Source organism: Algibacter sp. YIN40, assembly GCF_057219435.1.
In genome coordinates, this window is the sequence record NZ_JBXVVC010000001.1 from 519,041 (window position 1) to 576,711 (window position 57,671).

Sequence of the window (57,671 nt, forward strand, 5' to 3'; positions counted from 1 at the left end):
ATTATTTCTTAAACCTCAAAAGGCTCTATAGAAACATAAGATTTGTTATCTTTTTTCTTTGTGAATTTTACAACGCCATCAACATACGCGTGTAATGTATGATCTTTTGAAGAATACACATTTTCACCTGGATGATGAGTATTTCCTCTTTGTCTTACGATAATGTTTCCAGCCAATGCAGCTTGTCCACCAAAAATCTTAACACCTAAGCGTTTCGATTCTGATTCTCTACCGTTTTTCGAACTTCCGACTCCTTTTTTATGTGCCATTTTATTTCGATTTTAATTTTATTATTAACTTAAAGCAGCTATTAAATCGGCTTTCTTCATAGAAGAAATTCCTTCAATCCCTTTAGCTTTAGCCATAGTCTTTAATTCAGCAACAGTTAATTTGCTTAAATCTTGAGCAGCTTCTACTGGTTTTGCTTCTGCTTTTGGCGCAGCAGCTTTAGGTTCTGCTTTTTTAACTTCTTTTTTTGGTGCAACTTTTTTTGCTCCAGAAGCAGCAATACTTTCAATTACAATTTCAGTTAAAGATTGACGGTGACCATTTTTAACACGGTAACCTTTACGTCTTTTCTTCTTAAAAACTATAACTTTATCACCTTTAAGGTGTTTTAAGACTTTTGCTCCTACTTGAGCTCCGTCTATAGCCGGGGCGCCTACAGTTATATTGTCACCATCACCTACTAAAAGAACATTATCGAAAGAAACTTTCTTACCTTCTTCAGTTTGTAAACGGTTAACAAAAACTTTTTGGTCTTTTTCAACTTTAAATTGATGCCCTGCTATCTCTACAATTGCGTACATAGCGTAACGTTTTTATTAATTAATTTTGTTCAAAAATGAGTGCAAATATACTCCTAATTAATTAAACTACAAACGTTTTCTTAATTTTGAAGAATATTTCTGCTGTTTTTAAAAAGCTGCATTACCGATAGTACACAAACTACTGTAGTAGCTAGACCCATAACCAAAACCACAAATGTTACCATCCCAATATCTGCGTTAAAACCACCATTTATTATTTGAAGTAATTCTGGTAAAAACGACGCATTAATTTCGGTAGCATAAAACAGAAAAAAAACGGTAAATATTAAGGTTGCTATAAACCCCGTAATAATACCAGTTTTAAATCCTTCTCCGTAAGAAAAATTATCCGGGTCTTCAAGCTTTTTTAACCGTATCACTTCATAAATCCCGAAAGCCGTTATAACAGCATTAAAAAAACTAAATGCAGGATTGGTGTGTTTATTAAATAATGCTAGAACTAAAAAATATGCAATTAATACAGCACTGGTTACTAAACTAAAACGAATAGGAAGCGATAAATTTTTCATAATTAAGCGAAATTAATTGTCTTAAATTTCGTGAAAAATTATCTATAAAAATAATTTAAGGTTAATTATTTAAGCTCTCGAGCTATTTTTTGGAGGGCGTTTATGTGATAAATAAACCCCTGTTAAAATAACAATACTGGCAATAATCTGTAATAGACTTAACTTTTCACCATCCAAAATACCCCAGAAAATAGCGACTATTGGCATTAAGTAGGTTACAGAGGAAGCAAAAACTGGCGTTGCTACATGCACTAATTTATTAAATATGACTTTAGCCATAGCAGTTCCAAAAAGTGATAAAACAACAAGGTAAAATAAAGACATTCTAAGGTTTGGAGAATTTAACACCTCTTCACTAAAAAAATCGGAACAAATCAGAATTATAATGGCGGGAATTATAATTACAGAAAAATTACCCACAGCAATTGTAAGCGGATGCATGTTTTGTAAATATCGTTTTAAAATATTAACACTTGTAGCATATGCGATGGTAGCCAAAACTATAAAAATAGCAAACAAATAATTTTGATTTTCATTAAGTGTAGCACCTCTAGAGATTAATATTACTGCTCCCAACAGACCAACAATAACACCCAAAACTTGTCTTTTGGTTGACATAATTTTAAAGATTGCATACCCAATTATTATTGTGTTTAGTGGTACCAATGAGTTTAAAATTGAAGCAACGGAGCTATCAATCTCTGTTTGCGCGTAAGCAAAAAAGAATACCGGAAAGAAAGTCCCCAACAAACCTGTTAGAATAACCCACTTCCAGTCTTTGGCCTCAATAGTCTTGATCTTTTTAAACCCAACTACAAATAAAAATACTGCCGAAAACACAATTCGCAATGAACCTAATTGCATTGGTGTTAATCCTATTAATACTTTCTTCATAAGTATAAAGGAACTGCCCCAAATAACTGAAAGAGTAATTAAATAAACCCATTTAGCAAAACTATCTTTCATAAACCTTTACTAAGTACTAAAAACTGTTAAATTCAATGCAATAAACAGCTTTATTTAGTAATTTTACATGGAACTTAATACTTAATAATAATGAAGACATTTAGAAACATTATATCCGTTATGGTTTTGACCTTATTTTTAGTGAATTGTAAAAATGAAGCAAAGCCAGAAATTAAAACTGTAGAAACTGAAACTACTGCAGTAAAAGAATTAGATCCTAATGCCAAATACGCGAAAGCTGAATTCACTATAGATGGTATGACCTGTGAGATAGGTTGTGCGAAAACTATTGAAAAGAAAATCTCCAAAATGGAAGGCGTTAAATCTGCAACTGTCGATTTTGAAAGAAAACTAGCTATGGTGGAATACAATGAAGCCAAAGTTACTACTACTTCTTTAGAAAACACGGTAACTAAAGTTGCCGATATTTACAAAGTAAGTGACATGCAGACTGTTGATTCATTTTCATCAAATAAATCTTGTGACAAAGAATGTTGTGCTGGAAAAACTGATGAAGAAAAAGCTAATTGCAAGAAAGCTTGTTGTGTAAATAAAACAGAAGCAGAAAAAAAAGCTTGTGCTGCAGATTGCAAAAAAGAATGCTGTGCTAAAAAGGCTTAAAAACTAAGTTTTTGAAAATAAATAAAAAAGCTTCTCTTATTGGGAGGCTTTTTTATTTCCACTTAATGGTTTCCATGATATGCTGAATGTCTTTCTGTAAATAATGTGCCGCAGGAAGAATTGAATCGTAATTAGGCTTAGCATAAAAATAAAGAGAGCCTGTTAAAAAATGATTCACACTATCGGTTACATAAAACTGAGATTGTGAAGCTGCATTGCCGCCTATTTCATATAACATTCCATAAACTTTATCTTGCATATTGCTATATTCTTTCTCTTTAATTTCATCTGCTTTAACAGTATGTTTTTGGGTGAAATTTTGAGCATCCCGTAAAAAATCTATGAGATTCTTTTCATCTTTTTCAATTGCTTTATAGGTTAAAAAAATGGTGCCTCTTAAAGTTGGATACTCTAAATTAACACCAAAACTTTCAGTGGTTGCTATAACTTTTTTAGAACTTATTTTTGTTGCTAACATGTTGTTTTCAAACAAAAAAGGCAAGTCTAAATTCGCTTTAGCATATTTGGCTTCTGGATAATCTAAGCGTAAATATGCTTTTGGTTTTGGCACAACATCCTCCCCACAAGAAACACATATGGCTAAAACAAATAATACTAAATAAATATTGTGTTTCATTAAGTAATAGTGAATTTAACAAGCTTAATACGTTTTTTATCTAAAGCTTCTATAGTGAAAACGTAATTCTGGAAATTTATTTTACTACTTAACTTAGGAAAACTACCTGATATTTCTAAAACAAACCCAGCAATGGTTTCAGCCTCTCCTTTATTTTCTTCAAAAATAGATTCGTCTTCAGTTCTAATTACCTTATAAAAATCTTTTAAAGCCGTTTTACCTTCAAAGACATAATTATTGTCATCTAACTTTGAATACATTAGGTCTTCGTCATCAAATTCATCACTTATATCTCCAACTATCTCTTCAATAATATCTTCTAAAGAAACAAGACCGGAGGTTCCACCATATTCATCTACTACAACTGCTAAATGGACTTTCTTTTCTTGGAATTCTGCCATTAAATCATCTAACTTTTTATTCTCTGGCACAAAAAAAGGTTCGCGCATTAAGCCTACCCAATCAAATTGTTTCCTGTCAATATATGGCAGTAAATCCTTCACATAAAGTATTCCTTTTATAGTATCAATATTGTCCTCATACACAGGAATTCTTGAATATCCGTTTGAGATAATTTCGGGCATAATCTCGGTATACTTTTGATCAATATTAAGAGCGAAAATATCGATACGTGGTTGCATAACTTGCTTTGTATCTGTGTTTCCAAAAGAGACAATTCCCTGCAAAATTTTCTGTTCTTCTTTGGTAGTATCGGCTTCACTTGTCAACTCTAAAGCTTGTGAAAGTTGATTTACACTAAGATTAGATTTTTGTCTACCCAATTTATTATGAATCCCTAAAGTAATACTTCGCATTGGCAAGCTTATTGGGGATAACACCACGTCTAAAACCCGCAATGGTAAGGCCAAAAATGAGACGAATTTTAATTTATTTCTACTGGCATAAATTTTCGGTAAAATTTCTCCAAACAGCAAAATTAAAAACGTCACTATAATAACCTCTATAGTGAATCTGAGAATTGAGTTCGAGATACTTTGGAACAAACTAGTCCCTAAGTAAGCAAACAATATAACAATAGCAATATTTATGAAATTATTAGCAACTAAAATGGTAGCCAACAACTTTTTAGGGCGTTTTAAAAGTTTAGAAATTATCTCTATTCGTTTAGTATCTTGTTCTAAGCCATCATCAATATCTGTTCTTGTAAGAGAAAACAAAGCTACTTCAGCTCCAGATATTAAAGCTGAGCAAATTAAAAGCATAATTAATAACGCAATTCCGCCTGCAATTGAGAAATCAACTGTCATTATTAGCGGTAAAATACTCGAAGGATCAGGGTCCAAATAAATGGGTATTAGTTAAACAAAAAAATAGATTTTCTAGTTTACTTATTCTAAAGATTAAAGTTTAATATCCATTTTAAATTAAAACGGGAGATCATCATTGTCCTCTCCAACTGGCTCAGTACTTACTTCTGGCTTTACAATTGGGGTTGGTTCTACAACTTTATTAGGAGCATTTGCATCACTTTCTTTTTTGGTCGATAAAAAAGTAAAATCTGTACATTGAACTTCGGTAGAATATCTGTCATTCCCTTTATCGTCTTGCCACTTTCTTGTTTTTAATCGCCCTTCAATATATACTTTATCTCCTTTACTTAAATACTTTTCACAAATTTCGGCGCCTTTATTTCTTACAACTATATTGTGCCATTCTGTATTTGAAATTCGCTCGTTAGTTTGCTTATTTGTATAAGTTTCGTTAGTAGCTAATGGGAAACGCCCAACGCAACCGCCGCCTTCAAAATAATGCATTTTCACTTCATCACCTAAATGCCCAATTAGCATCACTTTATTTAATGTTCCAGACATAATTTTATTTTATTTAAAAAAGCAAAATTAACTAATTGCTTGTCATTTTTTTAAAATTAGTAAAAAAATATGATTGTTATTACTAAACTATTAGAAAATAAAGAATTATGAAAAATTCTTTGTTTTTTAAATTCCCTTCGTTAGGTGAATGACAATTTCAATAGATACTAAAACGTACAATGTTTAAGAGTCGTTTTAGAAATTAAAGCTTTCAATAAAATTTCCAATTAAAATAGGAACTGCAAAATCTCTAATTTTATTAATACTTATTTTATTTCTAATATGAAGACTTGACACATTTACAATCCAAAATTTAGTGTATAAATGTTGATGAGACAATTTATGCACAATAACATCTTCATTATATAAAGAGAGGTTATATGTATTATGCATCAATAAATCATGATTTTTAATACAGTCGTTAAAATCATCAATGTCCAAATTTTTATTTGTTTCAACTAATGGGAATTGATAAAGGTTTTGCCATATCCCCTTACCTTCTCTTTTTTCCAAGATTGTTTCTCCGTCTTCAGTAACAAACACTAGGAAATTAAAATATTTCTTTTTGGCTTTAGCTGATTTTATCTTAACAGGTAAATCAGGTATTCTATTTTTATTAAATGCCATACACTTGCTATTAAAAGGACATGTATTACAATCTGGATTATTTGGGGTACACTTAATTGCTCCAAACTCCATAATTGCCTGATTAAAATTGGCAGGTTGTTTTTTATCAATAAGTTCTTGTGCTAGTTTTTTAAATTCTTTAGTGCCTTTTGTAGAATTAATTGGTGTGTCCATTCCATAGTAACGAGATAATACACGGTATACATTACCATCGACCACAGCAGTCCCTTCGTTAAAACAAATTGAGGCAATGGCACTTGCAGTATAATCGCCAACACCCTTTAATTTTAATAAGTCTTTATAATTGTCTGGGAATTTGCCATCTAGATTTTCAACAATATGTTTTGCTGTTGTATGTAAGTTTCGTGCTCTTGAATAATAACCTAGTCCTTGCCATAATTTAAGCACCTCACTTTCATCGGCATTTGCAAGATCAAAAACCGATGGATATTTATCTAGAAACGAATTATAATATGGTAACCCTTGTTTTACTTGTGTTTGTTGTAAAATAATTTCGGATAGCCAAATGCAATAAGGATCTTTCGTTTGTCGCCAAGGCAAAATACGCTTATTAATTGAATACCAATTGATTATAATTTTCGAAAAATGCATTAATAGAAATTAATATGCACGCAAAAATAAACCTTTATAATCTTAAATTTTAATGAATTAGGTTTGAAATATTGAATTTTAAATTCCTATATTTGCATCCCTTTAAAAACTTATATAGTAACTAAAAATAAAATATAAAAAATGACGAAGGCTGATTTAGTAGCAAAAATTTCTGAAAAATTAGGAATTGAAAAAGGAGATGTTCAAGCAACTGTTGAAACATTTATGGAAGAAGTAAAAACTTCTTTAGAAGGTGGTGATAACGTTTACCTTAGAGGATTTGGAAGCTTCATTATTAAAACTAGAGCTGAAAAAACTGGTAGAAATATTTCTAAAAATACAACTATTAAAATACCTGCTCATAATATCCCTGCATTTAAGCCTGCAAAAGTTTTTGTAGAAGGCGTTAAAACAAATGTAGACGTTAAGTAAGCATTAAAAGAATTATTAATTTAAAAGACACTATTTATGCCAAGTGGTAAAAAACGTAAAAGACATAAGGTTGCTACGCATAAGCGTAAAAAACGTAGACGCGCTAATCGTCACAAAAAGAAAAAATAAATCAAAAAAGTAGTTAAACTAACTACTTTTTTAGGTTTTAAAAACAACAAGTTCTTTGAAATGAGTTCATTAATTTTTTAACGCCTTTGGTGTTGTTTGAACTCCACGGATTAAAATCCTGTGAAAAAATAATGTTTAATCCATCCCGATTTATCGGGACAAAAATTAACTAAATGGATAAAGAATTGATCATTCGATCTAGTTCCGAGCATGTTGATTTTGCCTTATTAAAAGATGGAAAACTTATTGAATTACAGAAAGATGAAGATGATAACGCCTTTTCGGTTGGTGATGTGTTTATAGCCAAAATTCGAAAAGCTGTTCCTGGACTAAATGCTGCATTTGTTAATGTAGGTTATGAAAAAGATGCTTTTTTGCATTATCATGATTTAGGGCCAAAATTACCTTCTCTTTTAAAATTCACAAAACGTGTAAGCACAGGTAAACTAAAAGATTTTTCTTTAAAAAACTTCCCATTTGAAAAAGATATTGAGAAAGATGGCAAAATTGCCGACGTCTTAAAATCTAATCAATCGCTATTAGTACAAATAGTAAAAGAACCTATATCAACTAAAGGCCCTAGAATAAGCTCCGAGCTTTCTATTGCAGGTAGATATATTGTTTTAGTTCCTTTTTCTAGCCGGATTTCTATTTCTCAAAAAATAGAAGATCGCGAAGAAAAAGATAGATTAAAACGATTGGTTAAAAGTATCACGCCGCAAGGTTTTGGTATTATTGTTCGTACTGTAGCACAAGGCAAAAAAGTAGCAGAACTAGATAAAGATTTACAAAATTTGCTTAGTCGTTGGACGGCAATGTGTAAAAAGCTACACAAAGCGCATCACCCTAGTAAAGTATTAGGAGAAATGAATAAAGCCTCGTCAATTTTACGAGATATATTTAATGACTCTTTTACAGGAATTACTGTTGATGATGAAGAGCTTTATTATCAAATTAAAGATTACGTGCAAGAAATTGCACCAGAAAAAGAATCAATAGTTAAATTGTATCAGTCTAAAAATCCAATTTTTGAAAAATTTGGAATTGAAAGACAAATAAAAACCTCCTTTGGTAAAACCGTTTCTATGGCAAAAGGTGCTTATTTGGTAATTGAACATACCGAAGCATTGCATGTTATAGATGTAAACAGCGGTAACAGATCTAACAAAGCAAACAACCAAGAGGATACTGCATTAGAAGTTAATTTAATTGCAGCAACAGAAATGGCGCGCCAATTGCGATTACGTGATATGGGTGGCATTATAGTTGTTGATTTTATTGATATGACCAATGCAGCAAACAGGCAAAAATTGTTTAACCACCTTCGTGATGAAATGAAGGATGATAGAGCAAAGCATAAAATATTGCCTCCAAGTAAATTTGGATTGATACAAATAACAAGACAACGTGTACGACCAGAAATGAACATAAAAACTCGTGAGGAAAACCCTGATGAGATTATTAATGGTTCTGAGGTTGAAGCACCTATAGGATTGGTGCAAAAAATAAACCACGATCTTGAGAGACTATTAAAAAAAGACTATAAAAAGTTGACTTTAAACACACATCCTTTTATAGCGGCCTTTTTAACAAAAGGTTTTCCATCTGTACGTTCAAAATGGTTTTTTGAACACAAAAAGTGGGTTAAAGTTTTACCAAGAGATGCTTACACATACCTTGAATATCATTTTTTCGATAAAAATGGTAAACAAATTAAATAATTTAAAAACCCGCTAGCTTTTAAAGTTAGCGGGTTTTTTGTTTTATAGACACTGAATTAATCTTTCCACTGTCTAAAGGTTTCATCTTCAAAATAACTTAGTAATTAAGGTGCCGGATTAGGAATCACATTATGCACTTCATTAATTTGAGCTAATATATCTTCATTTAAAACAACATCAATACTATTTATATCTTCTTTTAATTGCTCTAAATTAGTAGCACCAATAATAGTACTTGTAACAAAAGGCTGTTGGTTTACAAATGCTAAACTCATTTGAGCTAAACTCATGTTGTTTTCTTCAGCTATTTTTAAATACTTTTTTGTTGCTTCAGTTGCCTGTTCACCGCTATATCTTGCAAACCTTGGGAATAATTTTAATCTAGAAACATCGGGTACATTTCCTTCAATATATTTACCAGATAAGACTCCAAATGCCATTGGCGAATATGCTAACAAGCCAACATTTTCTCGTAATGACACTTCTGCCAAATCGGTTTCAAAAGTTCTGGTTAGCATCGAATAAGCATTTTGAATTGTTGCTACTCTAGGTAAATTATTATTTTTAGATTCTTCTAAATAACGCATGGTTCCCCATGAGTTTTCATTCGATATCCCAATATTTCTAATTCTGCCTGCTTTAATTTCTAAATCTAGACTATGTAATATTTCGTTAAAATTATCTTCCCATTTAATGTCTAATTTATAATCGCGGATTCCAAACCTGTTAGTATCGCGTTCTGGCCAATGCAATTGATATAAATCTATATAATCGGTTTGCAGTCTATCTAATTCTAAATCAATCGCTTCTTTTATCGCATCTGGACTAAACCCTGTGGTTCTTATATGTGCAGTATAATCACCCCCACCCGCTATTTTTGATGCAATAACTACCTTATTTCTATTTCCAGATTTTTTTAACCATGTCCCAATTATTTTACTAGTTCGACCACTTATTTCGGCTGTAGCAGGAACAGGATAAAGTTCGGCAGTGTCAATAAAGTTAACACCTTGATCTATTGCATAATCCATTTGCTCGTGACCTTCTGATTCAGTATTTTGGTTTCCCCAAGTCATGGAGCCTAGGCAAATTTTACTTACTTTTATGTTTGTATTAGGGATGATAGTGTATTTCATTTCTAGCATTTTTTTTGACGAAACGTAAAGATAAAAAACCTCTAAAAGCTATTAGTGCTATTAAAGGTTTTTTATGCGTTAGGGATTGCGGAGGAAATCCTTTTGTGATTAACGAACAAAAGATTGTAATCTTTAGGCTTCGCTCAAGATAAACTGCAGCTCGACCCTTGGGTAACGCCCAAAAACTTTTACTACTCGTTTAACAATTTAGAAAGCTCATCCAACTTAGGTGTTAAAACAACCTCTATTCGTCTGTTTTTGGCTTTTCCTTCCGCAGAATCGTTTGAAGCAATTGGTGCAAATTCACCTCGACCAGCTGCTGTTAGATTTTCTGGGTTAATGGTCGCATTTTCTCGTAATATATTTACAATAGCTGTAGCTCGTTTGGTCGACAGATCCCAGTTACCACTTAATTGACCCGAACCTTTGTACGGAACATTGTCTGTATGTCCTTCAATTAACACAGCAATATCTGGATTATCTCCTAACACACTGCCCAATTGCTCAACAGCTCTTCGACCTTCACTGCCTACTGACCAACTACCTGAGCTAAATAGTAATTTGTTTTCCATTGAAACATAGACTTTTCCATCGCGTTGTTCTACAGTGAGACCTTTACCTTCAAAATCGGTTAGTGCTCTAGAAATAGCATCTTTTAAAGCTGTCATTGCAGCATCTTTAGATGCAATAACATTCTCTAATTCTGCAACACGATTAGACCTATCTTCCAATTCTTTTTTAAGTTTTTCTAAGCGTGCATTTTCTGCTGCTAATGCTTGCTCTTTTGCCTCAAGTTGCGCTAATAACTCTCTGTTCTTCTTCGAGTTCTCTGCTATAGCTGCAGAACTATTAGCTTCCAATGCATCGTAAGATGATTTTAAATTATCGAAATTAGCCTTGGTTGCATTATAATCGGCTTGTAATTTATCGCGATTTGCAAGTGCTTCCTCATAAGCTGCTTGAATTTGTTTTAGTTCGTTTTCTGCTGCGTTTTTTGCGCTTAATAAGGTTTCATTTTCATTAGAAAGTTTTCTGTTTTCGTTTTTTAGATTGGCATATTTCGCCTCCAATTCTTTATATACTTTTGGAGAAACGCAAGACGCTAAAACGACAAGTGCAAATAATGTAAATACGCTTTTTTTAATCATTTTGTTCGGGTTCATTTGTTATTGTTTTATAAATACTATTAATTTTCAATTTCTACTAGAATAGGACAATGGTCGCTATGTTTTGCTTCAGTCAGTATAACGGCTCTTTTTATACTTTCTTGTAAAGGCTTAGACACCATAGCATAATCTAATCTCCAACCTTTATTATTTGCTCTGGCATTAGCACGGTAACTCCACCAACTATACTGTTGCAATTCAGGGTTTATATAACGGAAAGAATCAATAAATCCACTTTCAATAAAACTACCAATCCACTCACGTTCTACAGGTAAAAACCCAGAAACACCTTTCATTTTAGGATTGTGAATGTCCATTTCTTCATGGCAAATATTATAATCGCCACAAATTACTATCTTTGGAATGTCTGCTCTTAACTTGTTAATATAATTCTGAAACATATCCATATACTCTAATTTATGATTTAATCGCGCATCATTTGTTCCAGATGGCAAGTATAAGCTCATAACAGATACGCCATTGAAATCGGCACGTAAATTACGCCCTTCAAAATCCATAGATTCTATTCCTGTGCCGTATTCAACATGGTTAGGCTCTGTCTTACTTAAAATAGCCACGCCGCTATACCCTTTTTTTTGTGCGCTAAACCAATAATGATATTTATAGCCTGCCTCTTCAAAAAGACTCAGATCTAATTGTTCTTTTAACGCCTTAATTTCTTGTAAACATATTACGTCTGGATTGGCACCTATTAGCCAATCGACAAAACCTTTATTAATGGCTGCTCGAATACCGTTTACGTTATAGGATATAATTTTCATTAATTTTAAATTACAGTTTTAAAAGAATCCGACTTCAGTCGGGACAATACACCTTTTTAAAAAGTGAATTGATTTCAGCTAAAATAAATAATGCGTTACATTTACACTATTAAATATATCAGGAGTTTTAACGAAGCTATCAACAAAATATTTTAAACGAAATACAGTTTAAGTATCAAATGAAATTTATAGTTACTTTTTTTCTTTTTCTACTTAGTTTTTGTGTTTCCGCTCAAAGTAAAACTTCAAACTATAAAACCAAGAAAATTGCTGTAAAGGATTCGATTAAAATAGATAGTGTTAGTATTAATTCTAACTATTTTGAACTTAAAACAAAACAAGGCGCATTACTCGACACTTCATTTTATCATGTTGATTTTGTTAAGAGTATTTTAACCTTTAAAAAACCTTTAGAAACGGATTCTATAATTGTAAATTATTTAAAGTTTCCAGATTTTCTAACTAAGACTTACAAGCAATTAGACGAGAATATTATTGTTGAGAATACCGATAATCTTCAAAAGCTTTACAAACTTTCTGAATCTAATAATTCCAAAAATTTCATTCCTTTTGATGGCTTGACAACTTCTGGAAGTATCTCACGTGGTGTTACTATTGGTAATAATCAAAATTCTGTTTTAAATAGTGAGCTTGATCTTCAAATTACAGGAAAATTGAACGACAAAGTTTCTCTTCGAGCATCCATCCAAGATGCTAATATCCCATTACAAGAAAGTGGTTATTCGCAACGACTAGATGAATTTGATCAAGTATTTATAGAATTGTATAGCGACCGATGGAACATTCGTGCTGGAGACATTGATTTACAAAACTCCAATTCCTATTTTGCAGAGTTTTCAAAACGTGTTCAAGGGCTATTTGTTAATGCTAATTTAGGTAGTGAACAACAAACTAATGTATTTGCTGCCGGCGCACTAGTAAGAGGTCAATTTACTACAAGTCAATTTACAGCTCAAGAAGGAAACCAAGGCCCATATAAACTGCTAGGACCAAACGGCGAATTATTTGTGCTTATAGTATCTGGTAGTGAAACCGTTTACGTAAATGGCGTAACTGCAGAAAGAGGTGAGGACAAAGATTATATTATTGATTATAACGCTGGAGAGATTATATTTAATTCCACCTTTCCTATCACTTCCGAAATGCGTATTACGGTAGACTATCAATTTAGCGATCGCAATTACTCGCGTCTAGTAGTTTATGGTGGCGGAAATTATGAAACCGAAAATTTAAAAATTGGTGTTTCCGTATATTCTGAAAACGACTCGAAAAACCAACCTTTGCAACAAAATTTATCGGAAGAACAAGTTCAAATACTTTCGAGTGCCGGAGATGATAGAAGTTTAATGGTAGCCCCTTCTGAAGTTTTAGAGGCACTAAACGAAAACAGAATATTATACAAAAAAGAGCTAATTAATGGTGCTGAAGCTTTTGTTTTTTCCAATAACCCAGATGATGAACTTTATAGAGTAACTTTTACTCTGGTTGGCGATAATCAAGGCGACTATAACTTAAGCAGTATTAATGCCATCAATAATATCTTTGAGTATGTCGGTGTTTCGCAAGGTAATTATGCTCCTGTTGTACAACTAGTTGCTCCAACACAACTTCAAATTGCAGTTTTAAATGGTGAATACAAACCAAATAATAAAACCAAAATTCGCTTTGAAGCTTCTGGCAGTAAAAACGATCTAAATCTATTTTCTGATATTGGTGACGATGATAACGAAGGTTTTGCTGGAAAACTCAAGGTTGAGCAAGCTATTGTAAAAAACGATAGTTCGTGGACCTTAAAAGCATTTATTGATATTGATTTTATTGAGTCTAATTATAGAAATATTCAAGGATTGTATAATCCTGAATTTAATCGAGATTGGAATTTAGACCAACAGCCAAATAGTAATCAAATAGCTATTGGTTTAGGGAATCAAAAATTAATTTATTCCGGTTTACAAGCTTATCATCCAAAAAAAGGCAGTTTGACGTACCAATTTGAGCATTTGAATTTTTCTGAAGGTTTCAATGGTAATAGACATGTAGCTAGTGCTAATTTGATTCTAAACAAGTTTATATTTCGATCTAATTCTAGCTTTTTATCTGCAAAATCGAATCAAAATAATTCCACTTTTTTAAGGTCTGAAAATGTACTCTCCTACAGTTTTAAAAAATCATGGGTGGGCACAAAATTGGCTATTGAGGACAATGAACAAGAAGACGTTCCAACACAAACATTAACACCGCTTAGTCAAAAATTCAAATCTTATGAGGTTTTTACTGGTGTTGGAGATAGTACTAAAGCATTTGTTCAAGTAGGCTACAAAAACCGGGTAAATGATAGTATTCGAAATAACGAACTACAAAAAGTTAATACTTCTAACACCTTTTATTTGAATTCTAGATTGATAAAGAACAAGCAAACCAATCTTTCATTGTATGCTAACTATAGGAATTTAAAAAATGAAGATGCCAGCATAGACAATGAACAATCTGTGAATTCAAGGTTGCAGTATAATCAAAAACTCTTTAATCAAATTATCATTTGGAATACTATTTTCGAAACCAATTCTGGTACACTTCCACAACAAGATTTTACGTATGTTGAAGTTGAAGCTGGACAAGGAATCTATACTTGGATTGATTATAACAACAATGGCATACAAGAATTAGAAGAATTTGAAATAGCTCAATTTCAAGATGAAGGCAAATATATACGTGTGTTGTTACCTAATCGTGTTTTTATAAAAACACATCAAAATAGGTTAAGTCAAACTCTTACAATCAACCCAACTCAATGGTCTGGAAGTGAAAAAAGATCTCAAAAATTTTGGTCTCATTTTTATAATCAAACAAGTTATTTAATTGATAGAAAGCTGAAACGTGAAGGCACAAGTTTTAATTTGAACCCTTTTGAGAACAATCCAGAAAACCAATTGGCACTTCAATTAAATTTTAGAAATGTTCTTTTTTATAATCGCGCAAAACAACGTTACACCACCTCTTACACATATCTCTCCAATCAATCTAGAAATGTTTTATCTATTGGTTTTATTGAAAACAATTTAAAAAGTCATCAATTCAATTTTATCCATAAAATGGGTGAAAGTTGGCTTATTAGTTTAACGTCAAGTTTTGATAATAACGAAAGTATTAGTGAAAATTTTGCGAGTAGAAACTATAATTTTGATGAAACCAGTTTGAATCCAAAATTATCTTATTTGTTTAGTGATAATTCAAGGTTCGATGTATTCTATGAACAAGCAAATAAGGATAATACCATTGGGAATCTAGAATCTTTGTCCCAGCAGAAGTACGGTATTTCTTTTAATTTTTCAAAAAATGAAAAAGGTGCTATTAATGGTGAAGTTAATTATTTTTCAAATAACTTTTCTGGTAATGCAAACACTCCAGTTGCCTACCAAATGTTAGAAGGGTTGCAACCAGGAAAAAACTTTACTTGGACCTTATTAGCTCAAAAAAAACTAACTAATTTCTTAGATCTTAATCTTAGTTATTTTGGAAGAAAAACTGAATCCAGTAAAACAATTCACACAGGTTCAATACAGTTGAAAGCTTATTTTTAAAATGAAGAGTTATCTATTTTCTTGAAAATAGATATAATAAGATTAACAGCTTCGGCATAAAATTCTGGATGAATATTGTCATAATCATCTGTTGGTTCATGATAATCTTCATGATCTTCAACACCAAAATAAAGAAATGGGATTCCCGCTTTATAAAATGATGCATGGTCTGAAGAATATGTCCAATTATCTAGGCCATCGTATCCATCATGTCCTGTTATAAGTTTAACTTTTGAGCATGTTGATTTATAACTTTTTACGACACTTTTTAAATTTTCATTAAATGACGTACCAACCGCAAACAATTCTTTTTTATCACTTCTACTAATCATATCCATATTAACATTAGCAATAATTTGTCTCGATGGAACTAAAGGGTGTTTTACATAATACTTAGACCCTTGAAGTCCTAATTCTTCAGCGTCAAAAGCAGCTAATATTACTGAATGCTTAGGCGGATGCTCTTTAAAATGTTCAGCAAAACTAAATAAGGCAGATACACCAGAAGCATTATCATCGGCACCATTATAAATACGTTCGAGTTTGACACCTTCATGGTCGTAATGTGCACTAATAACAATGTACTTTTCTGGTTTTACAGTTCCCTTAATAAAGCCTAAAACATTAGTACCTTGATAATCCTTCCTATGTTGTGAGAAAGAAAATGATTGCTCAAATGTCTTTCCTAATGGCTTAACTTTTAAACTATAGAACTGATTTATAATATATTTTTTAGTCTTAATAGCGCCTTCTGTTCCCGTTCTTCTTCCTTCAAAACTATCAGATGATAATGTCTTAACATGTTGTAATAAAGATGATTTACTAAAACAACTTTGAGAAAAACTAAAATTCTCAGATAAAAAACAAACCAGGAAGAGATAATATATTTTAGACATTTATAAGTATTCTAATGAATTGCCCAAGATACATTTTTTTTAAAAACTCATTTGAATTTTGATACTGTTGTGTCATCAAAAACAAAAAGCTCATACCACAAAATGATATGAGCTTTTCAATTTATTAAATTATGTTCTAAATAGAAGCCTTCATAAGTTCTCTATTCATACGTGCAATATTATCTAAAGAAATTCCTTTAGGACATTCAACCTCGCAAGCACCAGTATTGGTACAGTTTCCAAACCCTTCTAAGTCCATCTGCGCTACCATGTTTTTAACACGGTCTGCTGCTTCAACTTGACCTTGTGGTAATAAAGCATATTGAGATACTTTAGCACCAACAAATAACATAGCACTAGAGTTTTTACAAGTCGCTACACAAGCACCACAACCAATACAAGTTGCAGCATCCATAGCTTCATCTGCTGCATGTTTTGAAATTGGGAGTGAATTAGCATCTTGAGTATTTCCTGAAGTGTTTACCGAAATGTAACCTCCAGCTTGTTGAATACGCTCAAAAGCCATTCTATCTACTACTAAATCTTTAATTACAGGAAAAGCTGCAGCTCTAAACGGCTCGATGGTTATAGTGTCTCCGTCGTTAAACATACGCATATGCAATTGACATGTTGTAATGCCTCTATCCGGACCATGCGCTTCACCATTAATATACATAGAACACATCCCGCAAATTCCTTCGCGACAATCATGATCGAAAGCTACTGGGTCTTCTCCAGAATTTACTAACTGTTCATTCAACACATCCATCATTTCAAGAAATGACATGTGTTCTGAAATATCAGTTACTTTATAATCGACCATTTGACCCTTTGTATTTGAGTCTTTTTGTCTCCAAATTTTAAGTGTTAAATTCATATTGTCAATCTTATTTGTATGAACGTTGTTTAAGTTCAATATCTTTAAATTCTAATTCTTCCTTATGTAAAACCGCATCTGCGGGTTCTCCTTTATATTCCCAAGCTGAAACAAAAGCGTAATCTTTATCATTTCGTTTTGCTTCTCCTTTTTGTGGTCCAGATTCTTCCGCAGATTCTTCTCTAAAATGTCCACCACAAGATTCTTCTCTTGTTAATGCATCTTTAGCAAATAACTCTCCTAACTCTAAGAAATCTGCAACACGACCTGCTTTTTCAAGTTCGGGGTTCATTTCGTTCGCTGATCCAGGAACAGACACTTCTTTCCAAAACTCTTCACGAATGGCTTTTATTTCAACCATCGCTTCTTTCAAACCTGTCGCATTCCTTGACATTCCACATTTATCCCACATAACTTTTCCAAGCTTTTTGTGGAAATAATCAACCGACTTCGTTCCTTTATTATTAACAAAGAAATCAATTTTGTCTTTTACTTCTTTTTCAGCTTCATCAAACTCTTTAGAGTCCGTTGGAATTTCTCCAGTTCTAATATCATCAGCTAAATAATCACCAATTGTATATGGCAATACAAAGTAACCATCTGCTAAACCTTGCATTAATGCAGAAGCTCCAAGTCTGTTTGCCCCGTGATCAGAAAAATTAGCCTCTCCTATACAATACAATCCAGGAACCGAAGTCATTAAGTTATAATCAACCCAAACACCACCCATAGTATAATGTACTGCTGGATAAATCATCATTGGGGTTTTGTATGGATTTTGATCTATAATCTTCTCATACATTTGAAAAAGGTTTCCATATTTTGCCTCAACTATGGCCTGACCTAATTCGTATATCTTCTCTTTAGAAGGATTTGAAATATTATGAATCTTTGCTTGTTCTTTTCCATAACGTTCAAAAGCTGAAGCAAAATCTAAATACACCGCTTCGCCAGTTGCATTTACGCCAAAACCAGCATCACATCGCTCTTTTGCCGCTCTAGATGCAACATCTCTAGGAACTAAATTCCCAAATGCTGGATAACGCCTTTCTAAGAAATAATCTCTTTCTTCTTCAGACAAATCGGTAGGCTTTTTACTGCCTTCACGAATTGCTTTTACATCTTCTAGATTTTTAGGCACCCAAATACGCCCGTCGTTACGTAACGATTCGGACATCAAAGTTAATTTAGACTGATAATCTCCCGAACGCGGAATACACGTAGGGTGAATTTGAGTGTAACATGGGTTTGCAAAATAAGCCCCTTTTTTATGAATTTTCCATGCCGCAGTTACATTACTACCCATAGCATTTGTAGATAAGAAATATACGTTTCCGTAACCACCCGAAGCAACCACTACGGCATGAGCAGAATGTCTTTCTATCTCTCCTGTAATTAAGTTTCTAGCAATAATACCTCTTGCTTTTCCATCAACTTTAACAACATCTAACATCTCATGACGATTAAACATTTCAATCTTACCACGTGCTATTTGACGATTCATTGCAGAATAAGCTCCTAACAATAACTGCTGTCCTGTTTGTCCTTTAGCATAAAATGTTCTAGAAACCAATACACCACCAAAAGAACGGTTATCTAATAATCCACCGTAATCACGTGCAAAAGGAACACCTTGAGCAACACATTGATCGATAATATTTGCAGACACTTCAGCTAAACGAAATACATTTGCTTCGCGCGAACGATAATCACCTCCTTTTACAGTATCATAAAACAATCTATACGTTGAATCACCATCACCTTGATAGTTCTTCGCTGCATTAATTCCACCTTGTGCTGCAATAGAATGTGCGCGTCTTGGTGAATCTTGGTAAGCAAAAGCTTTTACATTATAGCCTAACTCAGCAAGCGTTGCTGCTGCAGAACCTCCTGCCAAACCTGTACCCACAACTATAATATCTATGTGACGTTTATTTGCTGGGTTAACTAGGTTAATTTTATTTTTATAATCTGTCCACTTATCTTTAATTGGACCCTTAGGTACTTTTGAATCTAAAGTTGCCATATGCTATGATAATACGTGTTTAAGATGATGAAATAAAGCAATAATAATAAAACCTAACGGAATTAAAATAGAATATGCTTTACCTATATTTTGAAGTCTCTTTTTACGACCTGCTGTAGCTCCCATTGATTGGAATGCAGATGTAAATCCATGCGCTAAATGCAATCCTAAAAGAATGAACGAAACAACGTATGCAATTGTCCTTAAATGACTGTGAAACTTATGCGTAAGTTCTTCAAAATATCTGAAATTTTGAGTGCCCTCTATAAGTCCAGACATATCACCAGCTAAATATTTAACGTTTAATTCTGGAATCCAGAAATCAATAAAGTGTAACACGATAAAAGCTAGAATAACCAAACCACTATAAATCATATTTCTACTCATCCAAGTAGAATTAGCGCCACCATTATTTTTAGCATAACTAACGCCATTAGCCTTTTTGTTTTTGACCTCTAATACAAATCCCATAACAAAATGGAATACTACGCCAAATATTAAAACCGGTTGTAAAGCAAATTGCACTAGCGGATTTGTTCCCATAAAATGGGACAAATCGTTAAACAAATCTTCACTAAAAAGTGATGTTATATTTACTGCTAAATGAATTATTAAGAAAAACATGAGGAAGAATGCAGAAAGCGCCATGGCTACTTTTCTTCCAATCGAAGATTTAAAAAATCCGCTCATTTTTAAGAAGTTATTTTAAGATTCTTACAAAGGTAGGTTAGCGACGAGTTATAGGCAAATAACAAATGTCCTGTTTTCACTATTTAGAATGAATTTAATTAGCCAAAGTGTTTTCTCTTAAAGATTTAGAATATTAATAATCTTTTAATTAGTTTTATCACACTAAAATAGACATTATGAAATACCATTCCATAAGCAAAGACCTTTTTATAAAAAATCGTAAAAACTTTGCTTCCAACATGAAAGCAAATAGTTTGGCTGTTTTTAATTCGAACGATATATACCCTATTAGTGCAGACAGTACTATGCCTTTCGAGCAACATCGCGATATTTTATATTTAAGTGGTGTGGATCAAGAAGAAAGTATCTTGGTTTTGTTTCCTGATTGCCCAAAAGAAAAACATAAAGAAATATTATTTTTAAAAGAAACTAACGACCATATTGCGGTTTGGGAAGGCGAAAAATTAACTAAAGAAAAAGCGTTTGAAACTAGCGGTGTAAAAACAGTATATTGGTTACAGGACATGGAAAAAATCATGTTTGAAATTATGACCCAATGTGATACTGTTTATATTAACACCAATGAGCATTATCGCGCCAGCGTTGAAACAGAAACACGTGAAGACCGTTTCACTAAATGGCTTAAAAATAAATATCCGGCACATAGTGTTGCCAAAAGCAATCCTATTTTACAACGCTTGCGTTCTGTAAAAGATACTATTGAAATTGAATTAATCCAGCAAGCTTGCAATATTACCGAAAAAGGATTTCGACGTATTTTAAATTTTGTGAAACCAGAGGTTTGGGAATATAATATTGAAGCAGAATTTATGCACGAGTTTTTAAATAATCGTTCAAAAGGATTTGCTTATACGCCTATTGTTGCCTCTGGAAATAATGCCAACGTATTGCACTACATAGAAAACAACCAAAAGTGTAAATCTGGAGACTTAATTTTAATGGATGTTGGAGCAGAATACGCTAATTATTCAAGTGACATGACGCGAACTATTCCTGTTTCTGGAAGATTCTCTGAAAGACAAAAAGCAGTGTATAATGCCGTAAATAAGGTTAAAAATGAAGCCACTAAAATGCTGGTTCCAGGAACAGATTGGACAGCATATCATATTGAAGTTGGCAAACTAATGACAAGTGAATTGTTAGGTCTTGGTTTATTAGACAAAGCCGATATACAAAATGAAAACGCCGACTGGCCAGCTTATAAAAAGTACTTTATGCATGGAACTTCTCACCATATGGGGCTTGACACTCATGACTATGGTATTTTAACAGAACCCATGCAAGCTAATATGGTTTTTACTGTTGAACCAGGTATTTATATTCCAGAAGAAGGATTTGGGATTCGACTAGAAGATGATGTTGTGATTCAAGAAAAAGGAGACCCTTTTAATTTAATGCGAAACATACCAATTGAAGTAGACGAAATTGAGGAAATAATGAATAGTTGAAAAATAATCTCTCAAAATATAAAAGGGCCGTTTTAAAAAACGACCCTTTGCTAACAATACTAAATTTTGCAATTTAAAGAGTGACTAATTCAAATAAATAATCGTTTAGTTTGTTCAGCGTAGTAATTTTATCTTTTGAGTTAATTAAGAGTGAAATATTATTTCTGCTTCCACCGTAAGAAATCATTCTAATTTTTACATCTTTCAAAATTTGAAATAACTTAAAAGTACTTTCATGATTCACAATGGAATGTCCAACAAGGCAAACAATTGTTTGTCCTCTATCAACTTCTATAGTTGCAAATTCCTCTAATTCAGAAATGATTTTATCCAAATTTCTATCGTCATCAATAGTAAGTGACACAGCAACTTCCGAAGTTGTGATCATATCTATGGACGTTTCATAAACTTCAAACACCTCAAATACCTTCTTTAAGAAACCATGTGCTTGTAACATGCGCCCAGACTTAATTTTTATAGCGGTAATATTGTCTTTTGCGGCGATGGCTTTAATACCATTCTCAGATGTTTGGCTAGATATTAATGTGCCATGAGCTTCTGGAACCATCGTGTTTTTTAAACGGACAGGAATACCATCTTCCCTAACTGGTAATACGGTTTGAGGGTGTAATATTTTTGCGCCAAAATATGCAAGTTCGGCAGCCTCATCGAACGACAAGTTTGAAATAGGGTTTGTGTTTTCTACATATCTAGGATCATTATTATGCATCCCATCTATATCTGTCCAAATTTCTACTTCTTGAGCTTTTATGGCAGCGCCAACAATAGTCGCAGTATAATCACTTCCTCCTCGTTGTAAGTTTGAAATATCTCCTTTTTGATCTAAACAAATAAATCCTTGGGTTATATAAATATTTGTTTCGGGAGCAGAGGCCATTACATTTTTTAACTGCTGTTTTATATAAAAATGATCGGGTTCCTTAATACTGTTTATGCGCATAAATTCTAATGCCGGTAATAAAGCAGAACTAATTCCTTCTTGATTCAAATAAGCATTAAAAATATATGTTGAAAGCAACTCGCCCTGAGCCACAATATTATTCTCTAATTTTTTAGAATAATCATCATAAGTACATGTTACTAAAAAATTAAATATACCTGTAACGCAAACTTTCGTTTCTTCATTTAACTGCGCGTTAGAAAGCAGTACATCAATGGTCTTGAAATAAGATTCATGTAATTTGTTAATCGCATCAATGGCTTTGTTTGGTGTCTTTACCAAAATATAATTTGCAATTTCTACCAAAGCATTAGTAGTACCAGACATAGCAGATAACACCACGACTTTCTTTGTGCCATCATTTATAATGTTCTTCACATTACACATGTTTTCAACCGATCCTACAGAAGTACCTCCAAATTTTAATACTTTCATCCTACTTAATTTGATTACGAAATTATAATCCATTAACTCAATTACAGCATTTTTAAAAAAAATAGATTATTTTTACACATATTGTTAAATAGTTAACATGAAAACTGTAAGTAATTGTGTTGAAGACATATTAATCACCCAGCCTTACTTGGAAGAAGCACTTTCGAGAAACATTATAAACTTTAGTGCTTTAGCGGTTGAATTAACCGAGCCAATAAGTAAAATGCTAAAAAAGGATGTGAAACCAGGTGCGATAATGATGGCATTGAGGCGCTATAACCCACCTCCTACGTTATCGAATTCGGTTAAAATGAAAAAGGTTATTCAGAATTTAGGCGATATTACCGTGCGTTCTAACCTAACAGACTTTACAGTAAAAAATTCGGAAACAATAATAGATAATCATGCTAAGATTCTGGAAAAAATAAATTCTGAATCTAAATTATTTTATACGTTTACACGTGGCATTCATGAAAGTAATATTATTATTTCAAGTAGTTTAAAAGATTTTATTTTAGAACATTTAAGGCGTGAAACATTTTTAGCTGTTCAAGATGGCCTTACAGCGATAAGCATTAATTTACCAGAAGACAACTCGAAAATAGCAGGATTATACTATCACTTTTTTAAACGTTTAGCTTGGGAAGGTGTAGTCCTTTACGAAGTTATTTCTACCACAAACGAGTTTACTATTTTAGTTGAAGACGATTATGTAGATAAAGCCTTTGCTGCTATTAAGAAAGTGAAATCATGATTTTAGAGTACAAGGGTGTAGATATTTTTTACACCGATACTGGCCTAGGACAAGCTGTTGTATTTCTTCACGGGTTTTTAGAAAACCATTCCATTTGGAAACCATTTATTCCTGAATTAGCAAAAAATAATCGAATTATTTGCATTGATTTATTAGGTCATGGTAAAACAGGTTGCATGGGATATATCCATACTATGGAAACCATGGCAGAGGCTGTTGAAGCGGCTTTAAAACATCTGAAAATTGAAGAAGCTTTTCTAGTTGGTCATTCTATGGGTGGTTATGTTGCATTAGCTTTTGCCCAAAAATATTCGAACATAACAAAAGGTATCGCATTAGTTAATTCTACATCTAAAGCAGATAGTGCCGAAAAGAAAAAAAATAGAGATCGCGCTATAGTGGCGGTAAAACATGACTATAAAACATTTATTCGAATTGCTATTTCAAATCTTTTTAATCCGAAAAAGAAAACCAACCTAAAAAATGAAATTACAAACATTATTAATGAGGCTTTAAAAACACCTTTACAGGGAATTATTGCCGCACTTGAAGGCATGAAAATACGTGAAGGAAGAACTGGTATTCTTCAAAATTTTAAACACAAAAAAATAATGATTGCCAGTAAAGAAGATCCTGCTTTAAATTATAAATCCCTCTTGGAAGAAGCTAAAAAAACAGAGGTAGAAGTAGTAAAATTTCCAGATGGACATATGTCGTTAATCGAAAACGAAGATTTATTCCTACAAAATATTATGCATTTCATCGAAAATTAATTACTTTTAAACGATTATTTGATTTTTTTTACTATGTTTATCACGCCTTAAATCAAATATCATGGAAAAAACTACACAAAAACCTACCATTGCATCTAAAATGTACTGCAATTTTTTTGGTCATGATTATCACGTAACTAAGAAAGTAACGCAGCATGTTAAAGAATATCAATGCAGCCATTGTAAAAAGGAATTAACCACAAATAGCAACGGCAAACTAACAGAATTAACTGCAACTTTTAAGGAAATAAACGATATCTTAGAGTTTATGTATCGTAAAAAACTTATGAGAATGCGAGAAAGAATGTATGGTACAAGCGCTGCCTAATTAACATTATTGCATATTTAATAATATTTTATATATTTAACTCCCTTATAATTAGTTAATAGCATAAAATATGAAGAACATTTATTGTTCGTTTTTTGGTCATGATTTTAAAGTGACTAAACAAATTACGTATCACGTTAAAGAATTTAAGTGCGTTCAGTGTCAAGAACAATTCACTACAGATGAGTCTGGAAATTTAACGAAGCTTACCCCAAAATACCGTGAGATTAATTCAGTTCTCGAAAAAATTCATAATAAAAAACTACGCCGTAAATCTTATCAAGCCGTTAGCTAGAAAAGTTTTTCCAACCTTGTGCTTTCAATGGAATTTTAGAACCTGCCCTTGTTACTAAGTGCATTCCTGTACTTTTATCAACTATATGTCCAATTACCGTTAAACTCGGATTCGCCTTAATCTTAGGGTAGTCATCTTGAGATATAGAGAACAATAATTCGTAATCTTCACCTCCATTTAAAGCAACCGTTGTACTGTCTATATTAAATTCCTCACAAGTTGCAATTACTTGGGGATCAAGAGGAATTTTTTCTTCATACACATCACAACCTACATCGCTTTGTTTGCATATATGCAAAATTTCAGAAGATAGCCCATCACTTATATCTATCATCGAAGTTGGTTTAACATCTAAATCTTTCAGTAATTTAATAATATCTTTCCTAGCTTCTGGTTTTAATTGTCGCTCAATTATATAAGAATAAGATTCTAAATCTGGTTGACTGTTAGGGTTTACTTTATAAACTTCCTTCTCCCTTTCAAGAACTTGTAATCCCATATAGGCTGCACCCAAATCACCAGAAACAACTAATAAATCATTTGGTTTTGCACCAGTTCTATAAACCGCATCCTCACCATCTACTTCTCCAATTGCAGTAACAGAAATTAACAATCCAGTAGTTGAAGATGTCGTGTCTCCACCAATTAAATCAACATTATAGATTTTAGCAGCCGTTTGAATTCCTTCATATAAATCTTCAAGTGCTTCTATAGGAAACCTATTAGATACCGCCACAGATACAGTAACTTGAGTCGCTGTTGCATTCATTGCATACACATCGGATAAATTAACCATAATGGCTTTGTAGCCTAAATGCTTCAAAGGCATATAACTTAAATCGAAATGAACATTTTCTACTAACAAATCTGTTGTAACAACAATTTTTTTGTTTTTAAAATTTAAGACAGCTGCATCATCGCCAATTCCTTTTATTGTTGAAGATTGCTTAATTTCAAATTGCTCTGTTAAATGGGCTATAAGAGCAAACTCCCCTAATTCGCTTAATGGTGTTCGTTGTTGATTTTTATCTTCTATCATGCCGCAAAAATAAGAAGCTTCATTAGAATACCATATAAATTTTTAACATTAAAACCTTTAAGCTGTTATTTAATTCACTTATATTGGATAAGTTTGTTTAATGCAATAGAGTACAAGCTTTATTCGTTTTAAATAAAAAAGCTATATCTCCAGATATCTTATGTTTTAAAGAAAGAAAAATTACAAAAAGCCATGACCCTTACTGAACAATATTTTAAGCTACTTAAAGTCTTTACCGTTGCATGCATATTAAGTTTATGCTTTCAATCTTGTGATGATGAACCCGTTGAAATAGTGCCAATCATTGATAGTGACAGCGACGGTATTGAAGAACCTGCCGATAATTGCCCATTAATTGCAAACCCAAATCAAGAAGATATGGATAATGATGGATTAGGTGATTTGTGTGATGATGATGATGACAACGATGGCGTTTTAGATATTAACGATAACTGTCCTTTAATTGCTAATCCAAATCAAGAAGATCTAGACAACGATGGCATAGGTGATTTATGTGATGATGATTATGTAGATCCTAATACGCCACTTGCACCTTGCATTAACGGTTTTGCAGATATTTATCCATGTAATGATTATGATTTAATGTCTCGTATTCCTTTGGAAACCTTTATTGCAAGTTCTGCAAATGACTCTTGGGGATGGACAGATACAATGACAGGGAGTGAATATGCATTATTATGCTTAAACAATGGTACCGCTTTTATAGATATAACAATCCCTAACCAACCCATATACCTAGGTAAATTACCTACCGCAACTTCAAGTACTGTTTGGCGTGATGTTAAAGTTTATAACAATTATGCATTTATCGTTAGTGAAGCCACAAACCATGGTATGCAGGTATTTGACTTAACGCGTCTAAGAAACGTTGTTAATCCGCCAGAAACCTTTACTAGTGATAATCATTTTGCAGGTTTTGGGAGCGCACATAACATTGTTATTAACGAACAAAGTGGTTATGCCTATGCAGTTGGAGCTAATACTTTTAATGGCGGGCCTCATTTTATTAATATCCTAAACCCTACTTCCCCAATTGATGAAGGAGGATATTCTTTAGCTCAATATTCACATGATGCTCAAGTTATAACTTACGATGGCCCTGACACAGATTATACTGGCCGTGAAATTTATATTGGCTGTCAAGTCTACATTGGGTTATTTACGATATTAGATGTTACAGATAAAAACAATGTGATCCCAATAAGTACTATTTCTTATCCTAATCCTGCACTACCTCATCAAGGTTGGTTTACAGATGATCAAAGATATTTTATTGCAGGTGATGAAGGTGATGAAGGTAGTGGAAAAAAGACCAGAACTTTAGTTTACGATTTCGCCGATTTAGATAACCCTAGTCTTCACATGGAATATTCTGGACCCACAACAGCCATTGACCACAATGGATATGTAAAAGAAAACACGTTTTATCTTGCTAATTATAGAGCTGGTGTGAGAATGATTGATATTTCTAATTTAGAATCTAACACTATGTCAGAAATTGGTTTTTTTGATACTTACCCTGAAAACGATTTTAACGATTTTGATGGTGCTTGGAATATATATCCTTATTTCCCTAGCGGAAATATTATTATTAGCGACATTAACCGTGGTTTATTTGTTGTAAAAAAAAGTAACTAACAAAGTATTTTATGTTAAAGAGAAAAAGATATATCCTACTTTGTATCTGGGCTTTCTTTTTAGGCTGTTCTTCTGATGATTCAGGAAATAACAAAAAGGACGCTCAAGTTTCTTCAATTAAAATTTTTGGAGGTTCTAAAAATGAAAGTGCAAATAAAGCAATAAGCACTAATGATGGCGGTTATGCCGTTATTGGTTATACACAAAGTACTGATGGAGATATTGAAAACAAAACGGATGATTCTTTTGATTATTGGCTATTAAAATTTGACCTGAACAATCAACTTCAATGGAATAAAACTTATGGAGGAAGTGATAATGATAGAGGAAGTGATATTATACAAACAGAAGATAATGGTTTTGCTATAATTGGTCTTAGTTTCAGCAATGATGGAGATGTTTCTGCAAATGCTGGAATTCAAGATTTTTGGGTGACTAAGTTGGATGCAACAGGTAATATTTCTTGGGAAAAATCATTTGGCTTTTCAGGTCTAGACAGAGGCATTTCGATATTGGAAACAAATGATAATGGGTTTTTGTTACTTGGTGAGTTAGATGTAACCGCATCAGGTGGCCAAGGAAATAGTAAATTTTCAACTTCAAAAAGGCATGCGGGAGGTGACTACTGGGCTATCAAATTAGATTCTAACGGCGTTAAACAATGGAGTAAATTCTATGGTGGTACATTTACCGACACGCCTAATGATGTCATCCAAACCACCGACAACGGTTATTTAATTATTGGTTCGTCTGATAGCAATGATGTTGACATTAGTGACAACAAAGGTTCTTATGATATGTGGATCATTAAAATTTCGGAAACTGGGATTCTTCTTTGGGAAAAATCTTTTGGTGGTTCAGAAATTGATGAAGCCCATAGTATAACAAGTACTAACGATGGAAATTATTTAATCGCTGGCAATACTAGAAGTAGCGACAACGACGTTTCTTTTAACAACGGTGCTGCCGATTTATGGATCATTAAAATTACCAATACAGGTGACAAAATATGGGATAAAACTTTAGGTGGAAACAACTTTGACTCCGGAAGTGCTGTTTCAAAAACACAAGATGGCGGTTTTATTTTAAGCGGTAATTCAAGAAGTTCAAATGGAGATCTTATAGAAAACAAAGGTCAGAATGATGCCTGGGTTATCAAAATAGATGCAAACGCTAACATAGAATGGCAAAAAACAATTGGTGGAACTGAAATCGATTTTGCTAACGATGTCACCCAATTAAATGACGGCACTTATGTTGTAGTTGGAGAAACTAGTAGTTCCAATGAAGATATTACAGAAAATAAAGGTTTTTCAGACCTACTAATTATCACAATAAATGAATAAAGTAGCTCCAATATTTCTGTTTGTTTTTATTACGCTTATTTCATGCCATACAGACAATGATGACAATGTATCAAAGGCAAACATTAGGTTCAATTTAACTCATAATTGGGATGGCATTCCTGTTTCTAATTTAGATTTTAACGACCTTAAGTTCATTAATGCGAATGGTGAAATGTTGAGCATAGAACGCTTACGTTATTTAGTTTCAGACATTACATTAACTAACTCCGTAGGGGAGTCTTTAACTATTGACGCGTATAATTTGGTTGATGTAACAAATAACGAAAATTTAGAATTTTCACCAGAAGTATTAATCCCAACTAACACATACACCAATGTTTCATTCACTTTCGGCTTTACCAATGAAAAAAATATTGATGCTGCATACCAAGATTTAAATTCTGCCTCTTGGTTCGTTCCTGCTATGCTGGGTGGCGGTTATCATTATATGCAATTTGATGGGAAATTTTTAAACAGTTCTAACATCGAACAAGGATTTAATTATCATACCATTAGAGCAGTGGATAATTCTGGAGCAACCCCAACATTCCCTCAAGATACTTTTATAATCGTTAATTTAGGCGCAACCACTATTACCAGCAATACAGTATTTAATATTGAAATGAATATTGCCGAATGGTTTAAAAACCCCAACACCTGGGATTTAAATGTATTCAGCCAATCGCTGATGCCAAATTCTCCCGCGCAAATTATGATGTTTGAAAACGGTCAAAATGTATTTAGTTTAAAATCAATAGAATAATCAAAACTTGAAACGTTGGACATTACATATCTTAATTCTTGTTATTTTCATTATAACATCTTGTTCTAATGAAAGTGTGGAAGTCTATATCGCTACTCCAAGTTCACTAAATATTCCACAGCTTTTTGAAAACAAAATTCTAAACCCCGTTATTCCAATAGATAACCCTCAAACAGTTGAAGGCATCGCATTAGGTAAAAAATTATTTTTTGACCCTATTTTATCTGCAGATAATTCCCAAGCATGTGCCGATTGTCATGCTCCAGAAAATGCCTTCTCAGATTCCGATAGGTTTAGTGATGGCATTGATGGAAGTTTAGGAAACCGCAACTCCATGCCTCTATTCAACTTGGCTTGGAATTATGATGAAAAGTTTTTCTGGGATGGCAACACATTTAGTCTAGAACATCAGGCTTTTATTCCTGTCACAGACCCAACTGAAATGGCAAGTAATTGGGCTCGGGTAGAAGAAAAATTACAACAGCATTCAGAATACCCAAATCTTTTTAATAAAGCTTTTGGCTCTTCAACTATAGACTCTACTTTGGTAACAAAAGCCATCGCCCAGTTTGAACGTACTTTAATTTCATCAAATTCAAAATTCGATCAATTTCTTTTAGGTAAAGTTTCACTCACCCCAGAAGAACAAGAAGGCTTTAATGTTTTTATGGATGAAAACAGAGGTGACTGCTTTCATTGCCATGGTAGTGAAAATAACCCCCTATGGACAGATAATATTTTTCATAACAATGGCTTAGATGACACATTTATCGATTTAGGCTTAGGCGCTGTTACTGGAGACCCTGCAGATAATGGAAAATTCAAATCCCCTTCCCTCAGGAATCTAGCATTTACTGCGCCTTATATGCATGATGGACGATTTAATACACTCGAAGAAGTTATAAATCATTATAGCGAAGGTTTGCAAAACTCCTCTACAATAGATCCTTTAATGAAGAAAGTTGCTGAAGGTGGTGTTCAACTTTCAGCACAAGACAAAGCAGCTTTAAAAATATTTCTATTATCACTTTCTGATTATGAATTTATCAATAATTCTGACTTTAACAATCAATAACAAAAAACTATAAAACCATATATTAATATAATGTTAGGTTATATGGAAATCGATGACTTATATTGTATATTTGCTCTCTATTTAGAAACTGTCTTAATAAAATATTATTAATTCATTCCTAAATATAATTCAATAAATATGATAAAAGTTTCTGAAACAGCTAAGAAGAAAGTCATCGAATTAATGACTGATGATGGCTATAATCCTACTACAGATTATGTTCGCGTAGGAGTGAAAAGCGGTGGTTGTTCTGGGTTGTCTTACGATTTAAAGTTTGATAAAGAAAATCAAGAAGAAGATAAAGTATTTGTTGATAATGATATTAAAATCATTGTAGACAAAAAAAGCTTTTTATACCTAATAGGTACTACTTTAGAATATTCAGGGGGGTTGAACGGAACAGGTTTCGTGTTTAACAATCCTAACGCCAACCGCACTTGTGGTTGTGGCGAATCATTTTCATTATAAATTTAAGAAAGCAATATGTCGAAGTATACAGAAGATGACCTTCGCGAGGAGTTAAAAACCAAAGAATACGAATATGGTTTTTACACCGATATAGAATCGGATACCTTTCCCAATGGATTAAATGAAGACATTGTGCGAGCCATTTCTAAAAAGAAAGAAGAGCCCCAATGGATGACCGATTGGCGATTAGAAGCATTTCGTGCTTGGGAAGACATGATTGAACCAGAATGGGCAAACGTACATTATAAAAAGCCAGATTTTCAAGGTATTTCTTATTATTCGGCGCCAAATAGCAAACCAAAATATGACAGTCTAGACGAAGTTGACCCTGAATTATTAGCAACTTTCGAGAAATTAGGAATTTCTCTCGATGAACAAAAAAAACTATCAGGTGTTGCTATGGATGTCGTTATAGATTCGGTTTCAGTAGCAACTACATTCAAGAAAACTTTAGGGGAGAAAGGCATCATTTTCATGAGTATTTCTGAAGCTATAAAGGAGCACCCAGAATTAGTTAAAAAATATTTAGGAACTGTTGTCCCACAAAAAGACAATTTTTATGCAGCTCTAAATTCTGCTGTATTTAGTGATGGTTCATTCTGTTATATTCCAAAAGGTGTGCGTTGCCCAATGGAGCTATCAACTTATTTTAGAATTAACCAAGCAGGAACTGGTCAATTTGAAAGAACACTTGTAATTGCAGACGAAGGTAGTTATGTTAGTTATCTTGAAGGTTGTACAGCTCCAAGTAGAGATGAAAATCAATTACATGCTGCAGTTGTAGAGTTAATTGCTTTAGATGATGCTGAAATTAAATATTCAACCGTTCAAAACTGGTATCCTGGAAATGCAGAAGGTAAAGGTGGCGTTTACAACTTTGTAACTAAAAGAGGATTGTGCGAGAAAAACGCCAAAATCTCATGGACTCAGGTAGAAACAGGGTCTGCTATCACTTGGAAATACCCTTCATGTATATTAAAAGGAGATAATTCTGTTGGTGAGTTTTACTCTATTGCTGTTACAAATAATTATCAGCAAGCAGATACTGGAACTAAAATGATTCACCTTGGAAAGAACACAAAATCTACTATAATTTCTAAAGGAATTTCTGCTGGTAAATCGCAAAATAGCTATCGAGGCTTAGTTCAAATTAGCTCTCGAGCAGAGAATGCACGTAACTTTTCACAATGTGATAGTTTATTAATGGGTAATGAATGTGGTGCACATACTTTTCCTTATATAGAAGCAAAAAACAAAACAGCAAAAATAGAACACGAAGCAACAACAAGTAAAATTGGAGAAGACCAAATTTTCTATTGCAATCAACGTGGTATAGACACAGAGAAAGCAATTGCACTTATTGTTAATGGCTTTAGCAAAGAAGTATTAAATAAATTACCAATGGAGTTTGCTGTTGAAGCTCAAAAATTATTAGAAATAAGTTTAGAAGGATCCGTAGGTTAAAATTATAAAAATGAAAAAAGTAATCACAATTTTTTTATGCATAACAGTATTTGTTAGTTGTAAAAAAGAGACCAAATCTGAAAAGAAGGAAGAAATCATTTCGGCTGATTATCCAGAAAAAACAGCAAAGCAAAGTGATGGATTAACATTATTAAAAGGTGATTTTGTTTATTATGATGGTGCTGCTGTATTACAAACACATGCCGATATTTATGGCGTTTTTGTAAATGATAAAATGTTGGAATTAAACACATATGCTGAGGCTTTTAAAAAAGCACCAACCGATATGGTACAGGTTGAAATAAGAGGAAAGATTACCAATAAAAAGGATGATAAAATTCTTTGGGAACGTAAAATAGAAATTGTTGAAATTTTAAATGTTTCAGCACCTAAAGAAGATAACGACGTTGTAAAACTAGGAAGCTAAGAAAATAATATGTTAAAAATAAATAATTTACACGCAAGTGTTGAAGACAAAGCCATTTTAAGAGGTGTTAATTTAGAAGTAAAAGCAGGAGAAGTTCATGCTATTATGGGGCCTAACGGTTCTGGAAAAAGTACTTTGGCTTCTGTTATTACTGGGAAAGAAGAATACGAGGTAACTAAGGGTAATGTTGAATTTGATGGCGAAGATATCGACGAACTAGCCGCCGAAGAACGCGCTCATAAAGGTGTATTTTTATCATTCCAATATCCTGTTGAAATTCCAGGTGTTTCGGTAACAAATTTCATTAAAACTGCTATTAACGCTAATCGAAAAGCTAAAGGCTTAGACGATATGCCCGCAAAGGAAATGTTGAAATTAATCCGTGATAAAGCCGATCTATTAGAAATCGATCGAAAATTCTTATCACGTTCACTTAACGAAGGGTTTTCTGGTGGAGAAAAAAAGAGAAATGAGATTTTCCAGATGGCTATGTTAGAACCTAAATTGGCAATTCTTGATGAAACCGACTCGGGTTTAGATATTGATGCCTTAAGAATTGTTGCAAATGGTGTAAATAAACTAAAAAATAAAGACAATGCAGTGGTTGTTATAACGCATTATCAACGTTTACTAGACCATATAGTTCCAGATTATGTTCATGTATTGCACAATGGTAAAATTGTAAAATCGGGGACAAAAGAATTGGCACACGAATTAGAAGAAAAAGGATACGACTGGATTAAAGAAGAGGTGAACGCTTAAAAAAAGCAAATGGAATTAAAAGAAAAATTATTATCATCGTTCATGGTTTTCGAAGACAAAGTAGATATAGATACTTATGTTCACGATATTAGAAATGATGCAATAAAAACATTTGAAGAAAAAGGCTTCCCTACAAAAAAGGAAGAAGCTTGGAAATACACATCTTTAAATAAACTATTGAAAGAAGATTATAGTGTATTCCCTAAACAAGAGAATGCTATTGAATATCGTGATGTAAAAAAATATTTTATTTACGATATTGATACTTATAAAATAGTGTTTATCGATGGGAAATACTCCTCACATCTATCACAAACTACGCACGACGGAATGGATGTTTGTCTTATGTCTGCGGCACTTAGTAAACCGAAATATCGTTTAGTCGTTGAAAATTATTTTAATAAAGCAGCTACAAAAGATAGTTTGCCATCTCTGAACACCGCGTTTTCAAGTGAGGGTGCTTATATCCATATTCCTAAAAACAAATTAGTAGAAAAGCCTATTCAAATTATTCACTTTTCTACAGGAAATGAATCTGCAACCATGTTGCAACCTCGTAACTTGATTGTAGTTGAAGAAAACTCACATGTTCAAATTATTGAGCGCCATCAAAGTTTAACTAATAACCCAGTACTTACAAATAGTGTTACCGAAGTTTTTGCTAAAAAACGTGCTATTGTAGATTATTATAAAATACAAAATGACAACCTAAACGCATCTCTTATAGACAACACCTTTCTTAAACAAAAACAAGAAAGTATTTGTTCGGTTCACACGTTTGCTTTTGGAGGAAAGTTAATACGTAATAATCTTAATTTTTATCAAGAAGGACAACGCATAGATTCTATCTTGAAAGGTGTTACCATTATTGGAAATAAGCAACATGTAGATCACAACACACTTGTACATCACATAGAACCAAATTGTGAAAGTCATCAAGATTATAAAGGTATTTTTGGAGAAAACTCTACAGGTGTTTTTAACGGAAAAATTGTTGTTGAAAAAGAAGCGCAGAAAACAAATGCCTTCCAATCGAACAATAATATTTTAATAAGTGACAAAGCTACTATTAACACCAAACCACAACTAGAAATTTTTGCTGACGATGTTAAATGCTCACACGGTTGTACAATTGGACAATTAGACGAAAGTGCTATGTTTTATATGCGATCGCGTGGTATTCCCGAAAAAGAAGCTAAAGCACTTTTAATGTATGCTTTTAGTAACGATGTTATGAATTCGGTTAAAATTCCAGAATTGAAACAGCGCATCACCAAAATTATAGCCAATAAACTAGGTGTAAATCTTGGTTTCGATTTATAAAATTGTTGTGAAACCATGTTCAACGTAGAAGACATAAGAAAGGACTTCCCTATTCTATCCCGTAAAGTAAACGGTAAATCTTTGGTGTATTTCGATAATGCTGCAACATCGCAAACACCGCAACAGGTAATTAATGCCATAGTAGATTATTATTCAAATTACAATGCAAATATCCATAGAGGTGTACATACCCTAAGTCAAGAAGCAACTGATTTATACGAACAAGCCCGTCAAAAAATTCAGGCACATTTTAATGCAAAATTTACGCATGAAATAATTTTTACTTCTGGAACAACCCATAGTATTAATTTAGTAGCAAATGGTTTTTCATCATTATTAAAAAAAGGTGATAATATTATAGTTTCTGCACTAGAACACCATAGCAATATTGTGCCATGGCAAATGCTATGTGAACGAACAGGAGCTACTTTACAAGTTATTCCTATGAACGAAGAGGGTGAATTGGTAATAACAGAATACGACAAGCTACTTTCTAAAAACACAAAGTTGGTTTTTGTAAATCACGTTTCTAATGCTTTAGGAACTATCAATCCTATCCAATATATTATTGATCAAGCACATAAGGTAGGTGCCGCCGTATTAATAGACGGGGCGCAATCTAGTCCACATATTAAGGCAGATGTACAAGAATTAGATGCAGATTTCTATGTGGCTTCTGCACACAAAATGTGTGGTCCAACTGGTGTTGGTATACTGTACGGGAAAGAAGCATGGTTAAGAAAACTACCTCCATATCAAGGTGGTGGCGAAATGATTGCTGAAGTAACTTTTGAAAAAACCACATACGCGGATTTACCCCATAAGTTTGAAGCTGGCACACCAAATATCGCTGGAGGAATTGTTTTTGGTGCAGCTATCGATTATATGAATTTAATAGGTTTCGAAAATATTGCAGCCTATGAAAACGAATTACTAGAATACGCCACAGAAAAGCTATTACAAATTGAAGGCTTAAAAATCTACGGAACATCAAAACATAAAACTGCTGTTATTTCTTTTAATCTTGAAGGAATCCACCCTTATGATATTGGCACTATTTTAGATAAATTAGGGATTGCTGTACGTACTGGTCATCATTGCGCCCAACCCATTATGGATTTCTACAAAATACCAGGGACTGTTCGAGCCTCTTTTTCATTCTATAATACTAAAACAGAAATAGATTTACTGATAGAGGCTGTTAAGAAAGCTAAAATGATGCTGTCCTAATATTAAAAATTCATAATTCCCTCCAAAAAAGCACCTTCTAATTTATCTTTTAAATTGTTAATTATATAACAGTAGAAGGCTGTTTGTCGAATAAATAACAATTTTTTTAAGAAATTTTTAATTTTTTCATAAAAAAAGGTATCTTCCACGTCGACTAATTCAAATAATTTTTAAAATGAGAAAAGTATTTTTAAGTATGGCTGCTGTAGCCCTATTATTTACAGCTTGTGATGATGATTCCAAAGCTATAAATCAAGAACAAGAAATCGACATGAGCGATTTTTATGTTTACACTGATTCGGGTGATAACATTTCTGGAAAATCTGCTAATGACAAGGGCTATAAAAAGCATTGTCATACTGCTGAAATGCTAAACAAACATTTAAATGCTAATCCAGAATTAGAAAAAAAATTATATAACATTGAACTTCATACAAGAAAAATTTTAGCTAAAAAACCTGATGGAGTTGGCAATGGAAATGGTGGTGGAAATAATGGTGGTGATAGTGATCCTGTACCATATACTGGTGCTGTCTCAATTCCAGTATACTTTCATATTATTCAAAATGCAAATGACCCATACATTAACGATGCCCAAGTTCTATCACAATTAACCGTATTAAATGAAGATTTTAACAATGACAATTCCGATATTGGTGATGCTTCTTCTTCTGGTTTTGGCAACATTTTAGGAAAAGCAAATATATCGTTTACGAACGCTGGAATCACTAGAACTTCAACTACTAAAACTTCTTGGCCATCAGATAACTCTATGAAGTATGATTCTTCTGGAGGGCATGATGCTATAACTCCAGAAACACATTTAAATATTTGGGTTGTAAGCCAAATTGGTTCTGGAACTTTAGGTTTTGCTTATTACCCAGGTGCTGCTCCTGCAGGTGCTGATGGTGTTGTTATTGGTGCTCCATATTTTGGGACTCAAGGAAGCATTTCTTCTACATTTAATTTAGGTAGAACTGCAACTCACGAAGTTGGTCATTATTTAAACCTTCGCCATATTTGGGGTGATGGTAGATGTCGCCAAGACGATTTAGTTTCAGACACACCATCTTCAGATAGAGCCAATTATTATTGCCCTGGACCAACTGCTACAATTACACATTGTAAATCAAGAGATATGCACATGAACTATATGGATTATGTAGATGATGCGTGTATGTATATGTTTACTCAAGGACAAGTTGATAGAATGAGAGCAAACTTTGCATCTGGCGGAGAACGAGAAGCAATGGTAAAATAAATATTAAGTAAACAACTTATTTTAAAAAGACGCCAACTTTGGCGTCTTTTTTGTACATTAATTTGTAACCTAAAAATTACTTTAAATGAAAATCATAATAACTTTTCTAAGTATAATTATACTACGCTGTTGCTGGGGACCATCAGAATATCACGTTATGCAAAGTATACAACACAATGATTCAATTATGAAAGAACTGAATGGCACCTATAAAATCTCAAGCATAAATAACGCAGATGTTTCCTTATTTGAATTAAATATAACATTCGATAAAGACACGAAAAAAGTAAATGGTTTTTCCGGATGTAATCGCTTCTTTGGTTCATATGCACTAGATAATGAAAAACTAGAGTTTGGTCCATTGGTGTCTACAAGAATGCTCTGTCAAGATGAAGCCAATAACATTGAAGCACAACTACTAAAAGCAATCGAAGATGCGAATACTATTTTATTCAGTGAAGGTGGTTTTTCATTATTTAAAAATAAAATATTACTTATTTCAGTTAAAAAAGAATCGCAAATCGCAATAGGTTTTGAATATACCGCTGGTTCGCGCGGTTATTACAAACAAATAAAAATTGATAATAAGCAGGTTTTGGTTTCAAACAAAAGAGGAAAAGAGCCAAAAACTAGTGCCTGTTCAGAATCAAATTATAATACGCTTATGGAGCTTGTAAAAAAGATTGAAATCAAAAATCTTCCAGACTTAGAACCACCATCTAAAAACCATCAATTTGATGGTGCTCCTTTAGCTAGACTAACCATTACATACAATGGCAATGTTTATGAAACCCAAAGCTTCGACCATGGTAATCCTCATATAACTATAGCACCACTTGTTAAAGAAATCTTATCAATAGGCGAAAACATTGAATAGCAACTTTTGATGTTGTATTTTTGCATAAAAATTTGTGATTGTGAGTATTGAAGACATCCAAAGTGAAATAATAGAGGAATTCGCTATGTTCGAAGATTGGGAAGAGCGTTACCAATATATGATTGATTTAGGGAAAGATTTACCCCTTATAGACGAACAATACAAAACGGAAAGCAATATCATAAAAGGGTGTCAAAGTAAAGTATGGGTGCATGCAGAAATGAAAGATGATAAAATTGAATTTACTGCCGATAGTGATGCTATTATTACTAAAGGTATTATAGCGATTTTGATTCGAACATTTTCAAATCAGCATCCAAAAGATATTATTGATGCTAATACCGATTTTATTGATAAAATAGGATTAAAAGAACACCTATCACCTACCCGAGCAAATGGACTGGTAAGTATGGTGAAACAATTAAAAATGTATGCTATCGCATACCAAACACAACTTAACTAGTTTGTTTGTTGTAAAGTCGTTAATATTCTTCGACTATTCATCAAACAACTTAATGAATAAACAGTAAAAAAATGAGTGAAGTAATAGATACTGCCAAATTAGGCGAAAAAATAGTGAATGTTTTAAAAACGATTTACGACCCAGAAATACCCGTAGATATTTATGAGTTAGGTTTAATTTACGACGTATTTGTTAACGAAGATTACGATGTTAAAATATTGATGACACTTACAACGCCTAACTGCCCTGTTGCAGAAACATTGCCTCTCGAAGTTGAAGAAAAAGTAAAATCTCTTAACGAAGTTAAAAGCGCAGAGGTTGAAATAACCTTCGACCCTCCTTGGACTCAAGATTTAATGAGCGAAGAAGCGAAGTTGGAGTTAGGAATGCTTTAAAAGAATGTCAAACGAAATAATAAATCGCGTAGCGAATAGTAAACTAATCACCATTGACCTTGAGGATTACTATCCTGAAGGTAAACGTGTTTCCTTTGATATTAAAGATTGGCTGTTTGAAGGTTTTGTACTTCGCGAGAAAGATTTTAGAAAAAAAGCTTCAGAGCATAATTGGTCGCAATATCAAGATTATTATATCGCTTTAACGTGCAGCAGTGATGCCATAATTCCTGGATGGGCTTACATGCTTTTAAGTCTTCATTTAGAGCCTTATGCAAAAAAAGTAATTATAGGTGATACTGAAGTTTTAGAAACCTCTATTTACCAAGACATTATAAATAACCTTGATTTCTCACAACATCAAGGTAAACCGATAATCATAAAAGGGTGTTCTAAGAAACCTGTTCCTTCAAATGCCTATACGATGTTAGCTAACAAATTAAAACCAATAGCTAAATCTATTATGTATGGTGAAGCTTGTTCTTCAGTTCCTTTATACAAAAACAAATAACTTTTCTTTAGTGACCGATATAATAAAAAGGGTCTAAACATTATATTTGCACAAATTTTAATACCACAATAATGAAAAAATTATTACTACTATGTTTGTTTTTTGTTGGATTAGTTTCAATGAATGCACAAACGAAAGAAGAATTAAAAACACAAAAAGCCGAAAAACAAGCTGAAGCTGATGCTGCTCAAGCTGAAGCAAACGCATTGCAAGCACAAATTGATGCCCTTCCAGGATGGCGTACAGGCGCATTTGGAACTATTGGCGGTACTCTATCTAACTTTAACAATTGGTATTCACAGGGTACTCCAAACAATTCCTCTGGTAACATTGGTTTTACCTTCAATGGTTATGCTAATTTAATTCAAGAGAAATTCTTTTGGCGAAATTCTTTAACCACTAACCTAAATTGGGTAAAGCTAGATAATAAAGATGATCCTAACGATGATGACAGCTTTAATCCAACAACCGACGTATTCAATATATCATCGCTTTATGGTCGAAATATTGCAAAAAATTTGGCTGTTTCTGGATTAATGGAGTATCGAACTACATTGCTTGATAACTTTAACGATCCTGGTTATTTAGATGTCGGGGTTGGTGTAACATGGACACCTATTGAGAATTTAATCGTGGTTGTACATCCTTTAAACTACAACTTTGTTTTTAGTAGTGGTGATACGGTTTTCGAATCTTCTTTAGGAGCAAAAATAGTAGCAGATTATACACGTCAAATTGGTGCCATTAATTTTAAAACCAATTTATCGATGTTTCAAAGTTACAAGAGTTCAGATTTTTCTAACTGGACATGGTCCAACTCTTTTAGTTATACCTTGTGGAAAATGATTGGTGTTGGATTTGATTTTGGATTAAGAAGCAATAAACAAGAAGCCTTAAACTACGCTCTTGGACAATTTAACCCATTAGCTATCCCAGCTCAAACTGAGCCAACATTTGATAATATTGATAATGATTTACAGACTTATTACACTCTTGGTTTAAGTTATAAGTTTTAATTAGTACAACCTCATTAAAACAAAAAATGCGCTTCTTTTTAGAAGCGCATTTTTTGTTAATTTCTATTATAGATTATTTCATTTCCTCATAATTATAATCTGGATATAAAAAGTGATTATAAGGGAACCGTGTGATGTGTATCTCTCTAACCTCATCATAAACACGCTTTTTAAAATCTTCTAAATTTTCTTTATTTAACGCCGATATAAACAACGCATTATTTCCAACTTTACTCATCCAAGTACTTTTCCATTCGTCAAGAGAATAATGCCTTTCAGTACGTTCTGTTTCTAAATCATCTTCATCTAGTGGTTCAGCTTCATAAGCATCAATTTTATTGAACACCATAATGGTTGGCTTATCCCCACTTTTTATTTCACCTAAAATTTTCTCTACAGACGTTATGTGTTCTTCAAAATTAGGATGTGAAATATCGACTACATGAAGCAGTAAATCGGCTTCTCTAACTTCATCTAAAGTGCTTTTAAAACTATCTACTAATTGGGTTGGTAACTTTCTAATAAACCCAACTGTATCGCTTAACAAAAATGGCAAGTTTTGAATAACAACTTTCCTAACGGTTGTATCAAGTGTCGCAAATAGTTTATTCTCAGCAAATACTTCACTCTTACTAATGGTATTCATTAAGGTAGACTTACCAACATTGGTATAGCCCACCAATGCTACACGAACCATTTTTCCTCGGTTACCGCGCTGAACTGCCATTTGCTTATCGATGGTTTTTATACGGGTTTTAAGCAACGCTATTTTATCTCGAACAATACGTCTATCTGTTTCTATTTCTGTTTCACCAGGTCCGCGCATTCCAATACCCCCTTTTTGACGTTCAAGGTGTGTCCACATTCCTCTTAACCTAGGAAGCAAGTATTCACATTGGGCTAATTCAACCTGAGTTCTGGCATAGCTTGTCTGAGCACGTTGGGCAAAAATATCGAGTATTAAATTTGTTCTATCTAGTACCTTTACATTTAGTATTTTACTAATGTTTCGTTCTTGGGCTGCAGATAATTCGTCATCAAAAATGGCTGTAGTAATATCATGCTCTTCAATATATTCTCGTACATCTTCCATCTTACCTGTTCCTATAAATGTTTTAGGATTAGGCATCTCCATTTTCTGTGTAAAACGTTTCATGGCATAGCCACCAGCAGTAAAAGTTAGAAACTCTAACTCATCTAAATATTCTTTAGACTTTTCTTCGTTCTGATCCTTGGTAATAACACCAATTAACACTGCTTTTTCTAATGCACTATCTTTCTTTTCAATCATATATTTAAATATGTTGCAAAGTTACATAATTGAACTCATTTTCGTTTTTATATTTTTAAACCTATTTTTGAATTATGACAGACACTTTCGACGATATACCCGTAAGCCACAATAAGCAAACTGTGGCGTTTTACAATCTTGAAAATTTATTCGACCTTAATGATGATCCTCATACAAATGACAACGACTTTCTGCATACATCTGTAAAAAAGTGGACGCCTAAACGTTATCAAAATAAATTAAGAAAATTAGGCTTTGCTATTTCGAATATTGGAAGAAGAGAAACAGGAAAGCATCCAGCTATTGTTGGATTAGCCGAAGTTGAAAATGCCAAAGTAATTGAAGATTTAATCGCATCAAAGCATCTAGAAGGTTGCAATTACAGCTATATTCATTATGATTCTTTAGATGAGCGAGGTATTGATGTTGCTCTTTTATATGATAACAGAGCCTTTTTTGTGCAACATTCTGAAACATTTACAATTCTATTAACAGATGATGATGGGTCTCCAGACTATACACGAGATATCTTGCTCGTATCTGGATTGCTCGATAAAGAGCATATTCATATTATAGTGAATCATTGGTCATCAAGACGTGAAGGCGAAAAAGAGACAGAGCATAAACGAATTGCATCTTCTGATAAAGCTGGAGAAATAATCTCGACTATAAGAGCTAATAATTCTGATGCAAAAATTATTGTTATTGGTGATTTTAATGATGATCCGTCTAACAATAGCATTAAACGCTTAGTAGATGGCTATGATTTACATAACCCAATGGAAACACTGCGCTCTTTTAACCGAGGAACTACAAACCACAAACGGCAATGGAATTTATTTGATCAAATATTTTTTTCAACTAACTTTTTTAAAAGTACTCGAGATAAATTTGAATTTAGCACTGCTAATATTTTTGATGAAGATTTTTTAAAGTTGTTTAACGGAAAATATAAGGGTACACCATATAGAACCTACGTAGGCAAAAGATATAAAGGTGGTTATAGTGATCATTTTCCTGTGTATGCCATTTTTAAGAAGTAAAATCATACTGCTTGAAATACTATATATGTTAAACTCAAAACAACAAAGGGTAATAACCAAAGGAGGTATATGTTGTGCGTTCTAGATTTTTTTTTAATCATTTTTGTATTTATCATCATACGTCTTTTACCTGTGTATTGCATCCAGTTTTTAAAATAAATAAAAACCATAATTAAGACAAATAATACCCAGGCCTTGGTAGAAGACATAGTAACCATATTCATTTGCCTAAAAAACCCAGCAAAAAAAACACCTAAAAGTAAAAGTAAAGCCCCTTGTAAAAGTGTGACATAAGCAATTGCAATACTATTAGCTTTTTGCTTATGGTTATTTTTATAAAATGAAAATATGGTATAAAAAAATTCATCAAAAACTGTCATAGGTTAAAAATATAAAAGCCTGCTAGATTAGCAGGCTTATATTTGTATTTATTTAATTTTTATATTAAAAGTCGATGCTTATCTCATCCAACTCGTAAGTACCATCAAAATCGGCTTCTCCGCTACCTGTATATTTAAATGCTACGTATATGGTTCCAGAAGCACATGATAAATCTACAATTCCAGAATCAAACCAAGCTCCAAAGAAATCAGCATCTTGAGTAATATAACCATCGGTTAAAATTCCCCAAGTAGCTGTGCTTAAACCTTCTTCTGTTCCGTCCCAATCGTTCGAGAATAAAAGCTCCATATTACTTCCATCAGAGAAACTATTAGATGTTTTATACACTAAAGTTTCATTGTCCTGAGCATCTAAATCAATAGCAGGTGAAATTAACCAAGCCACTGTTGAAACATCATCAGAACGGAATGAACCTACTCTAGCAGAAACTCCTAAAGATGAATTAGTCCCTCCGGACGAATAAGCTTCCCAACCTTCAGTACCTGACTCTATAATATTAGTCCAGCCATTTCCAGATATTAACGACCCAGTAGATTGTGATTCAAAATCATCTGCAAATAAATTATTTGTTCCTTGACTAGAAGCCAATCCACAACTTAGTTCGATAGGGTCACAACGCTCTTGATTATCGAAAGTAATGTCTGCTCTAGTATTTATAAGCAACACACTAAAATCATCCCTAAAGTCACGACTATAAACACCCTTGATAGATCCTCTTAGTTGCGGAACAGGCAATGATTTAAAATCGGCAAATGTACTAGTCTGTAGAGTTAAGGTACTATTATCTGCACAACTCTCTATGGTTCTAAAACCATCAAATTCATCGCTAACATCTCCTGCAAAAGTTTTATCAAGTTCGTTTCTGTTAATTTGGACATCGTCTAATTGAATAAATGTATTTTCATCTAACTCAGTTAAATCTGAAATTGAGGTAATCTTAGGAGATATTTCTGCAACTTCTGTACTTCTCGAAATAAAATCTTTATACTCATACGCTTGAATTTGTCCTATCTGAGTCCCATCTGGTGCACCTATAACTAATACCCCATTAGATTCTCCAACTGCCAATCCATTTAATTTGATATACACTTTACGACCAAATTCGTAGGTGTTATACAAACTACTTACATTCACTTCTACTTTAAAACCTAAACGAGGATCTTCGGTCGGATTACTATCATCCATTTTATTTTGGATAATCAATTCCTCAAAAAAGTTTCCACCTTTATCTGTTGAAACAACATATCCTTGGATATAGATATCTGCCTCATCATTCTCAAAAATACCAATATCATCACCTCTTTCATTGTCATCTAGTATGCCATCCTCATCTGCATCAACCGCAGAAACATAACGTTGGATTACAGCTTTAAATGTTGTAACATCATTCTGCGAAATATCTGGCTCGTTAACTGTTAAATTAGGCGTATCATAATCATCGTCTTGCACGCAAGATGCCATAACAATTACAACTGCAAACACACTTAATAGGGTTATAATTTTATTCACTTTATTCATAATTAGGTTTTTTTTCTGATTCTTGAAATGCTCTGCATTTCATATATGTTTTATATTTTTATTTTTAAAATCTAAAGTTTACGTTCACGAAGTATGTTGTTCCACGCCCATACCAATATTTAGACCCAAATACTTGTGTATCTAAAGCTTTATCGTCTCGCAACTGTCTAAAATTAGCATTTCTACCTTGTTCAAACCCTCCTGTTTTATAAACTTCATCTAATAGGTTATTAACACTAGCAAATATGCTAATGTATTTATCGCCTAATTTCCAAGATTTACCTCCAATAAGATTTACCGACATATAATCATCAAAACGTTCTTGTTGTAGCAACTCTCTTGCTAAGTCTTCATCATAATCATTAAATGTATTCCCATCAAAATCTGTAGTAAAATTTTCAGATCGTGTCAGTGGACTAACATCAATATAAGTGTTAGTAAAGAAATTAGCCGTTGCCCCAATCCACCAATAATCTGGATCGCGATATTCGAACCCAACAGAATAAGCTCTATGCGGTCCAGCAGCTAACTTATAATCTTTCAAATTTGATTTCCCAAAATCCTTAAACCCTTCAACAAAACCTGCCGCGATTGATTCATCATCAGCTTCCGTTGTTAAAAATAAGTTTGGATTATTATCGTAAGTATATTGACCTACTGAAGCAACTCCTTTTAATTTAATAGTAGGTGTCACCTGTGCTTCAATCGCCAATTCACCGCCAACGTGTCTTTTATCAATGCCTTGCAATATTTCTTGAACAAAAGCAGTATTATCTCCACCTATACCATCTGCAAAAAAGAAAGATATCTCGCTCGCATCCTCAATTTTAGTATAATACCCAGTCAATTTAGCCTTCACAATAGGAGAGCGGAAAATATAACTCGCATCAATAGATGCTATTTTTTCTTCGGTTATATTAGGAACCACATTATGATTCTCTCTAGAATTAGAGAAGGTGTTTCGTAATGATGGTGCACGTGTTATATAACCTGCATTAACATCAAATAAATGCTTCCCTGTAAGCTTATATGTTAAACCTCCTTTTGCTCCAATACCTGTGAAGCTTAGTTTGTCTCCTTTACCTGCTGAATTGTCTGGAAAACCACCATTTTGGTAAATACCTTCTCTTTGGTATTGCGTACTTGTTACGCTTCCTGACAAGTAAAAGTCTACTTTATTGTATTTAAATTGTCCTTGGGCATAACCACTAATAATATCTGCAAATAAATTATAGTTATATGCGAATCTATCTCCTTCGCCAACCAATCGATTAGGGTTCAATAAATCGTTTTGAGCTTCATTAATATCAGTTGCAAAGCCATCAACATCTAAAAAGGTAGTTGCCCCCAATAAATCAATTACCTCTGCAAAATTTTCAGATTTTAACGACTTATAATTTAAAGCTGCATTGATTATAATATTTTCATTCAACTCAGTATTAAATATTGTATTAACGGTAAGTTGTTTATCATCTACTCGGTCTTCATACAATGCGAAAATAGCATTTCCTCCATTTTGCGCATTTGTAATATTTGCTTGATACAAGGAATTCCAATCAATTTGCCCGTCGTTTATAAATTGTTGTTGTAGTCCGTATGCAACACCCGTATCATCTGGAAAATTCCTTAAAGCATAACTAGGTAGTTTTTGATAATAAGCAGGACTCGGATTTAATGCCCCTCCTTCTGGAAAACCATTAACTAAATCTGTACCATTATTATTTAAACGGCTATTTCCAATCTTTCCAAATTGATACCCCACATTTGTATTTAATGATGTTTTACTATTGATATCCCAATAATGGTTTAACATTATTATAGGCTCCTCCACTTCTTTTATACGTGAATTACGTTTATCTCCATCTTGCCAACCCCAATACTCATTATATCTAATATCCTTTAAGTTATAAACTTCTTGTGTATTTGGCGAAGATTTCCCTCTTCTATTAGGTGCATAAATGGACGTAAAACTTAAACTATGCTTATCATTAAACTTCTTCTCAACAGAAGCAAAGAACGAATTAGAATCGTAAAGTGTAGCATCTTGATAACCTTCATCACCCCAACGGCGTGCAACAGAAAAGGTATATGCAAAACCATCTTTTAATAATCCAGATGCATAAGTAGCCATCAGCCTATTAGTATAACTTCTATTTGAAGATGAATACGTTACTCGACCTCCTGGTCTTGCTTGAGATGCCCGAACATTAATGTTGGTAGTCCCTAAAATACCTCCAAAATTATAACTAGAAGGTGTTAACCCGACTGTTAGTTCTTGGTTCCTTACCACATCATTTAATCCGCCCCAATTACTCCATTGTGGCCTTCCATTATAGAGCTTATTCATTTCTATACCGTTAATAAGAACTGATCCGTTATCGGAGTCTAATCCTCGAACTCTAAAGAATGACGAACTAAACTCAAAAGCTGCGGTTCTTTGAAATAAATCTAGTGAAGATGCAAGTAATCCTGAAATATTATCGGCACCACTTTCATCATTATCCAATTGGTCATCAGACAGGGTGATTGTGAATAACTCGTCTGAAGAAGAATTATCAACTTCCAAAGTCATATCCGTAATGTTTACTGTTTGATTTTCGTTTACAACAATAGGATACCTTTTAGTAGCATAACCAATCTTTGATATTCGTAAAACCTGTTCTCCTAGAGGCACATTTTGTGTAAATTGAAACTCACCGAGCGCATTAGTTTGAGTTGTTTGATCAGTTTCCTCAATTGTGACTAAAACATCCACTATAGGCTCGAAAGATAAAGCCTCCTTTACACTTCCTTTAATTAGTATTTGTTGTGCGAATGCCGTGAAAATTGAAAAAAAACCGAATAAAAAAATAAGTAATTTTTTCTTCATACTTGAATTTATAATTAATACCTTCATCATGTATTTGAAGGATTACAAATTTACATTTTTTCTAACAATATCATAATTTTGGCTTAAGATTTGTATTCAAAATAACGATAAATTAATATTCTACTAATGAGAACATCAATACCCCTTTTACTTATTGCTTGTTTTTGCTTGTTTTTTAAGACTGAAGCACAGCAAAAAAAATATAAAATTCACACAATTGCATTTTATAATCTTGAAAACTTGTTTGACACCATAAATGACATCACAAAATTTGATGAAGCGAGCCCCATGATGGAACTGAAAGGAAATCGCAATGTTGTTTATAAGAAAAAAGTAAAAAACATGGCTCGCGTTATTGCCGATATTGGGCGTGATGTTACTAATAACACCCCTGCTATTATAGGTGTGTCTGAGATTGAAAACCGTGAGGTTCTTGAAGATGTCGTTAATGATTCTTTATTGATTTCTAAAGATTATGGTATTATTCATTACCATTCTCCGGATGCGAGAGGTATTGACGTTGCCTTATTATATCAAAAGACATTATTTACACCTATTACTACTAGCAGTCATGAATTAAAAATTTATGACGACTTATCCAGAAAACGTGTTTATACTCGAGATCAACTATTAGTTACAGGTAAATTAGAAGGAGACCTTATACATTTATTAGTAAATCATTGGCCGTCTAGAAGTGGTGGCGAAGCGCGAAGCAGACCAAAACGTGTTGCTGCGGCCAAATTGAGTAAACATTTAGTCGACTCATTGCAAGTTATAGACCCATATGCAAAGGTTTTTATTATGGGCGATTTCAATGATGACCCAACTAACAATAGTGTAAAAGATGTGTTAAAAGCTCAAAAAAACAGAAAAAAAGTTGGCCTTAAGGGTATTTATAATCCGTATGAAAACTTCTTTAAAGATGGTTTAGGCACAACAGCTTATAGAGATGCATGGAGTTTATTTGACCAGATTCTAATTACAAAACCACTACTTGAAAAAGATTATTCGTCCTTTCGTTTTTACAAAGCGGGAATTTTTAATAAGAACTATTTAATCAATAAAAAAGGACAATATAAAGGGTATCCTTTTAGAAGTTTTTCTAACGGCGGTTTTACAGATGGTTTTAGCGATCACTTTCCTGTATACACATTCGTTATAAGAGAAGTAAAATAAAAAGGCTGTCTTAAAAGTCATTATATTCCCAATCTGTCAGATTGAGCCTGTCGAAATCGATATTGATTATCAACTTGTTAAAATATTTCGACAAGCTCAATATGACTTAGAATTAAACTTTTAAGACCTTTTTTTATTAGTCTAACCAAGCACTCCATGGAATTCTCGATAAAAACAAAACCAGAGCTATACTATAGAAAATAGCAATTGTTTTTAACTTGCCTTTAGAAGTTAATTTCTTTTTATGCTTTGAATACCCTATAGTAATTAATGCAACAGCTATAATATTTATTAGTGGGTGCTCAACTAAATACAATCTATTTATCGCATCTTTCATTATTTCTCCCATCCCTAGCTCGCTAAATAAACTTAAACGCGGAGATACAAAATATAATAAGAGTCCAATTAATAATTGAATGTGCGAAACGATTAAAGTGAACAATGAAATTCTAAAATCTTTTGCTTGATACTCTTTTCCTCCCATTGATTTAATTATGGCATTACCAGTTGCTAATATTAAAATTAATAAAACTAAATATGCCCAATATGAGTGTATTATTTGAACGCTGCTATACATGGTATTTGATTAATTAGTTATGATGCACAAATGTAATAATTTAAAGTATAAAAAAACCGCTTCTATTTGAAGCGGTTTTTAGGTTATTTAGAAACAAAATTTAATTGGCTACCCATTCACCTCCTGTTTTTATAAGCGAAAAGTCTTCGGTTGAATCACCTGGAGCCCACGTATCAATTGTAACAATATATTTTTGCCCTTCTTCAGCACCTGGATTCAAATTATCTAATACAATAGCTAGACCAGTAATTACCATTTCGTCACTCCAGTTTGTGCTTCCTCCAGATCTATTAAAGTTTCCAAAGCTATCTAAGTTACCCGCAGCATCCTCAAATCCTGGTTCTGTAAGTAATGCAGATGCCACTAAATCATAATCTGATACAACCAAAGTATATCTAATTGTATTATCTGGCACCCAAACTCCGTCTTCTAGACCAAATTGTAAGGTTGTTGCAATTGTTGATTGATAAGCTGCCCAAACACCATCAACTACAGTGTACAGATTTCCTCTTGTGCCAAGACCAGATGAACTAGAATCATAAGTATAACCTATGTCCATATTATCACCTTCTTGTGCAAATGGATATTTTAGACCCAAAAATGTAGGTAAATAATCATCAGGTTGAATATCACTACCAAAACTTTCAATATTCATAGATGCAAAATCTGCATCGGTTATTCCATAAAACCTATCGGAGGGAAGTTCCCATGCATCACCTGTATAGACATAGTACATTTCTGCTGCTTCCTTATCTCCTACTACCTCATCGTCCAATGTCTCATTACTCATAATAGATGACCAAGTGTTTGCAACACGTATCCCATCCAATACACCAGTAGGACCGCCGAAACCCTGTCTAATAGAAATCCCTGTAATAATTGCCCCAGAAGTACCAGTGCTTGTTGCTTCTGCTATTGGTGGTTCTGTAGTTTCCGCTGATGATAATATATATAAATTAGCTTCACCAGAACCAATATTATAAGAGGAGACCAAAAGATATGTTGTATTTAAATCAAAAGGAGTCGTTCCATAAGTCAATGAACTAGAACTAGCTCCAATACCAAATAAAATTTTTCCTGAGCCGTCGTCTTTAGCACCAACCCTTGCCACATATCCTACTGCGAAATCTGAATCTCTTAAATGAAACGTATATGTTCCATCACTCACAGCGCTTAAATTTACCAAAGTACTTGCATAAACAGTTCCAGAAGAGATTTCTGAAAACCAGTTTGTTACATCTTCAGATCCTGCTCCATCAATGGTTAAAGCTCCACCTATTTCTGATGAAGGATAATCTGTCATTGACAACCCAGAGGTATCATATCCGATAGGTCCATTTCCTGCTCCAGAATGTGCTTCCCATTCACCGCCACTAACAGCAGTTAAATCTCCAGCAACCCCTCCGTATTCGAAATTATCGTCTAATGAAACAGTAGGAGAAACTATCCCGAAATCTCCTGTAAATTGAAAGTACTTTGCCAATCGATAATCTCCTTCATCGGGATTACTAACATTATCTGCAAGAATGTCTCCTAAATAATCTCCAGGATTTGCATCGGATTGAAAACCTAATACATCACTTCCGCTAAAAGTGTAATCATCTTGGTCTAAATTATAATCTCTTATGTCAAATGCAGATCCTATAAATAAATTATAACCAACTTTTACAGAAGAACCATCAGACAAATAAGGATATTTATTAGCCAAAAAATCTGGTAACATTGATTTTACATCATCTTCAGAGCTAAAGTTTGTCCGAGACAAACCAAGACCTCCATCATCTATGTCTTCAGTATAATCATCATCAGTAAGTGTATATTGTACTTCTTCAACAACACCAGGCTTATTAGCATTAATTTCATTATTAATATCTTCCAAAGGATTACAACCAATCATGATTGTTCCTAATATAATTACGCATAAATAATATATTCTTTTCATCTTTTTTTAAAAATTAACTGTTAATCCTACACTATATGTTCTGCCTGGGCCGTAGTATACTAAGGCTGCTGCTGACGTTCCATCTACATCATTTGCATCTGCTACATATTCTGTATTAAATACATTATTAATTTTAGCATTTAATATTGCTTCAAATGAACCCATGCTAAACGCATGACTTATTCCTGCATCAAATAAGCCAAACTCTGGAACTTTCCATGTATCTGGGAGTCCAGCAGTTCCTCTATTTGTAACTTGATATGATGCGAACATATCTCCGGCATAATTATAATCTATATAAAAATTAGATTTTGCAGCAAATTTATAATTTGCTCCTAACGCAAATGTTGTTTGAGCCGCATCACCAACTTTTAAATCTTCGGCAAATACATCTACTTCGCCTACTGGAGTTCCATCTTGTTTTCTAACAATAGCAGAAACGTTACTTTTCCACTGCCAATCACCAATAGATGCCATTCCAGTAAAGGATAGTTTTTCTGATAATTTATATCTAAAATCTATTTCAATACCTTGATGCAATGCATCCATTCCAAGTAGATTGTATAAAACTCTTTCATCTCCTGGGTTTACTCCTGGAAGTGAACCATTTATACCTTTATCTAACCAAGTTGTTCTATAAAGGTTAACATTGGCCGAAAGTTTATCGCTTCTATATCCATAACCTAGTTCAACACTAAATACTTTTTCGTTTTCTGCTTCTTCATTTGGATCTAACAGATCGTCATCCTGAAATGCAACACCATCTAAAAATGGTGCTTTAGAAAAATATCCTACATTAACAAATACATTATTATTTATATCTAGGTTATAATTACCCCCTCCTTTAATACCAAACCCAAAGAAGTTAATTGACTCAGATTCTCTATTATTAATAGGTATCTCAGAATTCATAAATTCTTTCTTTTTATAATTGGTATCTGAAATGTCTGCAGCCATAAATAAATTTAAAGATTCATTAACCTGATATTCTGCCTGACCGAAAATACCAGATCTTAGCACAATACCGTCATAATCCTTGTTATAGCGATCACCCACTCTTAAAGGTTTCCCAAAAGCAAAAGTATCATCTTCATTATCTAAGAAAAACTGTCCTCCCAATAAATCTTCCACTTCATACCAGTGATGACCAACATAATATCTAGCATCTAAACCTCCTGAAATAGTTAACTTGTCACTTACTGTATTCTTATATGTAGATAAAATACCATACCACTCATGAGAATTTCTTGAAGCCGAAATTATATCTGTAGAACCTGCAGCTCCATTAGCTATATTCTCCGCAACAATTCTATCAAAATCTATGGGTTGTAATCCTGAACTACCAATTCTATAATCGCTTGAACCAATCTTAGACCCTTCATCTCTACGGCCACCACCTGATCCAAAGGATGTATACAATGCCGTAGACAAAACAGAATTATCATTTATTTCCCATAAATGATTTAACGAAATCTGTGGTTTATGATAAAAATTATAAGCTGAATGATACACTTCACCATTTTTATAACCCCAATCTTTATTTGCCTTTTGTGGTCCAGAATCTGTATCTAATAATTCTGCAATAGTTGATCGATTAAAACGTTGCCCATGAGTTTGCTGAGCTCCAAATGCTGTAAATGTTAGCCTATTACGTTCATTTAATTGTTTTGATAAACTTAAGAAATAATTGTATCCTGAAAATTCTCCACCATCAATATAACCATCACCAGAAATTTTTGATGCACTAACAGTTGCCGCAAATCCTTTATCTGATAATCCTGTAGAATATGTCATTCCATATTTAAAATAGCCATCGTTAGCAATACCAGTATTAATGATACCTCCTTGTGTTGCATCCGTACTTTTTGTAATAATGTTAATTGTTCCACCAATTGAGGGTACAGCAACCTTAGAAGCTCCTAGACCTCTTTGTACTTGCATTGTGCTCGTAACATCTCCAAGACCAGCCCAGTTAGACCAAAATATTCGTCCATTCTCCATATCATTTACTGGCACACCATTAATCATTACAGCAATATTTTCGGAACTAAAACCTCTCAGGTTAATTCTACCATCACCATAGCCTCCACCCGCTCTAGTAGCGTAAACACCTGGAGTAGATTTTAAAATTTCTGGAAATTCTTGGGTACTTAATTTTAAAGAAATGTCAGCCGCTTTTATCGTAGAAACTGCAACAGGTGTTTTTCTGTCTACAGCAACAGATGCAATAATTTGCACCTCTTCTAGACCAACTTGGCTAGACTCTAGCACTACACTTCCTAATTCTATATCTCCAGTAAAAGCAATAGTTCTAGTAGTGTAACCTACATAGGTAATAACAATTTCTCCTGAAGATGTTTGGGTTTTAATAGAAAAGTTCCCATCAAAGTCAGATGTAACCCCATTAGTAGTCCCTTTTTCAATAACGTTAGCTCCAGGGAGTGGTAGACCTGTTCCAGTCTCCAATATTGTACCAGAAATAGTACTTTGAGCCATAGCAGAAATGGTAAACAAGAGTACCATAGCTACCATTAAAAAATGAGTAGTTTTTTTCATAATTTTAGAAAAGAATTAATTAATTATTTGAAATTAGTCAAGCCAAAAATAAGCATAAAGGACTGATTATCATTAAGCAAATGTTAAGAAATATAACAATTGTTGATAACTAAAAAAGCTGTTAACATTTCCACATTAACAGCTTTTATCAAATATTACAATGATATTGTTACGTTTCTACTTCTTACCTTTATAATAACTCAACAAATTACTAGTTGAAGAATCGTGTTTATTAACAGCGTCACTGTTAAATTCCTGTAAAATTTTATTTGCCAATTGCTTTCCTAGCTCCACTCCAAATTGATCATAGCTGAAAATATTCCAAATAATGCCTTGTACAAATATTTTATGTTCATACATCGCAATTAGCTTTCCTAAACTTTCAGGGCTTAATTTGTTTATAAATATGGTGTTTGTTGGTTTGTTTCCTTGAAATATTTTAAAAGGGGTGATATCGTCGCGAGTTCCTTCTCCAACAACCTCTTCTTTTGTTTTACCATTTAATAAAGCCTCTGTTTGAGCCAAAAAATTCGAAGTTAATTTATCTTGATGGTCTTGATTTCCGTGTAATGACTTTGTGAAACCAATAAAATCGGCTGGAATTAATTTTGTGCCTTGATGAATTAATTGAAAAAAAGCATGTTGCGAATTAGTCCCAGGTTCTCCCCAAATAATAGTTCCTGTTTGATAGTCTATTACCTTTCCATTTCTGTCTACACTTTTCCCATTACTTTCCATGATACCTTGTTGTAAATAGGTAGCAAATTGATTTAAATACTGTGAGTAAGGAATAATAGCTTCACTTTCAGCTTTAAAAAAGTTATTATACCACACACTAATTAATGCTAAAATAACTGGGATATTACTACTAAAATCTTCGTTTTTAAAATGCTCATCCATTTTGTTAGCTCCCTTTAGCAAGCTATCAAAATTGTTATACCCTACTGCCAAACTAATTGTTAAACCAACAGCGCTCCATAATGAGAAGCGACCACCAACCCAATCCCACATTGGAAATATGTTGTTTTCATCAATTCCGAAACCTTTAACTTTTTCTATATTAGTAGATACGGCCACAAAATGTTTAGCAATAGCCTCTTGATTTGCCGATTGTAAAAACCACTCTTTGATAGTATTTGCATTAGACAAAGTTTCTTGCGTTGTAAAAGTTTTAGAAACTATTACAAATAATGTTGTTTCAGGGTTTAAGTTTTTAATAACTTCGTTTACATGATCGCCATCCACATTACTTACGAAATGAGTGGTTAAATGGTTTTTATAAAACTGTAACGAATCTACTACCATTGCTGGACCAAGGTCTGAACCACCAATACCAATGTTTACAATATCGGCAAATGCTTTGCCTGTAAAGCCTTTTTTTTTGCCATTAACAACTTCGTCTGTGAAACCTTCAATTTTTTGTTTTACTTGATAAACTTCTGGCATGACATTAACACCATCTACTTTAAATTCATCAGTTTTAGGTGCTCTTAGTGCGGCGTGCAATACAGCTCTACCTTCGGTTTGATTTATTATGTCTCCTGAAAACTGACTTAGAATTGCTTCTTTTAATTTAACTTCCTCTGCTAATTTTAAAAGAAATCCTAAAGTATCTTCTGAAATTCTATTTTTTGAATAATCAACATAAAAGTCTTCCCATTTTATGGTAAACTTATCTGCTCTTTCATTGTCCTTTGAAAATAAATTCTTCATATGGACACCCTTCATTTCTTTGTAATGAGATTCTAATTTACTCCAAGCAGCTGTAGTTGTTGGATTTATCTTTGGTAATGACATTTTATTTTAAGTATCTAATTGGGAAATTACAGGTTGATTCTTCTCTTCTTCGTCTATAATTTCTGGTTGAAAGAATATATTATCTAATTTATATTTTATTGGTTTTATAAAATCTAAATATCTAACTTTTAGTGAATCTGATATTGGTTTAGCTTCGGGTAATTTTTGTTTGAATGGGTCTACTTGTCTTCCGTTTTTCCAGAAACGATAACACACATGAGGTCCGCCAGTATTTCCGGTCATACCTACCCAACCTATTACATCACCTTGTTTGACAAATTCACCAACTTTAGATTTGCGTTTTCTCATGTGCAAATATTGCGTTTCATAAGTAGCATTATGTCTAATTTTTACATAATTTCCGTTGCCTCCTTTTCTTCTTGATTCAGTAACCGTACCATTTGCCGTAGCCATAATTGGTGTGCCAATAGGTGCTGCAAAGTCAGTTCCTTTGTGTGCACGCACTTTATAACCATAAACAGCAATTCGGCGTCTTAAATTATATCTAGATGATATTCTACTAAACTTAACTGGTGCTTTTAAAAATGCACGACGTAAATTTTTGGCTTCATCGCTAAAATAATCTATAATTCCTTTAGTAGAATCTGTTGTAAATTCGAAAGCATAAAATGGCTCATTATTATGTTCGAAATAAGCCGCTTTAACATTGTGTACCCCCGTGTATATAGTATCATCTATATATTTATCTGTATATATAACTTTGAAACGATCTCCCTTTTGAAGGCGCCTAAAGTCAATTGTCCAAGCATATATCTCATCCGCCATTTTATATGCCAATCGTTGGCTTAGGCCTTGTTCTTCTAGCGTTTGTGAAATATTATTAGTAATAACCCCTGTGGCAAACTTTTCAACATACTTTATAGGCTTTCTACTTTTATAAGCATGAATAGAATCCTGAAAATTAATTACAACAAAATCTTCTTGATTAGGCTGATAAATAAAACATTTCGGTGTTTCAATAGAGTCTTTAGCACATAATAGCGTATATGGTTTACCTACTTGAAGCTTACGAATATCAAATGTGTCTTTAGCCTTTTCTGCAATATGAAATATTTGAGGATACCCTAACCTGTTACGTTCTAAAATTTCACCGAAACTATCTCCTTTTCTTACGGTATCTCTTTTAACCACAAAATCGTTAAGCTTAAAACCAAATTCGAACACTTCCTGTGGTTCGACTTTAGCAATTTCTTCCTTTTTTGGTGTTTGTGGGTCATCCTTACAAGCCATAAAGAATACCCCAATAATCATCAATAAAATTAAACGTCTGTTCCCCAATTTTCTAATTCTTCTT

54 protein-coding genes (1 of these 54 cut by a window edge) are annotated in these 57,671 nt (G+C 33.2%); 27 read left to right on the forward strand and 27 right to left on the reverse strand.

Annotation, left to right across the window (positions count from 1 at the left end):
- Nucleotides 1-8: 8 nt before the first annotated feature.
- From rpmA to AC2D6V_RS02555, 4 genes are all read right to left on the reverse strand, one after another.
- Nucleotides 9-269, reverse strand: coding sequence for a 50S ribosomal protein L27 (gene rpmA / locus AC2D6V_RS02540; protein WP_054728409.1), 261 nt, complete (start codon nucleotides 267-269; stop codon nucleotides 9-11).
- 24 nt (nucleotides 270-293) lie between these two features.
- Entirely contained in the window at nucleotides 294-809 is a 516-nt protein-coding gene (gene rplU / locus AC2D6V_RS02545) for a 50S ribosomal protein L21 (RefSeq protein ID WP_484646476.1), read from the reverse strand.
- 80 nt (nucleotides 810-889) lie between these two features.
- Nucleotides 890-1,339 carry a DUF4199 domain-containing protein gene (locus AC2D6V_RS02550; protein ID WP_484646477.1) on the reverse strand — a complete coding sequence of 150 codons (450 nt, stop codon included), beginning with the start codon at nucleotides 1,337-1,339 and terminating at the stop codon, nucleotides 890-892.
- 69 nt (nucleotides 1,340-1,408) lie between these two features.
- A complete protein-coding gene (locus AC2D6V_RS02555) occupies nucleotides 1,409-2,305 on the reverse strand; it encodes a DMT family transporter (protein WP_484646478.1) in 897 nt (298 codons plus the stop codon).
- Nucleotides 2,306-2,395: 90 nt separating this feature from the next.
- Between AC2D6V_RS02555 and AC2D6V_RS02560 the strand changes: the two genes are divergently transcribed.
- On the forward strand, nucleotides 2,396-2,926 hold the full coding sequence (locus tag AC2D6V_RS02560) for a heavy-metal-associated domain-containing protein (RefSeq protein WP_484646479.1): 531 nt from the start codon (nucleotides 2,396-2,398) through the stop codon (nucleotides 2,924-2,926).
- Nucleotides 2,927-2,978: 52 nt separating this feature from the next.
- Here the strand turns inward: AC2D6V_RS02560 and gldD are convergent, their stop codons facing one another.
- The 4 genes from gldD to mutY all read right to left on the reverse strand — a co-directional run bounded on the left by gldD (nucleotide 2,979) and on the right by mutY (nucleotide 6,634).
- Nucleotides 2,979-3,563: a gliding motility lipoprotein GldD gene (gldD, locus tag AC2D6V_RS02565; protein WP_484646480.1), complete on the reverse strand. Its 585-nt coding sequence runs from the start codon at nucleotides 3,561-3,563 to the stop codon at nucleotides 2,979-2,981.
- Entirely contained in the window at nucleotides 3,563-4,867 is a 1,305-nt protein-coding gene (locus tag AC2D6V_RS02570; RefSeq protein ID WP_484646481.1) for a gliding motility-associated protein GldE, read from the reverse strand. The genes gldD and AC2D6V_RS02570 overlap by 1 nt, the downstream gene beginning before the upstream one ends.
- Nucleotides 4,868-4,948: 81 nt before the next feature.
- The gene (locus tag AC2D6V_RS02575) at nucleotides 4,949-5,395 is read right to left on the reverse strand and encodes a single-stranded DNA-binding protein (RefSeq protein WP_484646482.1); all 447 of its coding nucleotides are present in this window, start codon (nucleotides 5,393-5,395) and stop codon (nucleotides 4,949-4,951) included.
- 195 nt (nucleotides 5,396-5,590) lie between these two features.
- Complete coding sequence (gene mutY / locus AC2D6V_RS02580) at nucleotides 5,591-6,634, reverse strand: A/G-specific adenine glycosylase (protein WP_484646483.1); 1,044 nt, start codon at nucleotides 6,632-6,634, stop codon at nucleotides 5,591-5,593.
- A gap of 141 nt (nucleotides 6,635-6,775) precedes the next feature.
- Between mutY and AC2D6V_RS02585 the strand changes: the two genes are divergently transcribed.
- Together AC2D6V_RS02585 and AC2D6V_RS02590 are read left to right on the forward strand one after the other, a co-directional pair.
- Nucleotides 6,776-7,066, forward strand: a complete 291-nt coding sequence (locus tag AC2D6V_RS02585) for an HU family DNA-binding protein (RefSeq protein ID WP_055442767.1) — start codon at nucleotides 6,776-6,778, stop codon at nucleotides 7,064-7,066.
- A 302-nt stretch (nucleotides 7,067-7,368) separates the two neighbouring features.
- Nucleotides 7,369-8,916, forward strand: a complete 1,548-nt coding sequence (locus tag AC2D6V_RS02590; RefSeq protein WP_484646484.1) for an Rne/Rng family ribonuclease — start codon at nucleotides 7,369-7,371, stop codon at nucleotides 8,914-8,916.
- Between the two features lie 104 nt (nucleotides 8,917-9,020).
- On the opposite strand, the gene AC2D6V_RS02595 is transcribed toward AC2D6V_RS02590, so the two are convergent.
- The 3 genes from AC2D6V_RS02595 to AC2D6V_RS02605 all read right to left on the reverse strand — a co-directional run bounded on the left by AC2D6V_RS02595 (nucleotide 9,021) and on the right by AC2D6V_RS02605 (nucleotide 12,000).
- Nucleotides 9,021-10,052 carry an aldo/keto reductase gene (locus tag AC2D6V_RS02595; protein WP_484646485.1) on the reverse strand — a complete coding sequence of 344 codons (1,032 nt, stop codon included), beginning with the start codon at nucleotides 10,050-10,052 and terminating at the stop codon, nucleotides 9,021-9,023.
- Between the two features lie 191 nt (nucleotides 10,053-10,243).
- Nucleotides 10,244-11,200 (reverse strand): OmpA family protein, encoded by a 957-nt coding sequence (locus AC2D6V_RS02600; protein ID WP_484647507.1) that lies wholly within the window; start codon nucleotides 11,198-11,200, stop codon nucleotides 10,244-10,246.
- A 38-nt stretch (nucleotides 11,201-11,238) separates the two neighbouring features.
- Nucleotides 11,239-12,000 carry an exodeoxyribonuclease III gene (locus AC2D6V_RS02605; protein ID WP_484646486.1) on the reverse strand — a complete coding sequence of 254 codons (762 nt, stop codon included), beginning with the start codon at nucleotides 11,998-12,000 and terminating at the stop codon, nucleotides 11,239-11,241.
- Between the two features lie 179 nt (nucleotides 12,001-12,179).
- On the opposite strand from AC2D6V_RS02605, the gene AC2D6V_RS02610 reads away from it, so the two are divergent.
- Nucleotides 12,180-15,602, forward strand: a complete 3,423-nt coding sequence (locus AC2D6V_RS02610) for a hypothetical protein (protein ID WP_484646487.1) — start codon at nucleotides 12,180-12,182, stop codon at nucleotides 15,600-15,602.
- Here the strand turns inward: AC2D6V_RS02610 and AC2D6V_RS02615 are convergent.
- The 4 genes from AC2D6V_RS02615 to AC2D6V_RS02630 all read right to left on the reverse strand — a co-directional run bounded on the left by AC2D6V_RS02615 (nucleotide 15,599) and on the right by AC2D6V_RS02630 (nucleotide 20,091).
- A complete protein-coding gene (locus tag AC2D6V_RS02615) occupies nucleotides 15,599-16,498 on the reverse strand; it encodes a M28 family peptidase (protein ID WP_484646488.1) in 900 nt (299 codons plus the stop codon). The two genes, AC2D6V_RS02610 and AC2D6V_RS02615, sit on opposite strands and share 4 nt — an antisense overlap.
- Nucleotides 16,499-16,634: 136 nt before the next feature.
- Nucleotides 16,635-17,375, reverse strand: a complete 741-nt coding sequence (locus AC2D6V_RS02620) for a succinate dehydrogenase/fumarate reductase iron-sulfur subunit (RefSeq protein ID WP_484646489.1) — start codon at nucleotides 17,373-17,375, stop codon at nucleotides 16,635-16,637.
- Nucleotides 17,376-17,385: 10 nt separating this feature from the next.
- Nucleotides 17,386-19,401, reverse strand: coding sequence for a fumarate reductase/succinate dehydrogenase flavoprotein subunit (locus AC2D6V_RS02625; RefSeq protein ID WP_484646490.1), 2,016 nt, complete (start codon nucleotides 19,399-19,401; stop codon nucleotides 17,386-17,388).
- A gap of 3 nt (nucleotides 19,402-19,404) precedes the next feature.
- The gene (locus tag AC2D6V_RS02630) at nucleotides 19,405-20,091 is read right to left on the reverse strand and encodes a succinate dehydrogenase cytochrome b subunit (protein WP_484646491.1); all 687 of its coding nucleotides are present in this window, start codon (nucleotides 20,089-20,091) and stop codon (nucleotides 19,405-19,407) included.
- A gap of 176 nt (nucleotides 20,092-20,267) precedes the next feature.
- On the opposite strand from AC2D6V_RS02630, the gene AC2D6V_RS02635 reads away from it, so the two are divergent.
- Complete coding sequence (locus AC2D6V_RS02635) at nucleotides 20,268-21,560, forward strand: aminopeptidase P family protein (protein ID WP_484646492.1); 1,293 nt, start codon at nucleotides 20,268-20,270, stop codon at nucleotides 21,558-21,560.
- A 73-nt stretch (nucleotides 21,561-21,633) separates the two neighbouring features.
- On the opposite strand, the gene AC2D6V_RS02640 is transcribed toward AC2D6V_RS02635, so the two are convergent.
- The gene (locus AC2D6V_RS02640) at nucleotides 21,634-22,956 is read right to left on the reverse strand and encodes an aspartate kinase (RefSeq protein WP_484646493.1); all 1,323 of its coding nucleotides are present in this window, start codon (nucleotides 22,954-22,956) and stop codon (nucleotides 21,634-21,636) included.
- Nucleotides 22,957-23,053: 97 nt separating this feature from the next.
- Here AC2D6V_RS02640 and AC2D6V_RS02645 point away from each other — a divergent pair, with 97 nt between their 5' ends.
- The 4 genes from AC2D6V_RS02645 to AC2D6V_RS02660 all read left to right on the forward strand — a co-directional run bounded on the left by AC2D6V_RS02645 (nucleotide 23,054) and on the right by AC2D6V_RS02660 (nucleotide 25,106).
- Nucleotides 23,054-23,710, forward strand: coding sequence for a hypothetical protein (locus AC2D6V_RS02645; RefSeq protein WP_484646494.1), 657 nt, complete (start codon nucleotides 23,054-23,056; stop codon nucleotides 23,708-23,710).
- A complete protein-coding gene (locus tag AC2D6V_RS02650) occupies nucleotides 23,707-24,483 on the forward strand; it encodes an alpha/beta fold hydrolase (protein WP_484646495.1) in 777 nt (258 codons plus the stop codon). The genes AC2D6V_RS02645 and AC2D6V_RS02650 overlap by 4 nt, the downstream gene beginning before the upstream one ends.
- A 61-nt stretch (nucleotides 24,484-24,544) precedes the next feature.
- On the forward strand, nucleotides 24,545-24,811 hold the full coding sequence (locus tag AC2D6V_RS02655; protein ID WP_484646496.1) for a hypothetical protein: 267 nt from the start codon (nucleotides 24,545-24,547) through the stop codon (nucleotides 24,809-24,811).
- A 70-nt stretch (nucleotides 24,812-24,881) separates the two neighbouring features.
- On the forward strand, nucleotides 24,882-25,106 hold the full coding sequence (locus tag AC2D6V_RS02660; RefSeq protein WP_484646497.1) for a hypothetical protein: 225 nt from the start codon (nucleotides 24,882-24,884) through the stop codon (nucleotides 25,104-25,106).
- Here the strand turns inward: AC2D6V_RS02660 and thiL are convergent.
- On the reverse strand, nucleotides 25,099-26,145 hold the full coding sequence (gene thiL, locus AC2D6V_RS02665) for a thiamine-phosphate kinase (protein ID WP_484646498.1): 1,047 nt from the start codon (nucleotides 26,143-26,145) through the stop codon (nucleotides 25,099-25,101). The genes AC2D6V_RS02660 and thiL overlap by 8 nt on opposite strands.
- A 192-nt stretch (nucleotides 26,146-26,337) precedes the next feature.
- On the opposite strand from thiL, the gene AC2D6V_RS02670 reads away from it, so the two are divergent.
- The 16 genes from AC2D6V_RS02670 to AC2D6V_RS02745 all read left to right on the forward strand — a co-directional run bounded on the left by AC2D6V_RS02670 (nucleotide 26,338) and on the right by AC2D6V_RS02745 (nucleotide 41,185).
- Nucleotides 26,338-27,804, forward strand: a complete 1,467-nt coding sequence (locus AC2D6V_RS02670) for a choice-of-anchor B family protein (RefSeq protein WP_484646499.1) — start codon at nucleotides 26,338-26,340, stop codon at nucleotides 27,802-27,804.
- Between the two features lie 11 nt (nucleotides 27,805-27,815).
- Nucleotides 27,816-29,150 (forward strand): hypothetical protein, encoded by a 1,335-nt coding sequence (locus AC2D6V_RS02675; protein ID WP_484646500.1) that lies wholly within the window; start codon nucleotides 27,816-27,818, stop codon nucleotides 29,148-29,150.
- A complete protein-coding gene (locus AC2D6V_RS02680) occupies nucleotides 29,143-29,913 on the forward strand; it encodes an MbnP family protein (RefSeq protein WP_484646501.1) in 771 nt (256 codons plus the stop codon). The genes AC2D6V_RS02675 and AC2D6V_RS02680 overlap by 8 nt, the downstream gene beginning before the upstream one ends.
- 7 nt (nucleotides 29,914-29,920) lie before the next feature.
- Nucleotides 29,921-30,988, forward strand: a complete 1,068-nt coding sequence (locus tag AC2D6V_RS02685) for a cytochrome-c peroxidase (RefSeq protein ID WP_484646502.1) — start codon at nucleotides 29,921-29,923, stop codon at nucleotides 30,986-30,988.
- A gap of 138 nt (nucleotides 30,989-31,126) precedes the next feature.
- Entirely contained in the window at nucleotides 31,127-31,456 is a 330-nt protein-coding gene (locus tag AC2D6V_RS02690; RefSeq protein WP_484646503.1) for a HesB/IscA family protein, read from the forward strand.
- Nucleotides 31,457-31,471: 15 nt separating this feature from the next.
- A complete protein-coding gene (sufB, locus tag AC2D6V_RS02695; protein WP_484646504.1) occupies nucleotides 31,472-32,920 on the forward strand; it encodes a Fe-S cluster assembly protein SufB in 1,449 nt (482 codons plus the stop codon).
- A 10-nt stretch (nucleotides 32,921-32,930) separates the two neighbouring features.
- Nucleotides 32,931-33,347 carry a hypothetical protein gene (locus AC2D6V_RS02700; protein ID WP_484646505.1) on the forward strand — a complete coding sequence of 139 codons (417 nt, stop codon included), beginning with the start codon at nucleotides 32,931-32,933 and terminating at the stop codon, nucleotides 33,345-33,347.
- A gap of 9 nt (nucleotides 33,348-33,356) precedes the next feature.
- Nucleotides 33,357-34,109, forward strand: coding sequence for a Fe-S cluster assembly ATPase SufC (gene sufC / locus AC2D6V_RS02705; protein WP_484646506.1), 753 nt, complete (start codon nucleotides 33,357-33,359; stop codon nucleotides 34,107-34,109).
- Between the two features lie 9 nt (nucleotides 34,110-34,118).
- Nucleotides 34,119-35,432, forward strand: a complete 1,314-nt coding sequence (gene sufD, locus AC2D6V_RS02710; protein ID WP_484646507.1) for a Fe-S cluster assembly protein SufD — start codon at nucleotides 34,119-34,121, stop codon at nucleotides 35,430-35,432.
- Between the two features lie 15 nt (nucleotides 35,433-35,447).
- A complete protein-coding gene (locus AC2D6V_RS02715) occupies nucleotides 35,448-36,662 on the forward strand; it encodes an aminotransferase class V-fold PLP-dependent enzyme (RefSeq protein WP_484646508.1) in 1,215 nt (404 codons plus the stop codon).
- Between the two features lie 175 nt (nucleotides 36,663-36,837).
- A complete protein-coding gene (locus AC2D6V_RS02720) occupies nucleotides 36,838-37,923 on the forward strand; it encodes a zinc metalloprotease (RefSeq protein ID WP_484646509.1) in 1,086 nt (361 codons plus the stop codon).
- A gap of 85 nt (nucleotides 37,924-38,008) precedes the next feature.
- Nucleotides 38,009-38,800: an META domain-containing protein gene (locus AC2D6V_RS02725; RefSeq protein WP_484646510.1), complete on the forward strand. Its 792-nt coding sequence runs from the start codon at nucleotides 38,009-38,011 to the stop codon at nucleotides 38,798-38,800.
- 40 nt (nucleotides 38,801-38,840) lie between these two features.
- Nucleotides 38,841-39,263, forward strand: a complete 423-nt coding sequence (locus AC2D6V_RS02730; RefSeq protein WP_484646511.1) for a SufE family protein — start codon at nucleotides 38,841-38,843, stop codon at nucleotides 39,261-39,263.
- A gap of 71 nt (nucleotides 39,264-39,334) precedes the next feature.
- Nucleotides 39,335-39,658 (forward strand): SUF system Fe-S cluster assembly protein, encoded by a 324-nt coding sequence (locus AC2D6V_RS02735; RefSeq protein ID WP_484646512.1) that lies wholly within the window; start codon nucleotides 39,335-39,337, stop codon nucleotides 39,656-39,658.
- Nucleotides 39,659-39,662: 4 nt separating this feature from the next.
- A complete protein-coding gene (locus tag AC2D6V_RS02740) occupies nucleotides 39,663-40,169 on the forward strand; it encodes a DUF2480 family protein (RefSeq protein WP_484646513.1) in 507 nt (168 codons plus the stop codon).
- A 71-nt stretch (nucleotides 40,170-40,240) separates the two neighbouring features.
- Nucleotides 40,241-41,185, forward strand: coding sequence for a DUF3078 domain-containing protein (locus AC2D6V_RS02745; protein WP_484646514.1), 945 nt, complete (start codon nucleotides 40,241-40,243; stop codon nucleotides 41,183-41,185).
- A gap of 73 nt (nucleotides 41,186-41,258) precedes the next feature.
- Here the strand turns inward: AC2D6V_RS02745 and hflX are convergent, their stop codons facing one another.
- A complete protein-coding gene (gene hflX / locus AC2D6V_RS02750; RefSeq protein WP_484646515.1) occupies nucleotides 41,259-42,476 on the reverse strand; it encodes a GTPase HflX in 1,218 nt (405 codons plus the stop codon).
- Between the two features lie 74 nt (nucleotides 42,477-42,550).
- Here hflX and AC2D6V_RS02755 point away from each other — a divergent pair, with 74 nt between their 5' ends.
- Nucleotides 42,551-43,519 (forward strand): endonuclease/exonuclease/phosphatase family protein, encoded by a 969-nt coding sequence (locus tag AC2D6V_RS02755; protein WP_484646516.1) that lies wholly within the window; start codon nucleotides 42,551-42,553, stop codon nucleotides 43,517-43,519.
- A gap of 2 nt (nucleotides 43,520-43,521) precedes the next feature.
- On the opposite strand, the gene AC2D6V_RS02760 is transcribed toward AC2D6V_RS02755, so the two are convergent.
- The 3 genes from AC2D6V_RS02760 to AC2D6V_RS02770 all read right to left on the reverse strand — a co-directional run bounded on the left by AC2D6V_RS02760 (nucleotide 43,522) and on the right by AC2D6V_RS02770 (nucleotide 48,308).
- Nucleotides 43,522-43,899, reverse strand: a complete 378-nt coding sequence (locus AC2D6V_RS02760; protein WP_484646517.1) for a hypothetical protein — start codon at nucleotides 43,897-43,899, stop codon at nucleotides 43,522-43,524.
- A 64-nt stretch (nucleotides 43,900-43,963) separates the two neighbouring features.
- Entirely contained in the window at nucleotides 43,964-45,439 is a 1,476-nt protein-coding gene (locus tag AC2D6V_RS02765) for a DUF5689 domain-containing protein (RefSeq protein ID WP_484646518.1), read from the reverse strand.
- Between the two features lie 64 nt (nucleotides 45,440-45,503).
- Nucleotides 45,504-48,308 (reverse strand): carboxypeptidase regulatory-like domain-containing protein, encoded by a 2,805-nt coding sequence (locus tag AC2D6V_RS02770; RefSeq protein ID WP_484646519.1) that lies wholly within the window; start codon nucleotides 48,306-48,308, stop codon nucleotides 45,504-45,506.
- A 126-nt stretch (nucleotides 48,309-48,434) separates the two neighbouring features.
- Between AC2D6V_RS02770 and AC2D6V_RS02775 the strand changes: the two genes are divergently transcribed.
- Nucleotides 48,435-49,484 carry an endonuclease/exonuclease/phosphatase family protein gene (locus AC2D6V_RS02775; protein ID WP_484646520.1) on the forward strand — a complete coding sequence of 350 codons (1,050 nt, stop codon included), beginning with the start codon at nucleotides 48,435-48,437 and terminating at the stop codon, nucleotides 49,482-49,484.
- A 136-nt stretch (nucleotides 49,485-49,620) separates the two neighbouring features.
- On the opposite strand, the gene AC2D6V_RS02780 is transcribed toward AC2D6V_RS02775, so the two are convergent.
- The 6 genes from AC2D6V_RS02780 to AC2D6V_RS02805 all read right to left on the reverse strand — a co-directional run.
- On the reverse strand, nucleotides 49,621-50,061 hold the full coding sequence (locus AC2D6V_RS02780) for a hypothetical protein (protein WP_484646521.1): 441 nt from the start codon (nucleotides 50,059-50,061) through the stop codon (nucleotides 49,621-49,623).
- A gap of 100 nt (nucleotides 50,062-50,161) precedes the next feature.
- On the reverse strand, nucleotides 50,162-52,003 hold the full coding sequence (locus tag AC2D6V_RS02785) for a hypothetical protein (RefSeq protein WP_484646522.1): 1,842 nt from the start codon (nucleotides 52,001-52,003) through the stop codon (nucleotides 50,162-50,164).
- 6 nt (nucleotides 52,004-52,009) lie between these two features.
- Entirely contained in the window at nucleotides 52,010-54,559 is a 2,550-nt protein-coding gene (locus tag AC2D6V_RS02790) for a TonB-dependent receptor (RefSeq protein WP_484646523.1), read from the reverse strand.
- Nucleotides 54,560-54,736: 177 nt separating this feature from the next.
- The gene (pgi, locus tag AC2D6V_RS02795; protein WP_484646524.1) at nucleotides 54,737-56,356 is read right to left on the reverse strand and encodes a glucose-6-phosphate isomerase; all 1,620 of its coding nucleotides are present in this window, start codon (nucleotides 56,354-56,356) and stop codon (nucleotides 54,737-54,739) included.
- Nucleotides 56,357-56,362: 6 nt separating this feature from the next.
- Entirely contained in the window at nucleotides 56,363-57,628 is a 1,266-nt protein-coding gene (locus AC2D6V_RS02800; RefSeq protein ID WP_484647508.1) for a peptidoglycan DD-metalloendopeptidase family protein, read from the reverse strand.
- A gap of 8 nt (nucleotides 57,629-57,636) precedes the next feature.
- Nucleotides 57,637-57,671, reverse strand: partial view of a tryptophan 2,3-dioxygenase family protein gene (locus AC2D6V_RS02805; protein ID WP_484646525.1) — the 3' end only. The gene runs 883 nt beyond the window's last position; the window shows 35 of its 918 coding nt (coding positions 884-918); its start codon lies beyond the right edge, outside the window; it ends in the stop codon at nucleotides 57,637-57,639.

What these genes read in the sequence shown, in the direction of transcription:
- rpmA (WP_054728409.1), bottom strand. Translation starts at nt 269, where the DNA reads ATGGCACATAAAAAAGGAGTCGGAAGTTCGAAAAACGGTAGAGAATCA.
- rplU (WP_484646476.1), bottom strand. Translation starts at nt 809, where the DNA reads ATGTACGCAATTGTAGAGATAGCAGGGCATCAATTTAAAGTTGAAAAA.
- AC2D6V_RS02550 (WP_484646477.1), bottom strand. Translation starts at nt 1,339, where the DNA reads ATGAAAAATTTATCGCTTCCTATTCGTTTTAGTTTAGTAACCAGTGCT.
- AC2D6V_RS02555 (WP_484646478.1), bottom strand. Translation starts at nt 2,305, where the DNA reads ATGAAAGATAGTTTTGCTAAATGGGTTTATTTAATTACTCTTTCAGTT.
- AC2D6V_RS02560 (WP_484646479.1), top strand. Translation starts at nt 2,396, where the DNA reads ATGAAGACATTTAGAAACATTATATCCGTTATGGTTTTGACCTTATTT.
- gldD (WP_484646480.1), bottom strand. Translation starts at nt 3,563, where the DNA reads ATGAAACACAATATTTATTTAGTATTATTTGTTTTAGCCATATGTGTT.
- AC2D6V_RS02575 (WP_484646482.1), bottom strand. Translation starts at nt 5,395, where the DNA reads ATGTCTGGAACATTAAATAAAGTGATGCTAATTGGGCATTTAGGTGAT.
- mutY (WP_484646483.1), bottom strand. Translation starts at nt 6,634, where the DNA reads ATGCATTTTTCGAAAATTATAATCAATTGGTATTCAATTAATAAGCGT.
- AC2D6V_RS02585 (WP_055442767.1), top strand. Translation starts at nt 6,776, where the DNA reads ATGACGAAGGCTGATTTAGTAGCAAAAATTTCTGAAAAATTAGGAATT.
- AC2D6V_RS02590 (WP_484646484.1), top strand. Translation starts at nt 7,369, where the DNA reads ATGGATAAAGAATTGATCATTCGATCTAGTTCCGAGCATGTTGATTTT.
- AC2D6V_RS02595 (WP_484646485.1), bottom strand. Translation starts at nt 10,052, where the DNA reads ATGAAATACACTATCATCCCTAATACAAACATAAAAGTAAGTAAAATT.
- AC2D6V_RS02600 (WP_484647507.1), bottom strand. Translation starts at nt 11,200, where the DNA reads ATGATTAAAAAAAGCGTATTTACATTATTTGCACTTGTCGTTTTAGCG.
- AC2D6V_RS02605 (WP_484646486.1), bottom strand. Translation starts at nt 12,000, where the DNA reads ATGAAAATTATATCCTATAACGTAAACGGTATTCGAGCAGCCATTAAT.
- AC2D6V_RS02610 (WP_484646487.1), top strand. Translation starts at nt 12,180, where the DNA reads ATGAAATTTATAGTTACTTTTTTTCTTTTTCTACTTAGTTTTTGTGTT.
- AC2D6V_RS02615 (WP_484646488.1), bottom strand. Translation starts at nt 16,498, where the DNA reads ATGTCTAAAATATATTATCTCTTCCTGGTTTGTTTTTTATCTGAGAAT.
- AC2D6V_RS02620 (WP_484646489.1), bottom strand. Translation starts at nt 17,375, where the DNA reads ATGAATTTAACACTTAAAATTTGGAGACAAAAAGACTCAAATACAAAG.
- AC2D6V_RS02625 (WP_484646490.1), bottom strand. Translation starts at nt 19,401, where the DNA reads ATGGCAACTTTAGATTCAAAAGTACCTAAGGGTCCAATTAAAGATAAG.
- AC2D6V_RS02630 (WP_484646491.1), bottom strand. Translation starts at nt 20,091, where the DNA reads ATGAGCGGATTTTTTAAATCTTCGATTGGAAGAAAAGTAGCCATGGCG.
- AC2D6V_RS02635 (WP_484646492.1), top strand. Translation starts at nt 20,268, where the DNA reads ATGAAATACCATTCCATAAGCAAAGACCTTTTTATAAAAAATCGTAAA.
- AC2D6V_RS02640 (WP_484646493.1), bottom strand. Translation starts at nt 22,956, where the DNA reads ATGAAAGTATTAAAATTTGGAGGTACTTCTGTAGGATCGGTTGAAAAC.
- AC2D6V_RS02645 (WP_484646494.1), top strand. Translation starts at nt 23,054, where the DNA reads ATGAAAACTGTAAGTAATTGTGTTGAAGACATATTAATCACCCAGCCT.
- AC2D6V_RS02650 (WP_484646495.1), top strand. Translation starts at nt 23,707, where the DNA reads ATGATTTTAGAGTACAAGGGTGTAGATATTTTTTACACCGATACTGGC.
- AC2D6V_RS02655 (WP_484646496.1), top strand. Translation starts at nt 24,545, where the DNA reads ATGGAAAAAACTACACAAAAACCTACCATTGCATCTAAAATGTACTGC.
- AC2D6V_RS02660 (WP_484646497.1), top strand. Translation starts at nt 24,882, where the DNA reads ATGAAGAACATTTATTGTTCGTTTTTTGGTCATGATTTTAAAGTGACT.
- thiL (WP_484646498.1), bottom strand. Translation starts at nt 26,145, where the DNA reads ATGATAGAAGATAAAAATCAACAACGAACACCATTAAGCGAATTAGGG.
- AC2D6V_RS02670 (WP_484646499.1), top strand. Translation starts at nt 26,338, where the DNA reads ATGACCCTTACTGAACAATATTTTAAGCTACTTAAAGTCTTTACCGTT.
- AC2D6V_RS02675 (WP_484646500.1), top strand. Translation starts at nt 27,816, where the DNA reads ATGTTAAAGAGAAAAAGATATATCCTACTTTGTATCTGGGCTTTCTTT.
- AC2D6V_RS02680 (WP_484646501.1), top strand. Translation starts at nt 29,143, where the DNA reads ATGAATAAAGTAGCTCCAATATTTCTGTTTGTTTTTATTACGCTTATT.
- AC2D6V_RS02690 (WP_484646503.1), top strand. Translation starts at nt 31,127, where the DNA reads ATGATAAAAGTTTCTGAAACAGCTAAGAAGAAAGTCATCGAATTAATG.
- sufB (WP_484646504.1), top strand. Translation starts at nt 31,472, where the DNA reads ATGTCGAAGTATACAGAAGATGACCTTCGCGAGGAGTTAAAAACCAAA.
- AC2D6V_RS02700 (WP_484646505.1), top strand. Translation starts at nt 32,931, where the DNA reads ATGAAAAAAGTAATCACAATTTTTTTATGCATAACAGTATTTGTTAGT.
- sufC (WP_484646506.1), top strand. Translation starts at nt 33,357, where the DNA reads ATGTTAAAAATAAATAATTTACACGCAAGTGTTGAAGACAAAGCCATT.
- sufD (WP_484646507.1), top strand. Translation starts at nt 34,119, where the DNA reads ATGGAATTAAAAGAAAAATTATTATCATCGTTCATGGTTTTCGAAGAC.
- AC2D6V_RS02715 (WP_484646508.1), top strand. Translation starts at nt 35,448, where the DNA reads ATGTTCAACGTAGAAGACATAAGAAAGGACTTCCCTATTCTATCCCGT.
- AC2D6V_RS02720 (WP_484646509.1), top strand. Translation starts at nt 36,838, where the DNA reads ATGAGAAAAGTATTTTTAAGTATGGCTGCTGTAGCCCTATTATTTACA.
- AC2D6V_RS02725 (WP_484646510.1), top strand. Translation starts at nt 38,009, where the DNA reads ATGAAAATCATAATAACTTTTCTAAGTATAATTATACTACGCTGTTGC.
- AC2D6V_RS02735 (WP_484646512.1), top strand. Translation starts at nt 39,335, where the DNA reads ATGAGTGAAGTAATAGATACTGCCAAATTAGGCGAAAAAATAGTGAAT.
- AC2D6V_RS02740 (WP_484646513.1), top strand. Translation starts at nt 39,663, where the DNA reads ATGTCAAACGAAATAATAAATCGCGTAGCGAATAGTAAACTAATCACC.
- AC2D6V_RS02745 (WP_484646514.1), top strand. Translation starts at nt 40,241, where the DNA reads ATGAAAAAATTATTACTACTATGTTTGTTTTTTGTTGGATTAGTTTCA.
- hflX (WP_484646515.1), bottom strand. Translation starts at nt 42,476, where the DNA reads ATGATTGAAAAGAAAGATAGTGCATTAGAAAAAGCAGTGTTAATTGGT.
- AC2D6V_RS02755 (WP_484646516.1), top strand. Translation starts at nt 42,551, where the DNA reads ATGACAGACACTTTCGACGATATACCCGTAAGCCACAATAAGCAAACT.
- AC2D6V_RS02760 (WP_484646517.1), bottom strand. Translation starts at nt 43,899, where the DNA reads ATGACAGTTTTTGATGAATTTTTTTATACCATATTTTCATTTTATAAA.
- AC2D6V_RS02765 (WP_484646518.1), bottom strand. Translation starts at nt 45,439, where the DNA reads ATGAATAAAGTGAATAAAATTATAACCCTATTAAGTGTGTTTGCAGTT.
- AC2D6V_RS02770 (WP_484646519.1), bottom strand. Translation starts at nt 48,308, where the DNA reads ATGAAGAAAAAATTACTTATTTTTTTATTCGGTTTTTTTTCAATTTTC.
- AC2D6V_RS02775 (WP_484646520.1), top strand. Translation starts at nt 48,435, where the DNA reads ATGAGAACATCAATACCCCTTTTACTTATTGCTTGTTTTTGCTTGTTT.
- AC2D6V_RS02780 (WP_484646521.1), bottom strand. Translation starts at nt 50,061, where the DNA reads ATGTATAGCAGCGTTCAAATAATACACTCATATTGGGCATATTTAGTT.
- AC2D6V_RS02785 (WP_484646522.1), bottom strand. Translation starts at nt 52,003, where the DNA reads ATGAAAAGAATATATTATTTATGCGTAATTATATTAGGAACAATCATG.
- AC2D6V_RS02790 (WP_484646523.1), bottom strand. Translation starts at nt 54,559, where the DNA reads ATGAAAAAAACTACTCATTTTTTAATGGTAGCTATGGTACTCTTGTTT.
- pgi (WP_484646524.1), bottom strand. Translation starts at nt 56,356, where the DNA reads ATGTCATTACCAAAGATAAATCCAACAACTACAGCTGCTTGGAGTAAA.
- AC2D6V_RS02800 (WP_484647508.1), bottom strand. Translation starts at nt 57,628, where the DNA reads ATGATTATTGGGGTATTCTTTATGGCTTGTAAGGATGACCCACAAACA.